Source organism: Pseudoalteromonas sp. SWYJ118, from assembly GCF_015864505.1.
GTDB lineage: Bacteria > Pseudomonadota > Gammaproteobacteria > Enterobacterales > Alteromonadaceae > Pseudoalteromonas > Pseudoalteromonas arctica.
The window spans coordinates 57,672-115,342 of record NZ_JADYXC010000004.1 but is presented as its reverse complement, the minus strand read 5'-3'; the positions used below and the strand labels follow the sequence as shown (position 1 = coordinate 115,342).

General features: G+C 38.9%; 51 protein-coding genes (2 of these 51 cut by a window edge). 19 read left to right on the top strand and 32 right to left on the bottom strand.

Annotated features, from left to right (window positions below):
- Positions 1–609, bottom strand: partial view of a homoserine O-succinyltransferase gene (locus I6F48_RS06560; RefSeq protein WP_010555178.1) — the 5' portion only. Its footprint begins 339 nt before the window's first position; 609 of the gene's 948 nt are visible here — the first part of the coding sequence; it begins with the start codon at positions 607–609; the stop codon falls past the left edge of the window.
- A 222-nt stretch (positions 610–831) separates the two neighbouring features.
- Here I6F48_RS06560 and ettA point away from each other — a divergent pair, with 222 nt between their 5' ends.
- The 5 genes from ettA (at position 832) to I6F48_RS06535 (ending at position 5,300) form a co-directional block, all read left to right on the top strand.
- Positions 832–2,505 carry an energy-dependent translational throttle protein EttA gene (gene ettA / locus I6F48_RS06555; protein ID WP_007581203.1) on the top strand — a complete coding sequence of 558 codons (1,674 nt, stop codon included), beginning with the start codon at positions 832–834 and terminating at the stop codon, positions 2,503–2,505.
- 156 nt (positions 2,506–2,661) lie between these two features.
- Positions 2,662–3,030, top strand: a complete 369-nt coding sequence (locus I6F48_RS06550) for a PilZ domain-containing protein (RefSeq protein ID WP_007581201.1) — start codon at positions 2,662–2,664, stop codon at positions 3,028–3,030.
- 53 nt (positions 3,031–3,083) lie between these two features.
- On the top strand, positions 3,084–3,992 hold the full coding sequence (locus tag I6F48_RS06545; RefSeq protein WP_197119095.1) for a histone deacetylase family protein: 909 nt from the start codon (positions 3,084–3,086) through the stop codon (positions 3,990–3,992).
- A gap of 62 nt (positions 3,993–4,054) precedes the next feature.
- On the top strand, positions 4,055–4,549 hold the full coding sequence (locus I6F48_RS06540) for a TlpA family protein disulfide reductase (protein ID WP_165728495.1): 495 nt from the start codon (positions 4,055–4,057) through the stop codon (positions 4,547–4,549).
- A gap of 85 nt (positions 4,550–4,634) precedes the next feature.
- Positions 4,635–5,300: a hypothetical protein gene (locus tag I6F48_RS06535; protein WP_197119094.1), complete on the top strand. Its 666-nt coding sequence runs from the start codon at positions 4,635–4,637 to the stop codon at positions 5,298–5,300.
- A 99-nt stretch (positions 5,301–5,399) separates the two neighbouring features.
- On the opposite strand, the gene cyoE is transcribed toward I6F48_RS06535, so the two are convergent.
- The 17 genes from cyoE to I6F48_RS06450 all read right to left on the bottom strand — a co-directional run bounded on the left by cyoE (position 5,400) and on the right by I6F48_RS06450 (position 22,206).
- Complete coding sequence (gene cyoE / locus I6F48_RS06530; protein ID WP_197119093.1) at positions 5,400–6,284, bottom strand: heme o synthase; 885 nt, start codon at positions 6,282–6,284, stop codon at positions 5,400–5,402.
- Positions 6,285–6,293: 9 nt separating this feature from the next.
- Positions 6,294–6,632, bottom strand: a complete 339-nt coding sequence (gene cyoD / locus I6F48_RS06525; RefSeq protein WP_197119092.1) for a cytochrome o ubiquinol oxidase subunit IV — start codon at positions 6,630–6,632, stop codon at positions 6,294–6,296.
- Entirely contained in the window at positions 6,632–7,273 is a 642-nt protein-coding gene (gene cyoC / locus I6F48_RS06520) for a cytochrome o ubiquinol oxidase subunit III (RefSeq protein ID WP_165728488.1), read from the bottom strand. The genes cyoD and cyoC overlap by 1 nt, the downstream gene beginning before the upstream one ends.
- Positions 7,270–9,258: a cytochrome o ubiquinol oxidase subunit I gene (cyoB, locus tag I6F48_RS06515; RefSeq protein WP_165728487.1), complete on the bottom strand. Its 1,989-nt coding sequence runs from the start codon at positions 9,256–9,258 to the stop codon at positions 7,270–7,272. The genes cyoC and cyoB overlap by 4 nt, the downstream gene beginning before the upstream one ends.
- Before the next feature lie 2 nt (positions 9,259–9,260).
- On the bottom strand, positions 9,261–10,220 hold the full coding sequence (gene cyoA / locus I6F48_RS06510; RefSeq protein WP_197119091.1) for a ubiquinol oxidase subunit II: 960 nt from the start codon (positions 10,218–10,220) through the stop codon (positions 9,261–9,263).
- Positions 10,221–10,538: 318 nt separating this feature from the next.
- A complete protein-coding gene (locus I6F48_RS06505) occupies positions 10,539–10,958 on the bottom strand; it encodes a hypothetical protein (RefSeq protein ID WP_165728513.1) in 420 nt (139 codons plus the stop codon).
- 1,047 nt (positions 10,959–12,005) lie between these two features.
- On the bottom strand, positions 12,006–12,218 hold the full coding sequence (gene nqrM, locus I6F48_RS06500) for a (Na+)-NQR maturation NqrM (RefSeq protein WP_007376137.1): 213 nt from the start codon (positions 12,216–12,218) through the stop codon (positions 12,006–12,008).
- A gap of 101 nt (positions 12,219–12,319) precedes the next feature.
- Positions 12,320–13,351: an FAD:protein FMN transferase gene (locus tag I6F48_RS06495; protein ID WP_197119090.1), complete on the bottom strand. Its 1,032-nt coding sequence runs from the start codon at positions 13,349–13,351 to the stop codon at positions 12,320–12,322.
- A gap of 109 nt (positions 13,352–13,460) precedes the next feature.
- On the bottom strand, positions 13,461–14,690 hold the full coding sequence (gene nqrF, locus I6F48_RS06490) for an NADH:ubiquinone reductase (Na(+)-transporting) subunit F (protein WP_007584893.1): 1,230 nt from the start codon (positions 14,688–14,690) through the stop codon (positions 13,461–13,463).
- Between the two features lie 19 nt (positions 14,691–14,709).
- Positions 14,710–15,318, bottom strand: a complete 609-nt coding sequence (gene nqrE / locus I6F48_RS06485) for an NADH:ubiquinone reductase (Na(+)-transporting) subunit E (protein ID WP_007584892.1) — start codon at positions 15,316–15,318, stop codon at positions 14,710–14,712.
- 10 nt (positions 15,319–15,328) lie between these two features.
- Positions 15,329–15,961, bottom strand: a complete 633-nt coding sequence (locus I6F48_RS06480; RefSeq protein ID WP_007584891.1) for an NADH:ubiquinone reductase (Na(+)-transporting) subunit D — start codon at positions 15,959–15,961, stop codon at positions 15,329–15,331.
- Positions 15,961–16,713 (bottom strand): Na(+)-translocating NADH-quinone reductase subunit C, encoded by a 753-nt coding sequence (locus I6F48_RS06475; RefSeq protein WP_165728484.1) that lies wholly within the window; start codon positions 16,711–16,713, stop codon positions 15,961–15,963. The genes I6F48_RS06480 and I6F48_RS06475 overlap by 1 nt, the downstream gene beginning before the upstream one ends.
- Positions 16,706–17,908 carry an NADH:ubiquinone reductase (Na(+)-transporting) subunit B gene (locus I6F48_RS06470; protein WP_010555189.1) on the bottom strand — a complete coding sequence of 401 codons (1,203 nt, stop codon included), beginning with the start codon at positions 17,906–17,908 and terminating at the stop codon, positions 16,706–16,708. Before I6F48_RS06470 ends, I6F48_RS06475 begins: the two co-directional genes overlap by 8 nt.
- 4 nt (positions 17,909–17,912) lie before the next feature.
- Entirely contained in the window at positions 17,913–19,256 is a 1,344-nt protein-coding gene (locus I6F48_RS06465) for a Na(+)-translocating NADH-quinone reductase subunit A (RefSeq protein ID WP_165728483.1), read from the bottom strand.
- A 674-nt stretch (positions 19,257–19,930) separates the two neighbouring features.
- Positions 19,931–21,124, bottom strand: a complete 1,194-nt coding sequence (fabV, locus tag I6F48_RS06460; protein WP_165728482.1) for an enoyl-ACP reductase FabV — start codon at positions 21,122–21,124, stop codon at positions 19,931–19,933.
- Positions 21,125–21,228: 104 nt separating this feature from the next.
- Positions 21,229–21,540, bottom strand: coding sequence for a BolA family protein (locus I6F48_RS06455; protein WP_165728481.1), 312 nt, complete (start codon positions 21,538–21,540; stop codon positions 21,229–21,231).
- Between the two features lie 54 nt (positions 21,541–21,594).
- A complete protein-coding gene (locus tag I6F48_RS06450; RefSeq protein WP_165728480.1) occupies positions 21,595–22,206 on the bottom strand; it encodes an alpha-ketoglutarate-dependent dioxygenase AlkB family protein in 612 nt (203 codons plus the stop codon).
- A gap of 42 nt (positions 22,207–22,248) precedes the next feature.
- Here I6F48_RS06450 and I6F48_RS06445 point away from each other — a divergent pair, with 42 nt between their 5' ends.
- From I6F48_RS06445 to I6F48_RS06430, 4 genes are read left to right on the top strand one after another with little or no spacing between them, the layout of a single operon-like run.
- The gene (locus tag I6F48_RS06445; protein WP_165728479.1) at positions 22,249–23,391 is read left to right on the top strand and encodes a methyltransferase; all 1,143 of its coding nucleotides are present in this window, start codon (positions 22,249–22,251) and stop codon (positions 23,389–23,391) included.
- The gene (locus tag I6F48_RS06440) at positions 23,392–23,952 is read left to right on the top strand and encodes a YajG family lipoprotein (RefSeq protein ID WP_165728478.1); all 561 of its coding nucleotides are present in this window, start codon (positions 23,392–23,394) and stop codon (positions 23,950–23,952) included.
- A gap of 2 nt (positions 23,953–23,954) precedes the next feature.
- Positions 23,955–24,575, top strand: a complete 621-nt coding sequence (locus I6F48_RS06435; RefSeq protein WP_165728477.1) for a peptidylprolyl isomerase — start codon at positions 23,955–23,957, stop codon at positions 24,573–24,575.
- 50 nt (positions 24,576–24,625) lie between these two features.
- Positions 24,626–26,005, top strand: a complete 1,380-nt coding sequence (locus tag I6F48_RS06430; protein WP_197119089.1) for an AmpG family muropeptide MFS transporter — start codon at positions 24,626–24,628, stop codon at positions 26,003–26,005.
- 70 nt (positions 26,006–26,075) lie between these two features.
- Here I6F48_RS06430 and I6F48_RS06425 read toward each other — a convergent pair whose 3' ends face one another.
- Complete coding sequence (locus I6F48_RS06425; protein ID WP_007584874.1) at positions 26,076–26,315, bottom strand: helix-turn-helix domain-containing protein; 240 nt, start codon at positions 26,313–26,315, stop codon at positions 26,076–26,078.
- Positions 26,316–26,767: 452 nt separating this feature from the next.
- Here I6F48_RS06425 and I6F48_RS06420 point away from each other — a divergent pair, with 452 nt between their 5' ends.
- Entirely contained in the window at positions 26,768–26,956 is a 189-nt protein-coding gene (locus I6F48_RS06420; RefSeq protein WP_165728476.1) for a hypothetical protein, read from the top strand.
- A gap of 49 nt (positions 26,957–27,005) precedes the next feature.
- Here I6F48_RS06420 and erpA read toward each other — a convergent pair whose 3' ends face one another.
- The gene (erpA, locus tag I6F48_RS06415; RefSeq protein WP_002958911.1) at positions 27,006–27,344 is read right to left on the bottom strand and encodes an iron-sulfur cluster insertion protein ErpA; all 339 of its coding nucleotides are present in this window, start codon (positions 27,342–27,344) and stop codon (positions 27,006–27,008) included.
- Positions 27,345–27,666: 322 nt separating this feature from the next.
- On the opposite strand from erpA, the gene I6F48_RS06410 reads away from it, so the two are divergent.
- The 5 genes from I6F48_RS06410 to I6F48_RS06390 all read left to right on the top strand — a co-directional run bounded on the left by I6F48_RS06410 (position 27,667) and on the right by I6F48_RS06390 (position 34,264).
- Entirely contained in the window at positions 27,667–29,349 is a 1,683-nt protein-coding gene (locus I6F48_RS06410) for a chloride channel protein (RefSeq protein WP_007584866.1), read from the top strand.
- A gap of 15 nt (positions 29,350–29,364) precedes the next feature.
- The gene (locus tag I6F48_RS06405; RefSeq protein WP_007584864.1) at positions 29,365–29,799 is read left to right on the top strand and encodes a CopD family protein; all 435 of its coding nucleotides are present in this window, start codon (positions 29,365–29,367) and stop codon (positions 29,797–29,799) included.
- 114 nt (positions 29,800–29,913) lie between these two features.
- Positions 29,914–30,930, top strand: coding sequence for an aspartate carbamoyltransferase (locus tag I6F48_RS06400; protein WP_007584862.1), 1,017 nt, complete (start codon positions 29,914–29,916; stop codon positions 30,928–30,930).
- A 33-nt stretch (positions 30,931–30,963) separates the two neighbouring features.
- Positions 30,964–32,244, top strand: coding sequence for a glutamate-1-semialdehyde 2,1-aminomutase (hemL, locus tag I6F48_RS06395; protein WP_024589288.1), 1,281 nt, complete (start codon positions 30,964–30,966; stop codon positions 32,242–32,244).
- A gap of 178 nt (positions 32,245–32,422) precedes the next feature.
- A complete protein-coding gene (locus tag I6F48_RS06390) occupies positions 32,423–34,264 on the top strand; it encodes a methyl-accepting chemotaxis protein (protein ID WP_197119088.1) in 1,842 nt (613 codons plus the stop codon).
- A gap of 65 nt (positions 34,265–34,329) precedes the next feature.
- Here the strand turns inward: I6F48_RS06390 and mrcB are convergent, their stop codons facing one another.
- The 4 genes from mrcB to I6F48_RS06370 form a co-directional block, all read right to left on the bottom strand.
- Positions 34,330–36,672 (bottom strand): penicillin-binding protein 1B, encoded by a 2,343-nt coding sequence (gene mrcB / locus I6F48_RS06385; RefSeq protein WP_197119087.1) that lies wholly within the window; start codon positions 36,670–36,672, stop codon positions 34,330–34,332.
- A 150-nt stretch (positions 36,673–36,822) separates the two neighbouring features.
- The gene (locus tag I6F48_RS06380) at positions 36,823–38,052 is read right to left on the bottom strand and encodes an ammonium transporter (protein ID WP_010555509.1); all 1,230 of its coding nucleotides are present in this window, start codon (positions 38,050–38,052) and stop codon (positions 36,823–36,825) included.
- A 9-nt stretch (positions 38,053–38,061) separates the two neighbouring features.
- Complete coding sequence (locus tag I6F48_RS06375) at positions 38,062–38,400, bottom strand: P-II family nitrogen regulator (protein WP_004587162.1); 339 nt, start codon at positions 38,398–38,400, stop codon at positions 38,062–38,064.
- Between the two features lie 220 nt (positions 38,401–38,620).
- A complete protein-coding gene (locus tag I6F48_RS06370) occupies positions 38,621–39,844 on the bottom strand; it encodes a diguanylate cyclase domain-containing protein (RefSeq protein WP_165728473.1) in 1,224 nt (407 codons plus the stop codon).
- A 365-nt stretch (positions 39,845–40,209) separates the two neighbouring features.
- On the opposite strand from I6F48_RS06370, the gene I6F48_RS06365 reads away from it, so the two are divergent.
- Entirely contained in the window at positions 40,210–41,727 is a 1,518-nt protein-coding gene (locus I6F48_RS06365) for a S10 family peptidase (RefSeq protein WP_197119086.1), read from the top strand.
- 39 nt (positions 41,728–41,766) lie between these two features.
- On the opposite strand, the gene I6F48_RS06360 is transcribed toward I6F48_RS06365, so the two are convergent.
- From I6F48_RS06360 to I6F48_RS06350, 3 genes are all read right to left on the bottom strand, one after another.
- Positions 41,767–43,998 carry an ATP-binding protein gene (locus I6F48_RS06360; protein ID WP_197119085.1) on the bottom strand — a complete coding sequence of 744 codons (2,232 nt, stop codon included), beginning with the start codon at positions 43,996–43,998 and terminating at the stop codon, positions 41,767–41,769.
- Complete coding sequence (locus I6F48_RS06355; protein ID WP_197119084.1) at positions 43,985–44,794, bottom strand: phosphate/phosphite/phosphonate ABC transporter substrate-binding protein; 810 nt, start codon at positions 44,792–44,794, stop codon at positions 43,985–43,987. Before I6F48_RS06355 ends, I6F48_RS06360 begins: the two co-directional genes overlap by 14 nt.
- Before the next feature lie 423 nt (positions 44,795–45,217).
- A complete protein-coding gene (locus I6F48_RS06350) occupies positions 45,218–46,741 on the bottom strand; it encodes a CYTH and CHAD domain-containing protein (protein ID WP_007584831.1) in 1,524 nt (507 codons plus the stop codon).
- 294 nt (positions 46,742–47,035) lie between these two features.
- Here I6F48_RS06350 and I6F48_RS06345 point away from each other — a divergent pair, with 294 nt between their 5' ends.
- Positions 47,036–47,641: a TIGR04211 family SH3 domain-containing protein gene (locus I6F48_RS06345; RefSeq protein ID WP_007584830.1), complete on the top strand. Its 606-nt coding sequence runs from the start codon at positions 47,036–47,038 to the stop codon at positions 47,639–47,641.
- A 34-nt stretch (positions 47,642–47,675) separates the two neighbouring features.
- On the opposite strand, the gene I6F48_RS06340 is transcribed toward I6F48_RS06345, so the two are convergent.
- The 5 genes from I6F48_RS06340 to I6F48_RS06320 form a co-directional block, all read right to left on the bottom strand.
- Positions 47,676–48,737, bottom strand: coding sequence for a DUF21 domain-containing protein (locus I6F48_RS06340; protein WP_197119083.1), 1,062 nt, complete (start codon positions 48,735–48,737; stop codon positions 47,676–47,678).
- Between the two features lie 183 nt (positions 48,738–48,920).
- Complete coding sequence (locus tag I6F48_RS06335) at positions 48,921–50,273, bottom strand: magnesium transporter (protein WP_197119082.1); 1,353 nt, start codon at positions 50,271–50,273, stop codon at positions 48,921–48,923.
- Between the two features lie 313 nt (positions 50,274–50,586).
- Positions 50,587–51,336 (bottom strand): serine/threonine protein kinase, encoded by a 750-nt coding sequence (locus tag I6F48_RS06330; protein ID WP_165728467.1) that lies wholly within the window; start codon positions 51,334–51,336, stop codon positions 50,587–50,589.
- A 117-nt stretch (positions 51,337–51,453) separates the two neighbouring features.
- Positions 51,454–51,987 (bottom strand): MarR family winged helix-turn-helix transcriptional regulator, encoded by a 534-nt coding sequence (locus I6F48_RS06325; protein ID WP_231611873.1) that lies wholly within the window; start codon positions 51,985–51,987, stop codon positions 51,454–51,456.
- Between the two features lie 120 nt (positions 51,988–52,107).
- Entirely contained in the window at positions 52,108–53,775 is a 1,668-nt protein-coding gene (locus I6F48_RS06320; protein WP_165728466.1) for a methyl-accepting chemotaxis protein, read from the bottom strand.
- A 486-nt stretch (positions 53,776–54,261) separates the two neighbouring features.
- Between I6F48_RS06320 and I6F48_RS06315 the strand changes: the two genes are divergently transcribed.
- Positions 54,262–56,970: an endo alpha-1,4 polygalactosaminidase gene (locus tag I6F48_RS06315; protein ID WP_165728465.1), complete on the top strand. Its 2,709-nt coding sequence runs from the start codon at positions 54,262–54,264 to the stop codon at positions 56,968–56,970.
- Positions 56,970–57,671, top strand: partial view of a tetratricopeptide repeat protein gene (locus tag I6F48_RS06310; RefSeq protein ID WP_197119081.1) — the beginning only. The gene runs 2,586 nt beyond the window's last position; 702 of the gene's 3,288 nt are visible here — the first part of the coding sequence; its start codon is at positions 56,970–56,972; its stop codon lies beyond the right edge, outside the window. Before I6F48_RS06315 ends, I6F48_RS06310 begins: the two co-directional genes overlap by 1 nt.

The window sequence follows — 57,671 nt, the reverse complement described above, 5'->3', positions numbered from 1 at the left end:
ATTTATTTTATTTATATCAATGTGGCCGTAGCGTGAGTGCGGTACTAAAAAGGTGTCGTCGAATCCGCGAGTCAGTGCGCCGTGATCAAAGTAACATTGGTGGGTAAATACGCCACACAGTTTGTCGTCTTTTAAATCGCGCTTTAAATTGTAACGATGATATAGCGCTGCATGTGCTGCCCAGCACGAAAACAACGTAGAGGTAACGTGTTGCTCAGCCCAATCTATAATGACCTTTAGCTCATCCCAATACGCTACATCGTCGTATTCTAAATGGGCAAGTGGCGCACCGGTTACAATTAACGCATCGTAATTGTTGTCTTTAACCTCAGAAAAATAACGATAAAAGGTATCAAGGTGCTCTTCTGAATTACTGCTACTGCGGTGAGTGTCGAGGCGCAGTAGCTCTACGTTAACTTGCAAAGGCGAGTTGGCAAGCAAGCGAATAAACTGTACTTCGGTTTCTACTTTATTAGGCATTAAGTTTAAAATAGCCAAACGCATTGGGCGTATTTCTTGCGTTTTTGCACGTGTTTTTGGCATTACAAATACGTTTTCTTGACGTAAACGTGCAATTGCCGGCAACTCGTCTTTTACTGTAATTGGCATACTTTACTCCTGCTCATAAAAACCGAAGCTTAATTATGAACTGAAAGTAAAAAATATCAACCTCTAGATGTATAGATGTCTAAATGAAATTTATTCATGATTTTATACTTTACTTACAAGCATGCTTTAGTGCTTTAAAACCCGCCATTCGTTGACTGTTTCACCTGTCAGCCACTACAATACAACATTGAAATTTTTATTATTATTTGAAGGCTTTCCTCCATGGTTTTACCTGATAAATTTATATTCTCGATGAGTCGAGTATCTAAGGTTGTGCCACCTAAGCGCACTATCTTAAAAGATATTTCGTTACATTTTTTTCCTGGCGCTAAAATTGGTGTGCTTGGTTTAAACGGTTCTGGTAAATCTACGTTACTACGTATTATGGCCGGTGTTGACCAAGATTTTGAAGGTGATGCACATCCTCAGCCTGGTACAAAAATTGGTTATTTACCGCAAGAGCCTGTTTTAGACGAAAGCAAAACAGTTCGTGAAATTGTTGAAGAAGCTGTTGGCGAAGTTAAACACGCACTTAAACGTCTTGACGAAGTGTATAACGAATACGCCATGGAAGACGCTGACTTTGACGCACTTGCAAAAGAGCAAGGCGAGCTTGAAGCTGTTATTCAGGCGCACGATGGTCACAACATTGATAACGTTTTAGAGCGTGCTGCTGATGCACTTCGCCTGCCAGAATGGGATGCTAAAATTGAGCACCTTTCAGGTGGTGAGCGTCGTCGTGTTGCTATATGTCGATTACTGCTTGAAAAACCAGACATGCTTATTCTCGATGAACCTACTAACCACTTGGATGCTGAGTCGGTTGCATGGTTAGAGCGCTTTTTACACGATTACGAAGGCACTGTTGTGGCGGTTACGCATGACCGTTACTTCCTTGATAATGTAGCTGGTTGGATATTAGAGCTTGACCGTGGTGAAGGTATTCCATGGGAAGGTAACTACTCTTCTTGGCTTGAACAAAAAGATGCGCGCTTACAGCAAGAACAAAAATCTGAAAAAGCACGTCAAAAATCAATTGCGCAAGAACTTGAATGGGTTCGTTCAAACCCTAAAGGTCGCCAAGCTAAGTCAAAAGCACGTATGGCTCAGTTTACTGAAATGCAGCAGTCTGATTACCAAAAACGTAACGAAACTAACGAGATGTTTATTCCACCTGGCCCGCGTTTAGGCGACCAAGTGCTTGAAGTAACGAATCTTCGTAAGAGTTTTGGCGATCGCGTTTTAATTGACGATTTAAGCTTTAGCATGCCAAAAGGTGCCATTGTGGGCATTATTGGTGCGAATGGCGCGGGTAAATCAACGCTGTTTAAAATGATCAGTGGTGAGCAAAAGCAAGACAGCGGTAGCATTACCGTTGGCGAAAGCGTACACCTTGCTACTGTTGATCAGTTCCGCGACGGTATGGACGAAAGCAAAACTGTTTTCCAAGAAATATCAGACGGCCAAGACGTACTAAAAATTGGTAACTTTGAGTTCCAAAGCCGTGCGTATGTAAGTCGCTTTAACTTTAAAGGTAACGATCAGCAAAAGTTTGTTAAAGACCTATCAGGTGGTGAACGTAACCGTTTACACCTTGCTAAGTTATTAAAAGCTGGCGGCAATGTGTTACTACTCGATGAGCCAACCAATGACTTGGACGTTGAAACACTACGCGCACTAGAGAACGCTATTTTAGAGTTCCCTGGTTGTGTAATGTGTATCTCGCATGACCGTTGGTTCCTTGACCGTATTGCTACGCACATTTTAGATTACCGCGACGAAGGTCAAATTAACTTCTTTGATGGTAACTATACTGAATACGAAGAGTGGCTTAAAAAGACACTAGGTGCAGCAGCAACTGAACCTAAGCGTATTAAGTACAAAAAAATTGGTTAATATTTACTGTAGCTAATTTATTACAGTAAAACTAAGCCCTGCATTTATGCGGGGCTTTTTTATGCCACCAGCATTACAGGAGCATATCCTGCTAGCATGTAGAGAATTACCCGCTATGCTTAATTTATTATAAAAACAGTAAGGCTAAATTAGGTTATGCAAAATCGTCGTCAGTTTTCTCGTGTTTTATTTTCAACCGATGCACAAGTAATTTTTAATGATCACCAGTACCCATGTAAATTACTTGATGTATCTTTACATGGCGCATTAATCACTAAATGTGATGCTTTTATTGGCAACCAAAATAGCCAAGCTGTTCTGCGTTTTTCGCTGCCTCAAAGCGAAATAGAAATAAAAATGGAGGTTGTGGTGTGCCATATAGAAGCGGATCATATTGGTTTAAAATGCCACCATATTGATATAGACAGCATTACTTATTTAAAGCGTTTAATAGAGCTAAACTTAGCTGATGACGAACTATTACATCGCGAACTCGCTATGTTGATTCACGACACACAAGAATAGACTCATTTGGATTAGTTGATTACCATAGTGCAAACTTTTTAACTTGTGCAAACATGACTTTAAATCCACATTTACCTTTGGTGTATCACCCTAACTACTCGTTTAATTTCGATCCAAAGCATCGTTTTGCAATGAGTAAGTTTGCACATTTATATCAGCATGTAGCAAAGCTTGGTTTGATTGGCGATAACCTGGTTGAGCCAATATTAGGCACGCCAGAGCCGCTTGAGCTAATACACTGCGAAAACTATATACATGACTTGTGGAATAATCGCCTAGATGAAAAAGCGATGCGCCGTATTGGCCTACCTTGGTCAAAAGAGCTTATGACACGTACTTTTACAGCTCCTCAAGGGACGCTTCAAACAGCTCGTTTAGCACTTAAACATGGTATAGCGTGTCACCTTGCTGGTGGTACACACCATGCACATACCGATTTTGGCTCAGGCTACTGCATGGTTAACGATTTAGCCTTTACTACGCAAACTTTAATAGAATCGGGTGAGGTAACTAACGTACTTATTTTTGATTTAGACGTGCACCAAGGTGATGGCACAGCGGCCATGTTAGAGCATCAGGCATATGCTTATACTTGTTCTATACATTGTGAAAAAAACTTCCCTTTTAGAAAATCAGCTAGCGATTTAGATATTGGCTTAGCCGATAACATGAAAGACGATGAGTATTTAGGCATAGTTGACGACACACTGCAATTTTTGCTCAAAGAGTTAAATCCCGATTTAGTGCTTTACGATGCAGGCGTTGATATTTGGCAAGGTGATGGTTTAGGTAAACTCGATATTAGCTGGGATGGCATAGTTAAACGCGATCATTTAGTACTAAAACGTTGCCTTGAACACAATACTCCCGTGGCTACAGTAATTGGTGGCGGCTACGATAAAGATCACCTTCGCCTTGCTAAGCGCCATGGTATTGTTATTGAGCAAGCCGCTCGTTTTTAATGTGAAATAAAAATGTTAAATACTCGTTCTTATTTAATACATACTATAAAAACGAAAACACTATGAAACAACTCTTTATTGCCATCACACTCACTCTATTAAGCTTTATAGTTAGCGCGCAAGAGCAAGACACTGAAGCAACATACCCTAAATTACCTATATTAAATCTACAAATGGCCGATGGGTCTGCTCTCAGTACTCAAGATTTATTAGGCCAGCCTTACATTTTACATTTTTGGGCAACGTGGTGCCCATATTGTAAAAAGCTACAACCAGCACTTCAAAAAATAAATGACATGGGTGTAAAGGTCATTGCCGTGAGCTTTAAAGAAGATGACGATGCTACTCCCGCTAAAGCGCTTAGCGATAGAGGTTATACTTTTAAAACAGCCGTAAAAGCCGATGCAATAGCACAGCAATTAGGTATACGCGGCACACCTACTACATTGTTTGTAAATAAAGAAGGTAATGTAATTTGGCTGACTAATACGTCAAACCCAGAGGATCCAAACCTACATTTGAAGGCACGAACATTATTACACTCCATATCTGAGTAATAATATAGGTCTAAATTTAGTTTAAAAATATAAGTAATATAAACTTTATACTACAATTTAAGCTCATAAATTAATTGAGATTATAATGCGCCTACTACTTACTTTATTACTAATCACTTTAAGTGGCTTTGCCGCAGCTGAAGAAGAAAAAGCAGAACTTCCACCGGTAGATCCTGCTTACAATTCTGAGCACCCAATGGCCTTAGTAAATAAAGATTCCGCTATAATTGCGATTAACTTACCTAGTTATAACTCTCCTGATGATGTTCAGGTTGTCTATAGAATAGGAAACCCAGATGTTGCACTGTTAAATTTTGTTAGAAATGCCGAGCTAATTACTATAAAGCCACAAGCGTTTAACATTCAGCATTTAATGCGTGGTGAAGAAATCACAATTATTGCCGATATTTATGAAGGTGATTATCAGCAAGGTGGCAGTTTAATTTATTCAAAAAAAGAGTTGGTCTTGAGTAAGCAGCTGTATGCCAGAGAACTAAAAAAATTAAGTGAATCATCGCAATGGCAAGACTACGACATGATTACACTAAGCGGTACTGAGCGTATTTATATTCATAAAATTCAAAAAGCGCCGAGCTATAACCATCTTATTTTTGTCGATTTAGTTAATGCATGTATGCAAAAGCTTCGTACCTCAAAACGTGTCCCAGCTGAAAATGAGCTTACTTATAAATTTATTAATTGCGGCACCCTTAAACCACTTTATTACAATGCTGATGATTTTAAAAAGTAAAATAGCGAGTATACGAATGCTAAATAATTTCAATATTCAGGCATAAAAAAAGGCTCTTTCGAGCCTTTGGATTAACTTTGGAATGTTAAAGTTTTTAAATTAGGTAAGTGTTAATAGCTGTGGAGCAACGCTATGATAGTCAACAGCCATAGCAATACTTAACGCTGTAATATTAATGATAGAAAACGCGAACACTTTACGTGCCCAACTGGTTACATCAATATTTCGACGATACCCTCTTAGTGCCATTAGCAACCACCAAAAGCTGGTAATACAAGCAACAGCCATAAAAGCAGCACCTGTGTAGCCAGTAATTGGCAGTAACATCACAACTAACGCGTATACAGCAATATAAAGCACAATGTGGCGTTTTGCTTTGTCGATACCTTGCGCTACAGGTAATACTGGAATACCTGCAGCTTGGTAATCTTTAAAGCGAAAAATAGCGATGGCATAAGAGTGCGGCATTTGCCACAAGCTAAACATAACCAGCAGTATTAACGCGCCCATATCGAACTGGCCTGTTACGGCGCAGTAACCGACTACTGGTGGTACTGCGCCCGAAAGGCTACCTACAAAAGTGCCATATACTGAGTTACGCTTCATGTAGAGGCTATAAACCCCTACATAAATTACGTAGCCAAAGGCTGCAAAAAATACCGCGGCTTGAGTGGTATAGGCGATAAGTAAACCAAAGCCCACAACACCCAATAAAATACCGTGACTAAGTGCAGCAAAGGCCGACATTTCGCCTGTTACTGTTACTCGCGTACGAGTACGCGCCATGGCTACATCTATGTCTCTATCTATAACATTATTGATAGCACAACCTGATGCAACCACTAGCGACAAACCAATTAATGTAGCAATCATTAACCATGGGTTTATATCACCGCGCGAGGCAAGTAAAAACCCGCCCGCTACGCTGATCAAATTGCCCATAATAATACCCGGCTTTGTCACTGATAAATAACGACGAAACATCTTCAACTCCTAGTACATCATCATTGCGTTAGATTCATAAATGATCCAAACAGATAACCCAACCACCATTACGATGATCAGAGCACTGAATAGGAATGAGAAAGTACTTGCACGGCCATCTTCGGTCGTAAAATTAAGGTGTAAAAAGTACTTTAAATGCACCCAAATTTGTACGATTGCTAAAGTAACAATGCTCCAAAGCGTTGTTGCCTTTGTGAAGTCGCCTTCCATTACCATCCAAAATGGAATGGCTGTCAAAATTACTGATAACACAAAGCCAATTAAGTAAGTTTTAACACTGCCATGATATTCATCATGGTGCTCAGCATGTGTTTCGCTGTGGCTCATTACATTGCTCCCATTAAATAAACAACGGTAAATACACAAATCCAAACAATGTCTAAGAAGTGCCAAAATAGGCTTAAGCAGCTTAAACGCGTTACGGTTGCTTTACCTAGACCGCGTTTAGCAACTTCTATCATCATTATGGTCATCCAAATTAAACCGGCTGTTACATGTAAACCATGTAAGCCAACTAATGAGAAAAACGATGTTAAAAAAGCACTATGTTGCGGACCATGCCCGTTCACTATTAGGTGATGAAATTCGTATATTTCCATACCAATAAACACAGCACCTAAACAAAACGTAATAAATAACCAAGTAAGTGTGAGCGCCTTTTTTTGCCCTTGAGCGGCAATCATGGCAAAACCAAAGGTAATACTACTAATAAGTAGTGCAGCTGTTTCTACTGCTACAAAGTCGAGTTCAAAAATATCTTTACCCGATACACCACCGGCTGTGTTCATAAATAACACGGCGTAGGTTGCAAAAAATGAGGCAAATAATAAGCAATCGGTCATTAGGTATAACCAAAAACCGAATACGGTATCGCCCGATGTATCGTGATGATCATGCTCGTGCGCATGATCATCGTGAGATACAGACTCTAAATTTGCAGATTCTAAATTTGCAGAAAGTGTACTCACGCTTTTAGCTCCTTATTCCCACTTGAATTGTATGCTGCTTCAATTCGTGCAATTTCATCAGGTTGTATATAGTAATCAACATCGCTGGCGTAACAACGTTTGATAAATAAAGCAATTGCGCCAATAAAACCAACAGCTGCTAACCACCAAATATGCCAGATCATCGCAAAACAAAATGCGGTTAAACTTGCTGCCATTAGCACGCCTGCTGATGTATTTTTAGGCATATGAATAGGGCTGTAGCTTGCCTTATCTTGGTAAGCTTGACCTTTTTCTTTCATGTCGGTCCATGCATCAATATCATCAATGTGCGGAATGGTAGCAAAGTTATACACTTGTGGAGGTGAGCTTGTTGCCCACTCAAGTGTGTGTCCGTTCCACGGATCGCCTGTTGTATCGTCAAGCGCTTCACGGTCTCTAAAGCTCACATATAATTGAACTGCTTGGCTAATAATACCAAACATAATAATGACAGCACCGCCTGCAGCAATGTATAGCCAAATGTTCCAATCAGGATTATTAGTGTGGTTTAAACGACGTGTCATACCTAAGAAACCAAGTACATACAACGGCATAAATGCAACGAAGAAACCGATAATCCAACACCAAAATGATGCCTTGCCCCATTTTTCGTTAAGCTTGAAGCCCATCGCTTTAGGGAACCAAAATACAAAACCTGCTAGGTAGCCAAATACAGCACCACCGATAATTGTATTATGAAAATGTGCAATTAAGAATAAGCTATTATGCAGTACGTAATCGGCACCAGGAATAGCAAGTAATACGCCAGTCATGCCGCCTACGGTAAAGGTAACCATAAAACCAAGTGTCCAAAGTACCGGAACGGTTATACGTAAACGACCTCGGTAAATAGTAAATAGCCAGTTAAACAACTTAACGCCTGTTGGTACGGCAATAACCATGGTCATTACCCCAAAGAACGCGTTAACGTTAGCACTTGAGCCCATTGTGAAGAAGTGATGTAACCAAACAATAAACCCTAAAATAGAGATTGCACCGCTGGCGTAAACCATCGATTTATAACCAAATAAACGCTTACCTGCAAATGTCGAAATAATCTCAGAAAAAACACCAAACGCCGGTAATACTAAAATATATACCTCAGGATGACCCCATGCCCAAAACAGGTTGATGTACATCATGGCGTTACCGCCCAATTCATTGGTAAAGAAATGGAAATCGAGATAACGGTCAAGCGTTAACATAGTAAGCATTGCGGTTAAAATTGGGAATGATGCTGCAATTAAGATATTTGCCCACGTACATGTCCATGTGAAAATTGGCATTTTCATTAAGGTCATGCCTGGTGCACGCATTTTGATAACGGTCGCTAAAAAGTTTACTGCAGTTAAGAGTGTTCCAAGACCGGATATTTGCAAAGCCCAAATATAATAGTCGACCCCCACCCCAGGGCTAAAGGTCAGCTCCGAAAGTGGCGGATACGCCACCCAACCTGTTTTAGCAAACTCACCAAAAACCAGCGACATATTAATTAAAATAGCACCACCGGTAGTTAACCAAAAACTTAAATTGTTTAAAAATGGAAAGGCAACATCGCGAGCACCAATTTGCAGTGGTAGTACAATGTTCATTAAACCAATCATAAATGGCATCGCCATAAATATGATCATAATTACGCCGTGAGCTGTAAATATTTGGTCGTAGTGCTCTGGTGGTAAATAACCGGGCGCGCCACTAGTAGCAAGTGCTAACTGAGTACGCATCATTATTGCATCAGAAAACCCACGAAACAGCATTACTAAAGCTAAAATAATATACATTACGCCTAAGCGCTTATGATCCACAGATGTGATCCAGTCGCGCCAAAGCACGCCCCATTTTTTATGCTTTGTAATTAGCGCAGTAATAACAATTGCAGCTATTAAAATAGCTGCCATCGTAAACACAAGAATCGGCTCGTGAAACGGTATTGCATCGAGTGAAAGTTTACCTAAAAACGACATTATTATTCCTCGTCCTGGCTGTGTGATGGTTTCGCTGAATGTTTGTCCATTGCGTGATGTTGCATACCCATCTCGCCATGTTCGCTCATCGCATTGTGCTTTTTATTCATATCGCCATGCGCCTGCATATATTTCATGATAATGGTATGAAATAAGCTGTCTTCAACTTTACCGTAATAAGCAACAGGATTATTTTCGCTCGCTTTTGCAAGCTCAACATAATTTGCATGAGTCAGATTATTAGCGCTTGAATTCGCTTTTACATCACTCACCCACTTATCAAAACCAGCTTGAGTAGGGGTAGCAATGGCATTAAACTTCATACCAGTAAAACCTGCACCACTGTAATTTGCTGAGAAACCTTTAAACGTACCTGGCTCATTTGCAATTAAGTGAAGCTTGGTTTCCATCCCAGCCATTGAGTATATTTGACTACCCAATTGCGGAATAAAAAATGAATTCATTGTGCTCTCTGACGTGATTTTATATTCAACAGGTACATTTGCCGGAAACACTAATTCATTAACCGTAGCAATACCTTGCTCAGGATAAATAAATAGCCACTTCCAATTTAATGACACCACTTCAATAGTAAGATGCTTACCTTTACCTTCAATGGGTTTGTAAGGGTCTAGCTCTTGGGTAGACACCCAGGTAATAACACCTAAAATAATCACAATAACAATAGGAACAGCCCAAACTGCGGCTTCAATTTTATTTGAATGAGCCCATTTTGGAGCGTAAATTTCATGAGTTTGCGTGTCTCTATATTTCCATGCGAAATACAAAGTCATCACAATAACGGGAACGACTACAAGCAACATAAGCACGGTTGCGATGATAATTAAATTTTTCTCATCTATGCCTATCTGCCCTTTTGGATCGAGTATCCCGCCTTTACAGCCTGACAACGCCAGCACGGTACTAGCTAAAGCAATATTACAAAGGTTACGAATTAACAAGGGAGTATCCTACAAACCTAGAGTTTCAGTTTGCTGCTTTGCATAAAAACCAAAGCAACGATTTTTCAATAAAAACCCAAGTTAACTAGAATTAAATTATAAAAATAAGGGGGCTATTCAAAACCTAAAGCTCATGCCATTAATGACCTAGCAACAAACCCAGCTTTCTAAACGCATTTATATAACGTAATAAAAGTTAACTTGGGTGAGTGGTGGTTGGCTGAAGTGTGCTTAAAAAACACAGAGCTACTTTGTTTTAGCTAACCTTAATTATTTACAGCAAGAACAAATAATTAAAACCAGCAACAAGATGCAGCCTTACAGACAACCTGTAAAGCTAGGTGGAGCACGACAACCATGTGCAACATGCACTGGCTGAAGAACTTTAGCCTCGCTAAAAGCAAAGGCTGCTTTACGGAGGATAATTCCAGCACGACGCGCTGGAAAAATATGGAACAATAACCAACAAAGGCCAATAAGTAACTGACTTGAAATGATTGGATGAGCTAAAAATCCGGCAATAGTAAGTAACAGTGGCTCTACAATAAACCCATCACTTAATAGCGCCTCAAGCTTGAAGGCATCCTCTAGTGCACCGCTTAACAACATGACCGTATTAAACACTAATAAAGTTATAGCTACACACACGCCCTTACCCGCTTTATTCAAGCGTTCACACGTAACTGGCTCGCTTGGGGCGAGATCAGTATTGGTATGATGTAAAGAAAGTGTGTTCAAAGACATTAACCTACTTAAATGACTATAACAAAATTAAAGTAATACAAAGCAATGGAAAAATTTGAAAAACATTGCTGCTGTAAGCCCAAAAATCAGGTGCTGAATACGATCAAATCCGGTTAGCACAAATTCACCTTGTGAAAATTGATCCGTATCAATCAAACTTTCAAAACTTACTGAAAGTTCGAACGTGAGTATAACAAAGAGAATTTTCTGTTCAACTAAAAAACAATAAATTTGAGTTAAGCTTTAGAAGCTATTTTGTTAATAAAAAATAACAACTTAAAAAACATAGGGTTAATTTAAATTAAAAACAATTTAAAGAGGTATATTTAATAAAATTATAGGTTTTTTGGAAGGAATAATAATTGTGTCGCACAAATAAAAACAGCCCAAATTCAGTCACCACCGAAATTGAGCCGCTTTTCACACTGACAACATCTTCACACACAATATAAAGATTTTTTGTTTACACTGCGTGGCATTGTAGGCAAATAAAAACAACTCAAATACAGTCACCACCGGATTTGAGTTGCCTTTCACACTGACAACATCTTCACACACAATATAAAGATTCTTGGTTTACATTACGTGGCATTGTAGGGAAATAAAAACAACTCAAATGCAGTCACCACCGAATTTGAGTTGCCTTTCACACTGACAACATCTTCACACACAATATAAAGATTTTTGGTTTACACTGCGTGACATTGTAGGGAAATAAAAACAACTCAAATGTAGTCACCACCGAATTTGAGTTGCCTTTCACACTGACAACATCTTCACACACAATATAAAGATTCTTTTAAGCGAGACCAACTTTGCCTCAAGCTTATGACTAGAGCCTTGCTCTGTGTCTATGATTAAACTTTAGAGTGTTAGCTCCAATTTGACAAACGAGAAAAATAAACCTAATAGGTGAAAAAAACTAAACTATAGACGTTTGTCTAATACATTAAGATTGGATTACTTATGAAATAAAAAAGATAAGAGGTTTTACAGACACAAAAAAAGCGCTATAAAGCGCTTTTTAATATTTAAGAGAACTTAAATAATTTGATTTTCTTTCCAGGCTTGCTCTTTAGCTAAACGGTTTTTGCGTTTATCACATGGATCATCGCAATCACAGGCTTTATCAATACCAACCGAACCTAAACCACCACAGCTACTTGCCATAGATTTTTTTTGCACGATCATACCAACGGCCATTGCCGACACTATTAAAATTAGTAAGCCAAAAGTAAGAAGAAAAAGTGACATTGCTTAGCCCCTATTGATCAGCAATTAATTAAACTCAAACATTTTTGAGCAAGTGTTATTATATACCCAAATAATCTGGAAATAAACAAGGCTGCACCATACTATAAATAAGGTTTAAATGCAGGGCTTGAATAAGTAACTAAACCCTCTTCTGATTTACCTATTAAATACACTGGCAAATCGTGCTGCTGAGCATATGCCTGAGCTTTCTCCATACCCATCACAGTAAGAGCAGTCGCTAAACCATCTGCTGTCATAGCGCTTGGATGAAGCACAGTTACCGACACTAAGTCGTGCTTAATAGGCATGCCGGTTACAGGGTCAATTAAATGAGTATAGATCTCCCCATCCATTTTATAAAAAATACGGTAATCACCTGATGTTGCGATCCCACTTGTACCTGGTGATAAAACACGGTGTACTTTACGCTCTCCAGGTTGTGCATCTGGTTGTTCTATCGCAATTTTCCAATCCTGGTTATTTGGCTTTTCACCCGCTATACGTAGCTCACCACCAATCTCAACCATGTAGTTAGTAATACTGTGGCTTTCTAATAGCTGCGCTACTTTGTCGATACCGTAGCCTTTAGCCGTTGCTGAAAACGAAAGCTCTAACCCATTAACTGTTTTAGCTAAACCCTGTCCATTTAAAATAAGCTTATCAATACCTATTTTTTCAACCATTGAAGCAAGCTCTTCATCTGTTGGGCGATTGGTTGGTTTTTTATCAGGACCAAAGCCCCATAAGTCAATGAGAGGTCCCATGGTTACATCAAGTGTTTTAGTTGATTCACCTAAGCGAATAGATTCGCTTATAACAGCCCTAAAATCTTCGCTAATTGGCATCACTTGATTTGCAGGTAATCTGTTAAATGTATTTATTTCAGAGTCTTCTATATAAGTAGACATAGACTGATTTACATCTTTTAAAACAGCGTCTATTTGCAGCTGTAATTGTGAGGCCGATAGCTGGGTTTGCTCATCATAATATTTAATATGATAAGTGGTTCCCATAGTCTTACCTTCTAAAAAGGTTTCCCTCGACTCTGGTTTTTCACCACACCCAGACAGTAATAAGGTCAGTGTGATTAGTAAAAAGGCCATTATGCCTTGTGAAGTACTTACTCGATTCATAACAGCTCTACTTAATAGATTGATAAAATTAAAGAATAAAAAAAGCCTCGTAACACAAGTGCTACGAGGCTGGTATTTTAACCAAAACTAAACTGTTTTGGTATTAGTGTTAGCCACCAAAATCATCTAATAAGATATTTTCGTCTTCAACACCTAAATCTTTAAGCATAGTAATAACTGCCGCGTTCATCATTGGAGGACCACACATGTAGTACTCACAATCTTCCGGCGCTTCGTGATCTTTAAGATAGTTCTCAAATAACACGTTATGGATAAAGCCAGTATAGCCTTCCCAGTTATCTTCAGGTTGTGGATCTGAAAGCGCTGTATGCCATACGAAGTTAGGATTTTCAGCGGCTAGGCCGTCAAAATCTTCTACGTAGAACATTTCACGTTCAGAACGTGCACCATACCAAAAGCTCATCTTACGTTTAGAGTTCAAACGTTTAAGTTGGTCAAAGATATGTGAACGCATTGGCGCCATACCAGCACCACCACCAACAAAGATCATTTCTGCATCTGTGTCTTTAGCAAAGAACTCACCAAATGGACCTGAAATAGTTACCTTGTCGCCTTTTGTAAGTGACCAAATGTACGAAGACATTTTACCACATGGCAAGCTTAGGTTTCTCGGAGGCGGAGCAGCAATACGCACGTTAAGCATAATGATGCCTTCTTCTTCTGGGTAGTTAGCCATTGAGTATGCACGAATAGTTTCTTCGTCTACTTTTGACTCCAGATCGAAGAAACCAAAATGGTTCCAGTCGCCACGATATTCTTCAGGAACATCAAAATCTGCATATTTAACATGGTGAGGTGGCGCTTCAATTTGGATGTAACCACCCGCACGGAAAGGCACTGACTCATCACCAGGGATTTGCAGTTTAAGTTCTTTAATGAACGTTGCTTTGTTATCGTTAGAGATAACTTCACAATCCCATTTTTTAACACCGAAAATTGACTCTTCAAGTTCAATTTCCATGTCGTTTTTAACATTTACCTGACACGCTAAACGACAGCCTTCACGGGCTTCACCTTTAGATATGTGATCAAGTTCAGTTGGCAAGATATCGCCGCCACCTTCTTTAATGTGAACACGACACTGACCACAAGAGCCACCGCCACCACAAGCAGATGATACGAAAATACCTGACTCAGATAATGCACTTAAAAGCTTATTACCTGCTGATGTAGTAATGGCTTTGTCTTTATCGCCATTAATACCGATGATGATGTCACCGCTTGCAACTAACTGAGATTTAGCACCAATGATCACTAAAACTAGTAGTACAACGATAGCGATGAAAACACCAACGCCTAAGAAAATCTGATAATCCATGATTTATCCTCGCTACCCTTTACAGTGAAATACCAGAGAATGACATAAAGCCAAGTCCCATTAAACCAACAGTGATGAAGGTAATACCTAAACCACGTAAGCCGTCTGGCACGTCTGAATATTTCAGTTTCTCACGGATACCTGCAAGTAATGTAATTGCAAGTGCCCAACCAACACCAGCGCCAATACCATAAACAACAGACTCGCCGAAGTCATAGTTACGCTCAACCATGAAAGATACCGCACCAAATATTGCACAGTTAACTGTGATAAGTGGCAAGAAGATACCTAATGCGTTGTATAGTGCAGGGAAAAACTTATCTAATGCCATTTCAAGAATTTGCACAAGTGCTGCAATAACACCAATGAAAGTTAAGAAACGTAAAAAGCTAAGATCCGCATCTGGATAACCTAACCAAGTAAGTGAACCTGGTGCAAGTACCGCATGGTAAACCAAGTTGTTAACAGGTACAGAAATACCCAATACAACTATAACCGCTATACCTAGGCCAATTGATGTAGTTACTTTTTTAGATACTGCTAAAAAAGTACACATGCCTAAGAAGAATGACAACGCTAAGTTCTCAATAAAAACGGCTTTTACAAATAAACTAATATAATGTTCCACTATTTGCCCCTTACGCTTTAGCTTCTACTTGGTCTTTCTTATAAGTACGAAGTACCCATATGAATAAACCAATGATGAAGAATGCACTCGGTGGTAAGATCAATAGACCCATAGGCTGATACCAACCGCCATCTTGTACTAATGGGATAATATCAACACCGAATAGTGAACCCTTACCGAATAGCTCACGAATGAAACCAACAGTAAGTAGTACTACAGAGTAACCTAAGCCATTACCAATACCGTCAAGGAAAGACATAATTGGTGGCGACTTCATCGCATATGCTTCAGCACGACCCATTACAATACAGTTAGTAATGATTAGACCTACGAATACAGAAAGCTCTTTTGCCGTAGCGTAAGAGAATGCCTGTAATACTTGGTCAACAACGATTACCAATGATGCAATAATTGTCATTTGTACGATGATACGTACAGATGATGGGATCTGGTTACGAATAAGCGAGATAAAGAAGCTCGAAAACGCTGTTACTAGTGTCAATGCAATTGACATGATTAACGCATTTTTTAAGCTAGACGTTACCGCTAGCGCTGAACAAATACCAAGTACTTGTAGTGCGATTGGGTTGTTAGCTAAAACCGGACCAAATAGGACCGCCTTCATTTCTTTAGTATCAGCCATTATTTCAATGCTCCTTTACGTACTTTCGCAAGGAAAGGGCCAAAGCCATTTTCGCCAGTCCAAAAATCAACTGCATGATCAACACCGTTAGACGTTAATGTAGCACCTGAAAGACCATCGATCTTATGCTCATCATTGCCCGCAGTACCTTTAACAATTTGAATTGGAAGTTCTTTACCTTCCCATGTAGCTGTCCACTGTGGATTCTGAATTTCGCCACCTAGACCAGGGGTTTCATTATGCTTGTAAAAGATAATGCTCTTAACTGTTTCAGCATCGCTTTCAAGCGAGATAAAACCATACATTAAGCCCCATAAGCCGTAGCCTTGGATAGGAAGAATGATTGCATCAACTGAGCCATCTTCTTTTTTAGAGATATACACCGGCGACTCTTTAGTCACACGTTGAATACCAGCAATATCTTTAACGCCTTTCTCTTTAAGAGAAACACTTAGCGCTGCATCATATTTGCTTTTTTCAAAGTCAAAGATTGTTGGGTCTGTATCTACAAACTCACCTGTAGTCATGTTTACAACGCGCGCTTCGATTTTTGCATCAAATGTTTCTAAAACATTTTCAACTTTATCGATACCCGCAGCAGCCAAGATATTACTTTGAATATCTTTTTCTTTATTAGCTTGCTGTAAAGGACGAAGCTGTACAGAAGCAAACGATACGATGATTGCACACACTAAACATAGTGCGACAACAACTGATAACGTTTTACCGATTGATTCGTTATTACTAGACATTACGTGCCAACCTCCGCTTAATATTAGCCTGCACTACAAAGTGATCGAACAGTGGAGCGAATAAGTTAGCAAATAAGATTGCTAGCATCATACCTTCTGGGAAAGCAGGATTCACAACACGTATCATAACCACCATAAAGCCAATTAATAGACCATATGCTAATTTACCTTTGTCAGTAAATGCAGCTGATACAGGGTCAGTAGCCATAAAGAACATACCGAACGCAAAGCCACCAAGTACTAAATGCCAATACCAAGGCATTGCAAATACAGGGTTAGTTTCTGAGCCAACAGCATTTAGTAAAAATGCAGTTGCTACCATACCTAGGAATACACCTAGTACGATGCGCCAAGAAGCGATACGAACGTAAATTAAGAACAAACCACCTACTAATAATGCAAGTGTAGATGTTTCACCTACAGAACCTTGAATGAAACCGTAAAACGCATTCCACCATAATTCCATGTTTGCAAAATCAAGTGTGCCAGCAAATGCTTGGCCTAGCATAGTTGCACCAGAGAAAGAATCTACTGCTGTCCATACTGTGTCACCCGAGATTTGAGCTGGGTATGCGAAGAATAAGAACGCACGACCGGCTAAAGCAGGGTTTAAGAAGTTACGGCCAGTACCACCAAAGATTTCTTTAGCGATTACTACACCAAACGTAATACCTAATGCAACTTGCCATAAAGGAATCGTTGCAGGCAAAATAAGTGCGAATAATACTGAAGTAACGAAGAAACCTTCGTTAATTTCATGCTTACGCACAGAAGCAAATATTACTTCCCAAAAACCACCTACTGCAAATGTTACCGCGTAGATAGGCAGGAAGAAACATGCTCCATAGAACATCTTAGCGCCCCAACCTGCATCAGCGGTTAATTCACCACCGAATAACTGGAACAAACCAACTTGCCACGTGTTTGCTAGTTCAAAACCTTGTGCTAAAGCACCTGCGGCCTGATGGCCGATATTGAACATACCAAAAAACATAGCTGGGAACGTCGCCATCCACACTAAAATCATCATGCGTTTTAGGTCGATATTATCGCGTACGTGTGTCGCGCCTTTATTTACGTAGCCTGGTGTATAAAAAATAGTTGCAGCTGCTTCATACAGTGCATAAAACTTCTCATATTTACCACCGGCTTCAAAATTCGGCTCGATATCTTCTAGATATTTTTTTAAACCCATCTCTCTAGCCTTCCTTCTCGATCGTAGTTAAGCAATCGCGTAGGATAGAACCATACTCGTATTTGCCTGGACAAACGAAGGTACATAACGCTAAATCTTCTTCATCAAGTTCAAGCGCGCCCAATGAAATTGCACTGTCTAAATCGCGTGCAATTAAGTCACGTAATAATAGAGTAGGCAAAATATCTAGCGGCATTACGCGCTCGTAGCTACCAATTGGTACCATGGCACGTTTTGAACCACCTGTTGACGTTGTCATTTTAAATAAACGACTCGGCGCAAGGTGAGAAAGGAATGTACGCGTTACAGAGAATTTATCACTACCTGGTGCAATCCAGCCAAACAATTCTTTTTCGCGACCCTCAAGTAAAACAGATACTTGAACGTGGTAACGACCTAAGAATGCATGAACACCGTTTGAAATAGAACCAGATAAAACAGAACCAGAAATAACACGGTTATCTCCGTCTTCTAGCTCACCAGCCACTAAATCATCCAATGAAGCACCTAGTTGTGTTTTCACTAAACGTGGGTTTTTAACGCGAGGACCTGCAAGCGAAATAACACGATTTGTGTAAATTTCACCAGTAAGGAATAAGTGACCATACGCAATAACGTCTTGGTAACCAATATGCCAAACTTGTTTGCTAACAGAAACTGCATCAAGATGATGGATATGAGTGCCAACGAGGCCAGCCGGATGCACACCACCAAACTCATGTACTTCTACTTGAGCTATAGATGAGCTAGGAACTTGGCTACCTGCTTTTTTACACACAAATACTTTGCCATCGGTCAAACGCGAAATAACAGCAAGACCCGCTTCAAATGCTTGCGCATTTTCGGCAATTATTACTGCAGGATCTGCAGCTAATGGGTTTGTGTCAGTTGCGGTCACAAAAATAGAACTAGGATTTGCATCCACAGCCGCTACTTTGCTGAATGGGCGAACACGAAGTGCTGTCCATTGACCAGACTGGATAAGTACTTCTTTGGCTTTTTCACGCTCTAAGCTCGCAAGCTCGTCTGCTTTGAAAGAGTCAAAGGTGATTTGCTCACTGCCTGTTACTTCAATAACAACAGATTGCAGCACACGTTTAGCACCACGATTTATTTCTTTTACTGTGCCAGAAGCTGGAGCAGTAAATAGGACGCCTGGGTTCTTTTTATCTTCAAAAAGTACCTGGCCTTTTTTGACTTGGTCATCCACACGAACATGCATGGTTGGACGCATACCGATAAACTCTTCACCAAGCACAGCTACACGTTTGACAGCAGAACCGTCATGTATAACTTGCTGTGGCGAGCCCTCTAAGGGTAAATCCAGACCTTTTTTTATATTGATCATACGCACTTGCATTACATTAAAGGAAAGAAACTGAAAAATCGTATCAACCACGTCGCCATTTGAGTTATTCCAAGTTATATCAAGGTACAAAAGAGCAGCTTGCTAGAAATATCAAACAAGCAACGTAGTAAAACTCATCACATATTGTCGAGATTTTAACATCATTTTAGATGACTATGCGAGTGTATTTATAAAAATTATACGACAGAAACACTTATTTGGTTTTGTTAAGTGACTTTAATTAAAATCAAGTTAGACCAAAGTGGTAGCCTAAGCAATTATTGTTCCTGATTTCATCGTAAATTAAACAAATCGCATAATATAAAAAAGCCGCTATAGCGGCTTTAATACCTAGGACCTGTTGACCTTTCAGGATTAAAATTTGTTCAATCTAGGGGCTATTTAATCGCGGCGTGAGGTTTGTAACCTAGTGGGCTAAGTAAAAACCGAGCAAAGCTTCCGCGTCCTGCTCACGCCCCTTACCTACATCCATTTAGGCAACAAAGAGTAAATAGCCCCTAGGCAGAACCCTTTGGGCAGCGCATGTTTGGCATTTATTCCACGTTATCGCCCATTTATGGGGAATAACCACACTACGTAGGCTCTGCCTTGCCTAAATACCAAACAGACTGCTGCAAATTTAACCTCGAAAGATAAACAGGCCCTAAGCTCTGTTAGTCAATCATATTAGCAATTGGCTTAACTGAACCTATGTCTTGCTCGTAGTCAACACCGTCTATACCAAAACCAAATAAGCGTAAAAACTCATTATGGTAACCAACATAGTCTGTTAGCTCATCAAGGCTGCTTGTATCAACACTATCCCATACAGCTTGAACGCGTGCTTGCACATCGTCCTCTAGCTCTTTGTAGTTTTGGAATAAATGCCCGCCGTCGTCAAAACGAGGCGATTCACCATACAAGTTTTCACTAAATAATGCGTGAATTTGCTCAATAGTGCCTTCGTATGTGCCATCTGCTTTCATAACTTTAAATAAAGCAGAAATATATAACGGCATTATAGGAATAGCAGAACTTGCTTGGGTTACTACTGCATTAAGTGATGAAACATACGCCTCACCCTTTAAATTTTTTGTTGATTCTTTAATAGCAGCCGTTGCACGGTCTAAGTCTTCTTTAGCCTTACCAATAGTCGCGTGTCCGTATATTGGCCATGTTAACTCTTTACCAATATAAGTGTACGCAGTCGTTTTAAAGTTATCGGCTAATACATCTGCTTCTTTTAATGCGTCTATCCACATTTCCCAATCTTCACCACCCATTACTTTAATGGTGTTGTCGATATCGTCTTGATTTGCAGCTTCAACCGTAATTTCATCAATTTCACGCTTTGATGTATTTAAGTTTTTTGTTGTTACGGCATTACCAATTGGCTTAAGTGTAGAAGAAAACACTTCACCGGTATTTGGATCAGTACGACGAGGAGACGCTAAGCTGTAAATAATACAATCTACTTTGCCCAAGTCAGCTTTAATGGTGTCGATTGCTTTTTGCTTGATTTCGTTAGAAAACGCATCGCCATTAATATTTTTAGACCAAAGGCCCGCTTCGTCTGCTGCATCTTGAAAAGCAGCGGTATTGTACCAACCAGCAGAACCTGTTTTACGCTCTGTACCCTCTTTTTCAAAGAAAATACCTAATGTTTTAGCACCACCACCAAACGCAGCAGTAATGCGCGATGCCAAGCCGTAGCCTGTTGATGCGCCAATAACTAATACATTTTTTGGTGCGCTTTTTAATGCACCCTGTTGTTTTACATAGTTAATTTGTTCTTGAACATGCTCTGCACAACCAGCTGGGTGTGCGTTTGTGCAGATAAATCCACGAATTTTAGGCTTAATGACCATTGATCATCCTATATCTTTTACAATAAAAATTAGCGCTAGTTTAAAGGCTAATACTAAAAACACTGATCTGATCAGTTAAACACCGACCAAATTCCCTATTTATTTTAGTTAAGCTTTGAGCCGCCCATACAATTAGGAGAATCAGGCGCTTCACCGCCCTGCTCTGTATATTCGTCTGGTGTATATGTATGAATAGCGAGTGCATGAATATGATTTGCTAATTCATCTTTTAAAATTTCGTTAATTTCACGATGGCGTTGTAATAAGCGCTTACCCGCGAACTCTTCGCTAACCACTATAACTTTAAAATGCGACTCAGTACCGGCACTGTGCATATGACTTTCATTGATTACGTTTAAATGTTTACACGCAATGGCGCTGCTTATTTTTTCTTGGATCTGTTGCTGCATTGACATAAAAGACCATTTTAATTAGCTAATTAATAGGCTTACTATAACAAGTTAAATTAACTAACTAAATTGCTTTTGCTTAATGTGCTTAATAAATCGGTAAGTTAAACTTATTCGCGGGTGCGCAAGCGTTGTTTGCTTGGGTATTGCATGTTGATAATCTCGTTGACTGTCTCCATTCATTATTAGGCAACTACCGCTTTGTAACTTTAAATCAGTCACTTTATTACTCGCTTTGTGCTTTAACTTTAAAACCCTATCAGCTCCTAGCGACACACACACAATTGTTGGTTTATCACCAAGCTCTATTTCATCATCACTGTGCCACCCCATCGTATCATTTCCGTCTCGGTAATAATTAACCAGTAGTGAGTTTAGAGGCTGATTTAAATGTGCTTCTAATCGCTTTCGCATATTAAGTAGAAACTCATCCCACGGTTCTACTATTTGCTTACTACTTGAATAGCCGTATTCAATATTTAAATCGCTCATGAAGCATTGAAGTCGTGGAATGGGTCCTGTTTTGCCATAAACGGTTACATCGGGCTGTTGCCAATGTAGGTTTTTCTGCAAATAATAAAACAGATCGAGGCTTTTTTGCGCACTAAGTGCCCTACTTTGATAAGAAAAGCCATTTGGTAACTGTTGGGGGTTGGCGTTTTGCCGTTGCATGTTAGAATTTACCTACATTAGATTACTGATCAACGAACCATTATGACGACGCAAGCCCAGCTAGGCGATAAAACCTTTACTCTTGAACGCTTTCCATTGGATCAAAAAAACCGCAGCTTACAAGCTTGGGATTCGGCAGATGAGTACCTTATCAATTATGTTAACGAACATCACCCTGATTGTCGCTCATTGCTTATTCTAAACGATAGCTTTGGTGCACTTGCTTGTTATTTTAATAAGTTAACGGTTTGTTCAGTTAATGATTCTTATATTAGCCACCAAGCTGCGGCTTATAACTTACAAGAAAACAAATTGCCTACTACAGATTTTACACAAGTAGATAGTTTGTCGGCATTACCAGAAGACGTTGATTTAGTACTTATTAAAATCCCTCGTAATGTGGGTTTTTTACAGTTCCAATTAAGTGAACTTAGTGAAGTACTTGCGCCTGGTACACCAGTAATTGCGGCAGGTAAAACAAAAGAAATTCATAATTCAACAATAAAATCATTTGAGCAATTTATTGGTGAAACAACAACAAGCCTAGCAGTTAAAAAGTCTCGCCTTATATTAAGCACAGCTAAAGGCGGATATAAAGCAGCAGACTTCCCTATAACATGGGAGCTTGAAGGTACTGAGTTTAATATAACAAATCATGCAAATGTGTTTTCGCGTGATTCGTTAGATATTGGTGCGCGCTTCTTTTTTAACTACTTACCAGAAACACCTAAAGCTAAAAGCATTATTGATTTAGGCTGTGGTAACGGCGTTGTTGGATTAATGACGCTTGCTCGTTGCCCTAATGCATCAATTACCTTTGTTGATGAGTCTTACATGGCAGTAGAGTCAGCCCGGTTAAATGTAGAAATTAACCTAGGCGATAAGTTTGATAACTGTGAGTTCATCGAAAACGATTGTTTAACAGGCTTTGAAAGAGACAGTGTGGATATGGTGCTTTGTAATCCTCCATTTCACCAAGCTCAAGCTGTTACCGATCACATTGCTTGGCAAATGTTTAAACAAGCAAAAGATACTTTAAAAGAAGGCGGCGAGCTGCGTATTATTGGTAATCGTCATTTAGATTATCACGATAAATTAAACCGTATGTTCGGAAACTGTAAGTTGTTAGGCTCAAACAAAAAGTTTGTCGTTCTAAGTGCAACTAAAAATAGTGGAATGCTATAAATGAAATTAACAAACATTATAATTGGGTGTTGTGTATTACTAATACTTGGTGGCTGTGCGAATCAGCCTAGCCAAGTAATACTCAATCCTGTTTATAAAAGTGGTCAAATAAGCACTATAAATAGTAGCTTAAGCACCAGTGTAATTGATTTACGTGGCGACTCATCAACACTTAAACTTATTGAATCAGACAAAGCTAAAACCTTTGCAAGCCAAGGTCTTACTGAATCAGTTAAAAGTGTTTTAGACAGCGCCCTTAGCCGCAATGGTGCCAGCATTTCTAACTTGGCAACTGTTCGCTTTGAAGTAGATATTCATGCACTGCAGGCTGTTGTGACCGAAAAACTTGTGAGCCATACCAGCGAAGCCCATATAGAGCTTGGCGTGCGCGTTATTCGCGCCTCAAGTAATTTTAGTAAAGTGTATAGAGGCAGTGCGAATTTAGAAGGCCCGTTTAGTCACGAGCGAGCAAAAATAGAAGGTCAGCTCAATAAGTTGACTGAGCAAATTATTACCCGCATTGTATCTGACCCTGAATTAATAGAATTTTTAGAAGGTTAACTATGAAACGACTTTTTTTAATCTGCTTAGGCCTATTTTTTAGTTTAAGTAGCTTGGCAGCCCAAGAAGGCCGCTTTGTTCAAAAAGATAATATTTTTCCACGCGTCGAAATCGTAACGACAATGGGCAGTATTGTTGTTGAACTCGACCGTTCGAGAGCGCCTATTACGGTCAATAACTTTTTAACTTACGTGTCAGATAAAAGCTATCAAGGCAGTGTTTTTCATCGTATTGAGCGCGATGTGGAAAATGACCGCGACTTTGTTATTCAAGGTGGTGGCTACGATAAAGATTACGACGGCTTACACGAAAACGATCCTATTTTTAATGAAAGTGGCAATGGTTTAAAAAATGATATGTACAGCATTGCTATGGCGTATCAAGACCGTGAACCTCACTCGGGAACACGCCAATTCTTTTTTAATATGGATAACAACGATCACTTAAACCCAGGTAAAGATTGGGGATTCGCAGTATTTGGTAATGTAATGGATGGCTACGAGACCCTTGATAAGATCATGGCTGTTGAAACAGGATTTAATGAAAAAATTGGTTACGATTTTGTTCCTAAAAAACCAGTGGTCATCTTAAATATTAAAATGCTTGAACAAGTTCCACTGTAATTTTTTTAAGAGCAGCTTAGCTGCTCTGCATCTAAGCCAATGAAGGCCCTATGAGCAAATCTCTCTCTATTAGCGAATATTTTTCTTACTTTAAAGACAAACGCTTAATCCATATTTTTATATTTGGTATGAGTAGCGGTTTTCCGTGGGTATTAATTGGCTCTGTTATGTCGGCTTGGCTAAAGGATGAAGGGCTAAGCCGCAGCATGATTGGCCTATTCGGCATTGTATTTGGCGCTTACAGTATCAATTTTTTATGGTCACCGCTCATTGACCGTACAAAACTCCCTATTTTATATAAATGGCTAGGCCAACGTCGTAGTTGGATACTATTTTGCCAGAGCTTTATTTTTATTGGCACCTTATTATTAGCTGGGCTTGATTTAAAAGCTAATTTAGCAATTGTTGCTGCAATTTGTTTGTTAATCGCCATTGCTTCTGCAACGCAAGACATTGCTATTGATGCATTCAGAATAGACACACTTAAAGCAAACGAATCTCACAAAGCAACAGCGGCAGCCGCTATGGCAACGTCTGGTTGGTGGACAGGTTATGCGCTTTTAGGTGCAATTCCATTTTATATGGCTGATATCCCCTCGCTCGACTGGCCACAAATTTATTACTTTTTAGCTGCTGTAATGCTGCTGCTAATGAGTGGAGCATTGTTTGCAAAAGAACCTGAATCAAATAGAGAAGCCGTACATGCCGAACTTGAACGTGTATACCTTGAAAAGCTCTCTTCAACAACGCAAACGCCGCTTACCAAAACGGTTGCCTGGCTTGCAGTAACCGTTATTGACCCCTTTAGAGCTTTTTTTACTAAAAACGGCGTTAAAACAGCATTGGCATTACTTGCGTTTATTTTCTTATTTAAGATAGGCGAAGCGTTTTTAGGGCGTATGTCGATTGTGTTTTATAAAGAAATTGGTTTTAGTAATAGCGACATAGCAACATTCTCAAAGGTAGGTACAGCGGTACTTACAATCATATTTACCTTTGTTGGCAGTTTATTTAATCAAAAATATGGCATTGTTAGAGGTTTATTTATAAGTGGCATTGCGATGGCGGCCTCAAACTTAGCCTTTTCGTGGATTGCTTTAGTTGGCCCTGATTTAAGGCTATATGCCTTTGCTATTGTTATTGATGGGTTTACACAAGCATGGTCGTTAGTGGCTATGGTGGCCTTTATATCAATGCTATGCGACAGAGCATTTAGTGCAACACACTATGCATTACTAGCATCATTAGGGAATTTAGGACGAACGTTACTTTCAAGCTACAGCGGTGTAGTGATTGATGATTGGTTAATGGGGAATTGGTCGCTGTTCTTTATTTTAACAGCTTTAATGGTTATACCTTCGCTAGTGTTTTTATATCTAATTAGGCATAAATTATATGAGCTTGAGAGGAATTATCATCAAAATATTTAATGCATCCCTGCATTAACATATTGCTTAGCACTATCAAGTGCCCCTTAAAGTGTACTAAGCAATTTTTGAGTTAATCTACTTTTAGCAAGCTAAGTGCTTCATGTGGATCAACTTCAAGAGCTGTACAATAGCGAACAAACTCAATTACATCTAAACGGCGTTCTTGATTTTCAATCTTGCCGATAAACGAATGAGGCGTTCCCAGCACTTGTGCTAGGCTTCGCATTGTATGACCCTTTTCGTGGCGCTTACTTTTAAGCCACTTTGTTAGCTTTGCATTTTCTTCAGAAGAAACTGTTTTGCCCATCATTTTACATCTCCTACTAGATGATTTGACGTACCTATTAAAGCAGTAGTCTCTATCAATAGCTGTAGGCAAGTAAGCAGTCATACCATATTTTCAATAGCAAGCTATTGCTTAACAAAGCATGTGTTGCTACTCACTCCACCAATATAGCTAAAAAACTACGCTAATAATGTGGTAAAGATTTGTTTTTATTGAGAATGAAATTTTGCCCGTCTCATTCTTGGATACATTATATACTATTAACACTTTGGTTAAATAACTAATTACATACTCGGTACAAATATGAACACGAGTGAATATTTATAAACGCTGAATATTGACCTAAGTACTCAAAAAGTATTAATAAATTAATTTCTAGTTATAAAATATTTAAATGAATTTTTATAACAATTTTGTTCCAATTTATCGTCACATGTTTATGATTAAGCAATAATTAGCACCAAAAAGGCCGAATAATGTTCAGACTTCTTTTTTTATTACCGATTGTGTTGTGCTTGGGTTGGTACTTTTTTTTGCGCCACAACGGCGTACCAATTAAGCAAGGCAAAAAAGGCTTCATATACATTTTAGCGTTTTCTACTTTTGTACTTGGCTTTTTTGTATTGATAATGCAAATAACTGAATACGCCCCAACCGATTTGTAGGCATTAAAAAAGCCGCAAAAGCGGCTTCATTCTATTTAGCGTTTGGCTGTTAAACGCTAAAGCTTGCACCACAACCACAGGTTGTTGTTGCATTAGGATTAGATACAAAAAAGCGTGCGCCTTCTAATCCTTCAGTGTAATCAACTTCACCGTCAACCAAATATTGAATGCTCATTGGATCGATAACGAGTGTTACACCATTTTTTACAATTTCTAAATCGCCAGGATTCGCTTTTTCATCAAAAGTAAAACCATATTGAAAACCAGAACAACCACCACCTGTTACATAAACACGCAGTTTTAAATCTGGATTTTCTTCTTCGTCGATTAACTGTTTAACGCGAACAGCAGCTGCATCGCTGAACTTAATTGGTAATTCTTCAGACATTTTAAAACCCTCAATATCGCAATGGCGTGATTATCTAATACCCGAGTGTTTTAATCAAGTATAGTAAAACAACTCTTTACTCTAAGTTATACCTATAAATTAGTAAAAAAGTGGCTAAACATTAGCTCACTAAAGTAATACTTAAGCAAACTAAAAGCGACCCTTGTAAACTATAAATTCATTAAAAATTTTAGTTATAAAAAATAGGTCTTAATCTTTACTGCAAATTGTTAATATAAGTTACGAAAAATTCAAAATCACAAGGACTTAACTAAACTCTTTTGCTAAAATGCTGCTGAAAAATGCGGCGAGGAAATAATGCATGTGGCTTGAGCAACTCAGGCGTCGACTGGCAAAACCTAAAACATCTGTACAATTATGCTTATTAGGCGTAGTTGCCGGATTAATTGCTGCATTTTTTATTATTTTATTTCGCTTAACTATTTTGTTTTTTCAAAGCTTATTTTTGGAAACACCTGACGACTTTACTACCCTACCCACTCTTGAACGCGTTTTAATGCCATTAATAGCCGCATTTTTAATTGCGTGCTTTGCTGCATTTACTGGCTTTAAACATTACCGTTTAGGCATTCCTTTTGTTATTCATCGTATTAAACGCCATTACGGGCAAATGCCTTTATACAATACGGTTAATCAATTTGTTGGTGGCGCACTTGCACTCATTAGCGGTTTTTCGGTTGGCCGAGAAGGGCCTTCCGTACATATGGGCGCAACAGGTGCGAGTATTTTAGCGGATAAACTACATTTACCGCATAACGCCATGCGTACTTTAAGTGGTTGCGGCGTTGCAGCAGGTATAGCCGCTTCGTTTAATACCCCACTTGCAGCCGTTATTTTTGTAATGGAAGTGGTACTTCGAGAATATAAAGTACACATATTTGTGCCAATCATGCTTGCTGCTGTTACTGGTGCACTCGCTACGCAGTTTGTTTTTGGTGAAGGCTCTGAACTTGCACTCATTACAATAGCGCCATTAAGTGGTTGGCATTACCCTTATTTAATATTATGCGGTATGGCGCTGGGCGCTATAGCATTTAGCTTTAATCAAAACTTAATGCTAATTATTAAAACATTTAAACCTTTAAGTATGTTTCCTCGTTTACTAATCGCAGGCTGTATTGCCAGCTTGATAGCTTACGCGGTGCCTCATGCTATGGGTTCTGGTATGAGTGCGATTACTATCGCGGTTGAATCGCCTGATAACGTAAAGCTGCTTACTACCATTTTAATAGCTAAACTACTTGCCACATTGTTTGCTATTGGTTTGGGTATTCCTGGTGGTTTAATTGGTCCGGTAATTGGGCTTGGTGTATTAATTGGGACATTAATGGCCTTTTTTGCTCAATATATTAGCCCGGGTACTGATATTGCGGGTACGTATGGGGTTTTAGGTATGGCTGGATTATTAGCGGCTACACTGCATGCACCACTTGCTGCATTAACAACAGTAATGGAGCTTACATCATCACCTGAAATAATCGTTCCTGCGATGATAGTTATAACCACTGCATATGTAACTGCATTACAATTTTTTGGAAATCGCTCCATATTTTTGCAGCAATTAGATTTTCAGGGATTGCCGTACCATGTATCTCCCGCTACCGAAGCATTACAAAAAGTGGGAATAATGGATGATATGGATGAAGACTTTAAATTGCTTTACTCAGACGATAAAGAGCAAATAAAAAATACGCTTGATGCCATGGATAGCCAAACACCCTTGATTGTTTTTGACGAAGAAAATGGCTATCGCCTCGCTGAATACGATTTAACGCTAATGTCTGATGAAGCAATAAATATAAATTACATTAGCTTGCAGGGCATCAGCAGCCAAGCCACCCTAGCCGATGCATTCGATATACTAAAAGATAAAAGAAGTGGCGCGCTTTACGTTTATAACCTTTTAGATAATCAACAAATTATGGGGCTATTACGCTGGGATCAAATTCATCATATTTTAACCATTCGTAACAGCTTACTTTAAGCAATAAGGACTATTATGAGCGCATTATTGATTTATAAAACACTCCACATATTTTTTATGATTGCGTGGTTTGCCGGTATTTTTTACTTGCCTCGATTATTTGTATATCACGCAATGAGCGAAGAAAGATCATGTAACTCTATGCTTAAAGTTATGGAGCGCAGGTTACTTTATTTCGTAACCCCATTTGCTGTTTTAACGGCTGTATTTGGTGTGTTAACCATTGTTGAATATGGTCGTGATTGGTTTAAATACAGTATGTGGCTACATTACAAACTTGTACTGGTAATTATTTTATACCTATACCACGGCTACTGTTTTAAGTTATTAAGTGACTTTAAACATGACCGAAACACTAAAACAGACCGCTTTTACCGTATTTTTAATGAGCTCCCTGTTATTGCGCTGCTCATCATAGTGGCACTTGCGGTAATAAAACCTAATTTATAAGCGTTTCGGTGCATGTTAAACTGCGCTGCAATTTACAATACTTGCTATAACACGCGCGATTGCGTGCTCCATTTATGGATTATCGCGCCCATTTGATTGATTAGGAATTACCCCATGTTAAGTTTCCAAGGCGAACATATACTGTCTGTAAATCAGCTAGACAGAGACTGCATTGAACGTATTTTTGCAGTAGCTAAAAAAATGGAGCCTTATGCTAAAAAACAAAAGCAAACAACGGTGCTTAAAGGCGCTATTTTAGCTAATTTGTTTTTTGAACCAAGTACTCGCACGCGAGTTAGCTTTGGTACAGCCTTTAACTTACTAGGCGGTGGTGTACGTGAAACTACAGGTATGCAAAGCTCAGCGCTTGCAAAAGGTGAATCACTTTACGATACCGCGCGCGTTATTTCAGCTTACGCCGATGCTGTTGCTATGCGCCACCCCGATGCAGGCTCAGTAAGTGAATTTGCTGATGGCTGTACTGTGCCAGTTATTAATGGCGGCGACGGCCCAAATGAGCACCCGACTCAAGCATTACTTGATTTATTAACCATTGAGCGTGAATTACACCGTTTTGATCAAAATATTGATGGCATGCATATAGCGCTTGTGGGTGATTTAAAATATGGTCGCACAGTGCATTCTCTATCAAAGCTATTGTGCCATTATAAAAACGTAAAGTTTTCGATGGTCGCACCTGATGGCCTACAAATGCCAACGAGCATTTTAGATGCCGTAGAAAATGCAGGACACAAAATTGAGCTAGTGAACAAGATGGAAGGTAATTTAGCCGCCGATATTGTCTACCAAACACGTATTCAAGAAGAGCGTTTTCCTTCACAAGAAGAAGCAAATAAATACCGTGGCGGTTTTAGAATTAGCCAATCTATTTACAGCGCTCATTGCAAACCTAACTCTGTATTAATGCATCCGTTACCACGCGATAGTCGCTTAGAAGCCAACGAGCTTGATAACGACTTAAACAGTAACGACAATTTAGCAATATTCCGCCAAGTACAAAATGGCGTATTAATTCGTATGGCACTGTTTGCTTTAACACTCGGCGTAGAAAATAAAGTCGATAAGTATGAAGTGGACGTACCTTGGTTTAGCCGCAAACGCGACAGCTAAACCCTCTTTAAGTGACAATTTATAGGATTTTTCATGACAATTAGCCAAGACTTATTTGAACGCGCTCAAGCCTCTATTCCAGGTGGCGTAAACTCGCCAGTTCGTGCTTTTAATGGTGTAGGCGGTACGCCGCTATTTATTACAAAAGCAGAAGGCGCGTTTACATTTGATGCCGACGGTAATCGTTACATTGATTATGTTGGCTCTTGGGGCCCTATGATCATGGGCCATAACCACCCTGCAATTAAACAAGCCGTGCACGAAGCAGTAGAAAATGGCCTTAGCTATGGTGCGCCAACTGAAGCCGAAATATTAATGGCTGAAAAAGTAAAAGAGCTGGTTCCATCAATCGAAAAAGTACGCATGGTTAGCTCAGGCACTGAAGCAACAATGAGTGCAATTCGTTTAGCACGTGGCTTTACCGGCCGCGATAAAATATTAAAATTTGAAGGTTGTTACCATGGCCATGCTGACTCGTTATTAGTTAAGGCAGGCTCTGGTGCACTAACAATGGGCGTACCTAATTCTCCTGGTATTCCTGAGGACTTTGCTAAGCATACACTTACTGTATCGTTTAATAACCTAGATGAAGTAAAAGCTATTTTTGCAAAATACGCTGACGAAATTGCCTGTATTATTGTAGAGCCAGTAGCCGGTAACATGAACTGCATTCCACCAGTACCTGGCTTTTTAGAAGGTTTGCGTGATGTGTGTGACGAATATAAATCAGTACTTATTTTTGATGAAGTAATGACGGGTTTTCGTGTTGCACTTGGCGGCGCTCAAGCGTATTACAACATTAAACCAGACCTTACGTGTTTAGGTAAAGTCATTGGCGGCGGCATGCCCGTTGGCGCATTTGGTGGTAAAACCGAAATAATGGATTACATTGCGCCTGTGGGCCCTGTTTACCAAGCGGGTACTCTTTCTGGTAACCCTATTGCGATGGCTGCAGGTTTAAAATCACTTGAGCTATTATGTGAGCCAGGTCTACACGATAAGTTAGAAGCAACGTCTAAAGCAATTTGTGAAGGCTTTGAAGCTGGCGCTAAAAAAGCAGGCATTGCATTAACAACTAATTATGCTGGCGGCATGTATGGATTCTTTTTTACTGATGCTGAAAAAGTAACGACATACAAACAAGCTACTGAATGCGACCTAGAGCGCTTCAAACGTTTTTTCCACCTTATGCTTGAAGAAGGTGTGTACCTTGCTCCATCAGCATTTGAAGCTGGTTTTGTATGTGCTGCGCATACTGAGCAAGAAGTAAAAGAAACAATAGCGGCAGCAGAACGCTCGTTTGCTAAACTTTAAGTTAAAATTACTTTTTATATTTTATAAGCGCTTGTTTTTACAGTGTGTAATTAAGACTAAAGATTGAAAAAAGCCCGAAAGGGCTTTTTTTATTTGTAAAGTACTATAAATGAATGATAATTAAGCATAACAAGGTCTATTCACCTTTACCCTAATTACAAAAATACAAGAGAGCCTTATGTCAGGATTACGCCAATTTTCTTTTCCCGCTATCCAGCTAATGGCAAATTTAAAATACAAAACTAAAATCAGCTTAATGTTTGGAATTTTACTCGTTCCTCTTGCACTTAGTTTGTTTTTTTTAATCTCATTATTAAGTGAAAGTATCGCTGTTTCAAAAATGCAGCAACAAGGTTTAAAAGGCTACAGGTCAATACTCTCAAATCAAATGCAGGGGGAAGCAAATCAAAATATAAAAATAGCTCGCTCACTCGGTTTTGATATAAAAGACGATCAAGCAAATGATGTACTTGAACTTGTTTCTATTCAGTCTAACTTAGCATTAGATAGTCAGTTAGCTAGTGCTTATGTAAACCGCTCTTTAGTCACGCCAATTCCTGCACTTATAATGCAAATAAACTCGACAGCGCAAAGCGCAAACACTGTTTTGGCAAGTAATCGTTTTACGCCAGATACGTTTATAGCACTTTCAAATTTTAGTAAGTCACTTCCTTTATACGAAAAACAACTCGATAAAATACTCAATGTAGCCACCAATGCAGACAAGTCAGTAAATAAAGCGCTCATGCCTTCGTTAGATAATTTACACAGTGCTGTTGGTGCATTTAAAAAAGCGATAGATGAAAAACTACTTGAGCCAGACGATATTTTATTAACTCAATCAGAATTTACTAAACTAACAAACAATGTTCACAGCAGTATTAATCAACTTGTTAGTAAGAGTATTCCAACGCTTGAGAGCCTTATTGAAGCAAAACTACAAACTCAACAGTGGACTCGAAATCTTGTTTTAGCCGCTTCATTGATTAGTTTGTTATTTGCATTTTATTTAATGATTGGTTTTTATTTTGCAGTTGTTGATACTATTAATCGCTTTGCTGATGCCGCTAACAGAGCCGCGAATGGCGACTTAAATGCAACTATCGATTCGAGCACTAATGATGAAATGGGAATTATTGCATCGCGCTACAACGCATTACTTAATGCATTTTCACATTTATTAATTGATGTTAAAGCAAGTACAGAAGAGCTATGCGGCGCAACTAAATCGCTATCACATGCGAGTAGCCAAACAAGCAATGATGTTTCAAAACAGCAAATCCGAGTAAATGCCATTTATAATGCACTCAGCGAAATGGCTCAAAACGCACTTGCAGTTGAAGAGTCAGCGCATCAAGCAACGCTTACCGCGCAAGATGCTGCTGCGCATGTAAAACAAGGTTCAGACAATACAATGGAGCTTGCTAAATATATGCAAGATCTACAAATTGAATTTGCAGAGAGCCAACAAGCGCTCGATAAGCTAGCACAAGATAGCCAAGAAATTAGCAAAGTAAGTAAAGGTATTAGTGAGATAGCCGATCAGACAAACTTGCTTGCACTAAATGCCGCTATTGAAGCTGCACGAGCTGGCGAGCATGGTCGAGGCTTTGCCGTTGTAGCTGATGAAGTAAGAACTCTTGCTCAGCGTACACAAACACAAACACAAGAAATTCACCAAATTATTAGCTCCTTACAACAAGCATCTGACGACACTCAGCAAAAAATGCGTTCAAGTGTTGAAAAAATGGAGCAATCGGTAAAAGCAGCCAATCAAACCAATGAAGTATTGCAAAGCGCAGAGCAAAGTATGGGCGACATTAAACATCAAGGTGAAGTTATTGCAGAGCGTGTTAAACAGCAGTCAAATGCGACAACACAAGCATTGAATGATTCGCAAGAGGTGAGTAATTTAGCAGATCAAACGCTAACATCAGCTCAATCAACGCTGCAAGATGCACAGCAGCTAAGTCGCTTATCTAATGATTTAACCAAATCAATGCAGTTTTTTAAATCTTAAGCGTTAACTACAACTCACAAAAAAGCCGCTAAATAAGCGGCTTCGTTGTTTAAAGTAGTCTTAGATTAACGAATACATTGTGGTCTTGGCTCAAACTCACTCGCTCTAAGTGGTAGCTGAATCACCTTGCCACATCCTGGTGGTGCCTGCTTACCCGTTTGCTCATTTACAAATGCCCAGCGTATTGATGGCGGACGCGTATCGGCTATTGCTTGTGGATTAAGTGGCTTTAAGTAGCGAATATATGCTTCTAATGCACCTACGCTGCCCGTTAAACCCGTGCTTTTGTTGTCGTCTCGACCAAGCCAAGCTACCGTCACTGTATTTTGATCAAAGCCTGCAAACCAACTATCACGTAAATCGTTACTAGTGCCAGTTTTGCCTGCAAGTTGGATTGATGGGAAGTGTAAATTTAAGCGTTTAGCAGTGCCGTCTTTCGTTACGCGTTTCATCGCGTATTTAGTCATATACATTGCAGATTTATCAAAACGAGGCTCTGCATTTACTTTATGCTTATAAAGTACTTTACCAACCGAGTCAGTTAATGCCGAAATTGCAGTGAGCTTTTTATATTCGCCATCTGCAGCAATTGTCGTATAAAGCTGAGCAACTTCAAAACTCGACATTTCAACAGCCCCTAAAAGCAACGATGGGTATTCGTTTATCGCCCCTTTAGCGCCTAATCCTTTTAGTGTTTTCGCGACTTTATCAACACCTACATCGAGGCCTAAATTAACCGCTGGAATATTAATACTGTTACTAAATGCTTTATAAAGAGGGATTGCTCCACGGTATTTATGATCAAAATTTTCTGGTTGCCACACTTTTCCCTGCTCATTTGTAACCTGTACTGGCGAGTCATCAAGCAAAGTAGCTAAATTATAATGTGGTAATTGCAATGCGCTTAAATACACAGCCGGTTTTACCAGCGAGCCAATATTACGCTTTGTATCTAAAACACGGTTAAACCCTGAATAACGAACATTGCGCCCTGCAACAAGTGCAGATACACCGCCCTTTTCTACATTAACAGAGATCATGGCTGCTTCTAGTTTTTCGGTTCTAGGACGATTTTCCAGGTACGGTAAGCTCTTTTCAATAGACTCTTCCATTGCTGTTTGCTTTTGTAAGTCAAAATAAGTAAATACTCTTACGCCTGCATCAAGTGTTTGCTGATCTGGCAATAATTCATTTAGTTCTCTGTTTACTAACTCTAAATAGCCTGGATATGATTTTTGTAAACTCGCTTTCATTGGCGCAATATCAATTGGGCGATTAAGCGATGCACGGTACTCTTTTGTGCTAAGTAGCTTGTTTTCAACCATAAGGCGAAGCACTAAGTCTCGGCGCTCCATTGTGCGCTCTTTATAGCGACGTGGATTGTAATAAGATGGACCTTTAACCATTGCCACCAGCAAAGCAATTTGATCGTACTCAAGCTCATCTACCGGCTTTGAAAAGTAAAAGTCAGCAGCAAGCCCCATACCGTGCACACCTTGGTTGTATGACTGCCCTAGGTATACTTCATTTAAGTAAGCTTCTAATATCTGATCTTTTGAATAACGATAATCTAAAATAAGGGCAATAAAGGCCTCATTTATTTTTCGTACTAAAGAGCGCTCACGTGTTAGGTAAATATTTTTAGCTAACTGCTGAGTAAGCGTACTACCACCTTGAACGGTGCGCCCCGCTTTAATATTAGAATAAAGCGCGCGTAAAATAGAAAACACTGATACACCATGATGTTCGTAAAAATCACGGTCTTCAACCACCAATAGCGTATCTTTTAGCATTGCTGGAAACTTATCTAGTGGTACAAATTCTCTATCTTGTTTAGAGTCATTACCAATACGCGCTATTTGCACAGGCTCTAGACGAGCTGAATTTAAACGCCTACCAAACTTATCTTTAATGGTCGCAACTTTTTGCCCTGCAAAGCGAAGTTCAATAATATGTGATTCTTCAAGGCCATCATAAAATTCAAAATCACGACGATAAATCTTGATGCTATCTGCTGTTTTAACAAACTGTCCTGTGCGGCTTAATCTATTAACCGATGAATAATTTAAACGCTCTAGCTCAAACACTACTTCCTGGCTTGATAAAAATTGCCCCGGATAAAACTCCATAGAACGAGCATACACTTGCGCTGGAAGTTGCCATTTATTACCTTCAAATATACGCGTTGTTTTTGAATCTAAATAAATGAAGTACATTGCCATTGCAATAAAAACAGCCAAGCTTAGTTTCCAAAACACTGACCATGTTTTTCTCATAAAAGAGCGTTTAACAGTGGTTTCCACTGTTTTTTTACTGCCCTTTGAAGTGCTTTTCTTTGTCTTGCTTGACGATTTACTTGCACGTTTAACTGCAGGTTTACTGGTAGGTGTTTTTTTATTATCGGCCATTTAAGTGTAATTTATTCCAAGGGTTATTCACGAGTGTGAGCTTAGCATATTGGATATATCCTAACATCCGAAAAGTTAACCCCCCCTGAAACAAAAAAAGCCCTACCGAAGTAGGGCTTTGTGTAAACACACTATTATTTAAATAAACTATTAGCTATTTCGAACAGAAACAAACTCTGGGTAGGCTTCAATACCACAATCGTGTTGATCCATACCGTTTAGTTCTTCTTCTTCGGTTACTCGTATACCCATTGTTTTGTTAAGCACAGTCCAAACAATAAATGATGCTACAAATACAAAGGCAAGAATACATACTAGACCCGTTAACTGATTAACAAAGCTTGCGTCACCATTGGTTAGCGGTACTAACATAATACCTAATGCGCCACACGTACCATGAACAGAGATAGCACCCACTGGATCGTCAATCTTAACTTTATCAAGTGCTATGATACTAAATATAACAAGTGCACCACCAAGTAGACCAAGTAGACATGCCATTAATGGTGATGGAGATAGAGGGTCTGCTGTTATAACAACTAAGCCAGCTAATGCACCATTTAAGACCATTGTTAAATCTGATTTACCCCAAAGTACTTTACATACAAACAGTGCTGCAATAGCACCCATTGCAGCTGCTGCATTGGTGTTAAGTAATATTTGGCCTACTGCAGTTGCGTTTTCTTTATCCGAAAGTAGTAATTGAGAACCACCGTTAAAGCCAAACCAACCCATCCATAAAATAAATGTACCTAGTGTAGCAAGTGGTAAGTTTGAACCTGGAATTGGGTATATTTCACCATTCTTACCATATTTACCTTTACGAGCACCTAGGATTAATACACCAGCTAGTGCAGCTGCTGCACCTGCGCCATGCACAATTGCAGAACCTGCAAAATCAACAAAGCCCATTTCAGATAAGAAACCACCACCCCATGTCCAGTAACCTTCAATAGGGTAAATAAAACCAGTTAGTACTACAGCAAAACCTAGGAAAGCCCACAGTTTCATACGCTCAGCAACAGCACCCGATACAATCGACATAGCGGTTGCAACAAATACTACTTGGAAGAAAAAGTCAGATTCTAAAGAATGGTCAGCATCGGCAGCTTGTGTACCAATTAAAGCGCCTATTGAAGGAATAAAACCACCTTCGGCATTGTCTACATACATAATGTTGTAGCCAACTAATAAAAACATCGTACATGCAATTGAATATAGCGCGACATTTTTAGTTAAAATTTCAGCTGTGTTTTTAGAGCGAACTAAGCCCGCCTCTAACATGGCAAAACCTGCTGCCATCCACATTACTAATATACCTGATATTAAAAAATAGAAGGTATCGAGTGAAAACTTTAGTTCTATTATTGTATTTTCCATGAGACCCCCTTAAATTGCTTCTTCGTCAAGTTCGCCAGTACGGATACGAACAATTTGATCCAAGTCGTACACGAAAATTTTACCGTCACCAATTTTACCTGTTGATGCAATTTTAGTGATTGCTTCAACAACGCGTTGACAATTTTCAGTACGCGTTGCAATTTCAAGTTTGATCTTAGGAATAAAATCTACTTGGTATTCTGCACCACGATATAACTCAGTATGACCTCGTTGACGTCCAAAACCTTTAACATCAACTACTGTCATCCCCTCAATTCCTAAATCAGCGAGTGCTTCACGCACGTCGTCTAATTTAAATGGTTTTATGATTGCACTAATCATTTTCATAGCGGCCCCCTCGGACTCTTTATTGTTATCCTATTGGGTTAAACAATCCAACCTTTGTGCCACTATTTTATATCAATTAAAAACAGCCACTTAGTAAAAAACACAAACCTAAGATCAAAAAAAACGCACCAATTAGGTGCGTTAATTTAACAAGTCAGCTACATTGGTGCGTGCTATATCTCTATATATTTATCACGTACCTAGTTTTGTTTAAGAAGGGTTATACCACGCAGTTTCTGCCTTGGTTTTTAGCTTCGTATAATGCTTTGTCAGCAACACGCATAGCCTGCGTTAGACTAGTGTCTTGAAAGTCAGCCAAGCCTATACTAGTGGTAATTTTAATTGATTTATCGCTAATAGAAAAATCGTAACTAGCCATCTTTTTCCTAAATGCTTCAAAGTATTCACGACCGCGTTCTAGCTCTATTTCAGGTAATATTATGGCAAACTCTTCTCCGCCAACCCGTGCAACCGTAAACTTTGAAAACGTAGATCGTATTAATGAACCAACCTGCTTTAAAGCCTGATCGCCGCCTTCATGGCCTAATGTATCGTTAATGTTTTTGAAAAAATCGATATCAAGCAATGCCAAAGTATTTTTCTGGTTTTTACTTTTAAGGAGCTTTTCTGCATATTGATAAAAGTAGCGTCGGTTATGAAGCCCTGTTAAGTGATCCCTATGTGCGCTTTCTTTAATATCTGAAATTAACGACAGTTGCTCCATTGTTTGAAGTACTCGACAATGAAACTCTTCATTCATAAATGGCTTTGTTAAAAAGTCATTGGCGCCGTATTTAATAAATCGTGCTGATAGGCCATGCTTTCCCGCGCCCGATAAGCCAATAATTGCTAAGTCGTCTCGGCCTCTAAAATTACGTACCGCTTTGACAAGTTCAAAGCCATCCATAGAGGGCATAGCGTAGTCGGTCATAAGTAGCTTTATATCAGGATTAGCTTTTAATATTTCGAGTGCTTGTTGTCCATCGTGGGCATCTGTTACATCAAACAATTGCTTTTCTAGCATTTGCTTCATTAACGAGCGACTTAGTAATGAGTCATCTGCTATTAGTGCTTTACAGCCTTGATTTCTGAGTAATTGCGCAACGAGCTTAACGGCATAATGGTAAGAATCGCGATTATCTTTAATAACATAATCAACTACGCCCAATTCAAGCATTTGTTGGCGCTTGTACTCATCTATTTTTGAGGTTAAAACAACCGTAGGAATTTTTTTAGATAAAGTATATTTTGCAACTTCACCGTGCGGAGCATCTGGCAAAGTTAAATCAACTAACGCAAGCGTATAATCGTGCTTTTCTACGAACGTAGCGCATTCTGCTAAAGACCAAGCAAAATCAATTACTACATCAAGGTATTGTGCAGTTAAGTGGCGAAGCACCTGCTGCACTACTTTACTGTCTTCAACCACTAATACTCTTTGCATAAAGCTTCTCTTTACCTTTAATTAATTTTGTAACAAAACGACAAATACAACGCTATTACTGCAATAGCATTAGTCATAAACATCCGGTGTAGAGTGCACTTATGTGCTTGAAAGCGTAATCCATTAGATTTTTTTGGTGATAGCTTGTATATAAAATCAATACAAGTAGGCCCGCAATATACCTGAATTCTGTGATTAACTAAATAAAGAAACCAAATCCTAAATAACTATAAAAGTGGTTAGCACGCGTCTCTAAGCGCATTAATACCTTACTTAACTAGTATTATCGGCCACTAGTCTCAATACTTTTGTTATTTAACTCATTAATGTCTTTAATGGTGTATCAACAATAATAAGGACACCTAATGAAGCTTAGTCGTATTATCAGTTTACCGATAACCGTTATTGCATTAATAATCAGTACAAGCACGCTTGCCGATAACCAACGTCGTATTGATGTAGACAGCAAAGTTGTTACTCAACATAAAGCTAAAATCAACGGTCAACGCTTTAATTACACCGTTGCCACAGGCACACAACCTGTATGGGATGATAAAGGCGACGCGGTTGCGACATTGCAATACACCTACTACACACGCGACAAAGTTGACGACAGGACAACTCGCCCATTACTTATTTCATTTAATGGCGGGCCAGGCTCGGCTTCTGTATGGATGCACCTTGCTTATACTGGTCCTCGCGTATTAAAAATTGATGACGAAGGCTATCCAATTCAACCTTATGGCGTAAAAGACAACCCATATTCTGTACTTGATATTGCCGATATTGTTTACGTAAACCCTGTAAATACAGGCTACTCTCGCGTACTTGAAAACGAAAAAGGCGAACTTCCTTCTAAAGCAAAACAAAAAGAGCTATTTTTTGGTGTTAATGCCGATATTAAGTACCTTGCTGAGTGGTTAAATACTTTTGTAAATAGGGCTGAGCGCTGGCGATCGCCTAAATTTTTAATTGGTGAAAGCTACGGTACAACACGTGTATCGGGCCTAGCTCATGAGCTTCAAAATAGTCAATGGATGTACATAAACGGTGTTATTCTCGTATCACCTACTGATATTGGTATTAAGCGCGACGGCCCGATTAAAGCCGCTAACCGCCTACCTTACTTTGCAGCAACTGCTTGGTATCACAAAGCACTTAAAGCCGATTTACAAGCTAAAGATCTAGATGAGTTATTACCTGAAGTTGAAGAGTTTACTGTAAACGAATTAATCCCAGCGCTTGCCAAGGGTGGCTTTATTAATGCTGAAGAAAAACGTCGAATTATTACAAAAATGGCACACTACGCTGGCTTATCAGAAAAGTTTGTTGAACAAAATAACTTGGATATTCCAACTCAATTTTTCTGGAAAGAGCTACTACGTGAGCGTGGTCAAACTGTGGGTCGCTTAGATTCTCGTTATTTAGGAATAGATAAACGAGGCGCGGGTGAATCCCCAGACTACTGGGCTGAACTTACCTCTTGGTTACACTCTTTCACTCCTGCAATTAATCACTACTTACGTGAAGAGCTAAACTATAAAACAGATGTAAAATATAATTTATTTGGTAATGTTCACCCATGGGATAGAACCGGTAATAATACGGGCGAAAATCTACGTTTAGCAATGGCGCAAAACCCTTACTTAAACGTGATGATTCAATCAGGATACTTTGATGGTGCAACCAATTACTTTGACGCTAAATACACGTTATGGCAATTAGACCCAAGCGGTAAAATGAAAGACCGTTTGAGCTTTAAAGGCTACAGAAGTGGGCATATGATGTACCTTCGCCACGCTGACTTAGAAAGCTCTAATAACGATTTACGTGACTTTATACAGGACGCTTTACCTAAGAAAGGGGAAGCGGCTAAATACTAAAATATTTTAAACATAAAATGGCTCTTTATGAGCCATTTTTTATATGCGTTTTTCATATCGTAAACAATAGCTTTTAAGTTGCGTTACTACATCGTTAAAGCATACTTCAAGCTGCTGTATATATTCATTTTTAACTGTTTCGTTTTCTGCCTGTGTTTCTATCTGCTGGCATATATTTGCCAATTCAATAGCCCCTACCGATTTTGACGACGACTTTAAGGCATGGGCCTGAAAAGCCAAATCAACATAATTTTTACTCTTAGCATACGCATTAGCTAATTTAATTTGCTCCCCTGCCGTTTGTAAAAACGCATTAAACACCATGCAGTGCACAGTAGGATCATCACCAAGCATTGCTTTTAATAACGTGATATCTAGTTGATCAAAACTATCTGAAGCTATATTTTCACTATCAGATTTATCTGAACATGTACTAACCATTGTTTGAGAGTGTTCCATCAACAGCGACTTTAATTTAACAAGCTCAATGGGCTTGGTTAAAAAGCCGTTCATTCCACAATCATAACAATTATCTATATTGTTTTTGGTAATGTTGGCCGTAATTGCAATTATAATAAGTTTATCAAAATGAGTGTTTTCGCGTATTTTTTTGGCTAACCCTAACCCATCGAGTAAAGGCATTTGAATATCGGTTAACAAAATATCAAAGTGCTTATTTTGCAGAGTTTCCCAAGCTTGTTCCCCATTACTTACAAAAGTAGAACACACTCCAAGCATGGTTAATTGCTGCCTTAATACTTGCTGATTTGTAACCTGATCTTCTGCCACTAAAACCTCAAGCGTAGGAAGAGTTACTGTATCTAAACTTTGAAGTGTTATTTGAGGAGATTGCACTTGTGCTGGCAAGTCAGTTTGCTCAAAGCTGTTAAAGTTTAGTGTAAAACAAGAACCTTTGTGCTGCTCACTTTGCGCGCTTAAAGAACCCTGCATACGCTCTACCAGTTGCTTAGTTATCACTAAACCAATACCCGTACCGTTCACTTTACTGGTTTCAGCTCCTAAACGGTCAAAAGGTTTAAATAAGCGAAAAATGTCATCAGGAGCAAATCCACATCCGGTGTCTATTACATCTATTTCGCATTGTTTATTACTTAACACCCGGCAATTTATATTAATGCTGCCATTTGCTTTGTTGTATTTAATCGCATTTGAAAGCAAGTTAAGCATCACTTGTTTAAAGCGGCGCTGATCAATGTAAATACTCAACCCTTCTAAGGACTCGAAACCTTGGGTATACAGTGTTATTGATTGCCCTTTAACAAGCTCAGTGACGAGCTCTACTGACTCCTCTAATATGCTTTTAATAGGCACATAAGAAAAACTAAACTGCATATTACCCGACTCAATAGCCGTTAAATCAAGTACATCGTCTATAAGTAATAGTAAATGTTCTCCAGCTTGATAAATGCTTTTCGCGTTTTCTTTTTGTACTTTATTAGCACTTTCATCATATCCATACAGCTGGGCTAAGCCTAAAATTGCATTTAATGGGGTTCTTAATTCGTGGCTCATACTGGCCATAAAATCTGACTTTGCTTTACTTGCTGACTCAGCTTGAATTCGTAATACATTTAATTTTTGATGGTTATTAGCAACCTCATCAACCATGTTATTAAATGCACTTATTACGCTACCTACTTCATTTTGTTGTTGTTTATCTATATGACAATCAAAGTCACCTTTGGCTAAACGTGAAAACCCCTGTTTTAAAGTCCTTAAAGGCGACGTAACCCTGTAATCCACCAGCCAAGCTAAACCTATAAAAACGATAACTAAAATAATAAATTGTATATATATTAAGGTGTAATGAAGTTTTGAAGATTCGTTTATTTCATTCGTAAAATTAACAACCAAGCTAATATTAGCCAGCGGTTTATCTAAAAACACCACCTGCTGAGATAACAACATGTCACCGTTTTCATTTGCTCCAATCCAGTTTTCAAGCGGGTATAATTGGTTATTTGAATCCACATCAACAATTTTAATACTTTTCCAATTAGGGCGGGTTTGGAGTTGGCTGTCTATTTCTTCATACAGCTCTGCATACTGCCTAGTTAACAACGGAGTCGTTATAGAAGTCGATAACTGCGCTAAAGAACGCTGAGCAGCCTTTGAAAGCCCATCGTTTACCCAACGCGCTTGCTCAGGTAATGCGTAAAACATAAAAAGACAGGCCATAAGCAAGCCACAAAGCAATACAACAATAAAGCTTTGTGCCCTTAGACTACGAAACCCTCTAATTTTCAACATAAAATGAGCGCAAGCCCCACTGAGTTAACTGCTGATACTCTGCTAAAGTTGCAATACTAGGTTTAATAATTGGGATACCTGCAAGTAAATGTTTATGCTCTGCGCTTTGGCTAATATCTAAAATAGCTTGTTGCACTTTTAACTGTATTGCAGGGTCAACCCTTGGGTGGGCTACAATTGGATGGCGACTAATTTCACGCGTTTTATAAAGAATTTTAAGCTTATTTTGCAAGCTTTCTGGTTGTTGTTTAAATGTGCCCATTACACCACCGCCCGCCATTGTTGAATGCAGTGCTACATTTAAATATACCGAAGGGTGGGTTTGTACATATACAGGCTTTATTGTTAGCCCATACAACAACGCTAAGTCGGCTCTCATTAATAATGACGCACCTAATGCATTAGGTGCAGGGAATGCTATTTCGGCGCCCTCTAGTTGGCTTAAATTATCAATACCACTGTCTTTATTTACGAGCAAAATACCTTGCAGCTTTCGCCCTGCATCTTTTATTAGTGGCAAATACCCCTGCTTCTCATATGCTACAACACTGTGCCATGGATTCATGTATGCAAAGTCGTACTCGCCATTAGCAAAGGCTTTTTCAAATACCGGAATAGACTCAACTGTAATTAGCTTTATTGATACCCCTGTTTGCTTACTTACTTGCTTTAACAAAGGTTGCCAAATAGCATTTAGCTTTTGCGGCTCATATTGCGGCACTACACCAAAAGTATATTCTTGAGCCAATAAGAGTGAGCTGTGCATCAAACATAATATAGCCACTAAATACTTCATCAATTCTCCAAATAATAGCGTGTCATTATTGCTTAAGCGTAGTTAAAGACTACTCAACACACCATAAAATTATTATATATTCGATATTTAGCACTGACCTACTTTGATTACAGGTCGTTTTGGAGTGTATTTTTATGTGTGAGCATACGATGTAAATTAATAAAGATGTTGTAAGTACTTTTTAGGCCGGCTTTATTGCTTAGCCAAGTAGGGATTGATCCATGAGGCAAAGCTGGTTGGTATTTTGCTCATCTGCGCTTTTACTTCAAAAATATTATCACTGTGGCTTTGATAATACACACTTACGCCATTTTTGTTTTTATACAAATGCCATGTTGGCTCAGCGTAAGTGTTAAAAATAACGAGTTAAAAAATAACGGATAAGCACTTTTGTAGCTGAATTTCATTACAAAAGTGCATCATTTATTTTTGCCAGTAAGGTTCTATGTCAAATGAAGCAAGGCGACTTTGCTCCATCGCACTAACCAAATATTCAGACTTTTGTTCAAGCCATGACTGGATTTTAGCAAGCTGTTCGTCTTCTTGCCCAGCACATAACTGCTTTAAATACTCAAGCGTACTTAACTCATAAATACCATGAGAAATATCAAGCCAAGGCAATCTAAACTCTAGGCGTTCCTCTTTATCAAATAACGATCCTAAGCAGTTACCGCTCAGTAAACTATTTTCAAGTTGAGTGCGCAGGTTTAAATACGAAGCGACATCGAGTGTTTGTTCTTTAGGGAGTAATTCGTGCAGATTTTTCCAGTCTTTATTAAAAAGCCTACTCGCAATGGACGACACGTTTTGCTCAGCCGCTTGAAGCTCTATTTGCCCCCAATCTTTACGCCACTGTTTATCAATTAACCACGTAGTTAACGACAGTAATAAACGATTATAACGCGCGCTATGAAACAGTGCATTTATATCGTCAATGCTTGGCTGTAACTCTTTTAAATCACCAATGACTTGAGTAAGTGCTGGAGCAGCATTAATTTTTTTATAAAAAGCATGGCGTTTAGACGTGTACGTTTTTAATTGAATCGCGTTTTCTACCCACGCTAATTCGCTTAATAACCATTTAAGCTCTGTACGTAAATGTTCTGTACTTTCTTTGGATACTATATCGTCGTACAGCCAAAAAGTATGGCGTATTAGGCTAATGCCGTCAGTTACGCGTTTAAGCGTTTTTAAACTTGGCTTATCGAAATAGCATTGCTCATGCTTTTGCACAAAGCGAATGCCAAAGTTCATGGCTTCAACTAAAGCACGCTCTTGGGTAGTCGACTTTGGTAATTGAACAAAACCAATAGATTTGCTGGGTGTTAAAGGTTTTTCATCTGCAAGGCGATAACCACGCGCGGCCTTAGAGTATAATCCTAAACGGATACAGTTCTGGCTAACCAGTACATCTGCAAACGCAAACAACTCATTACGACTGCCCTCAACAAGCTCAATTTCAAGCTCGCTAATAATTTCAATTTTACCCGAAGCCGCAATTTCACCTTTATCGAGTACAACTTCAATTTTAGCGCCACTTTCGGTTTCAATTAACCAAGTACGACGAATAAAGTTAGTACTAAATATTGGATACAAGTTTTTTGAGATTGCGCTTATTTGCATGCCATGAGGCCAAATATCAGCATCAAACGCCATTAAATTAGGGCGACTTGATTCAATTGGTAAATTGTACTCTGGACGTTGGTGTAAACCACCTACAACTTCACCTGCAAGCTTTATAGTTTGCTCGCATTCGCTGTCAGAACAGCGAGTTCTAAAGCCTATGTCAAGCGCTCTAAGCTCTCGGCTTGGCGTGTCGTAGTATGCATTTTGTAAGCTGCGTGACGGTTTATTCTTCACCGTTTTTGCAAATTGAGTAATTAACGAGGGGATCAGTGGAATAACGGCATCTGATACCAAAAATTTCAGTTCTATCTCAGTATCCATTCGGTTTGCGGATTACCTTTAAAATAAATAAGTGCTCAAAATAAACAAAGCACACTAACAATGCAAATTTTTTAGCCTTATTTTAGTGCCTGTTGACCTTTGTGGATTAAAATTCGTTCTATCTAGAGGCAAATTAATCGCGGGGCGAGATTTGTAACCTAGTGGGCTAGGTAACTGCTACTGGGTTACAATATCAGTCTTGCTATTGAGCTATTTAATCCATACTATCTAACTACTTATGTGAAATGAAAATCACGTTCATAACGGACGCAGTTAGATCAACAAGGTAGATAAATGCTAAAACATTGTTTATTAGGGCTACTTTTAACAGCCACCACATTTATGAGTTATGCAGAAGAAGCAAAACCTGCAAATTCAACTAATGCAAACACCGCTTATATTATCGATAATTTATATACTTTTATGCGCTCTGGTGCGAGTAAGAATTATCGACTACTCGGCTCTGTAGATGCTGGAACAAAGTTAACCTTGTTATCTGCTGAAGAAAACGGCTTTATAAAAATTAAAGATGATAAAGACCGCGAAGGTTGGATAGAAACTAAGTTTGTTACCAAAACGGCAGGCTTACACCAACAGTACAAAACACTAAGTAGCGAAATGAGCACTATGCAAGAAAACCTGCGCCAAGCTCAAATAGAACTTCCGCAGCTACAAGAGCAAAACCAAACTTTAACTGATCAAAACCTGCAGTTATCGGCCCAAATCACTAAACTTAAAACAACGCTAGAGCAAGAGCGCACTCAAAAAGAAGCAGCGAGTTCAAAAGAGAAACGCCAGCTACTTACTTACGGTGGTGCTATTGCGTTTTTAGGCCTGTTTTTAGGTATTATATTAACGATAGTGCTGTCGCGCCGTAAGCGCTACGAAGGTTGGGCGTAAGCCTTCCACATATCCGTTAAATATAAAAAGCCGCTTATTGCGGCTTTTTATTCTCTGTATTTTCATGCAATTCGAGCTTTGGTGCACTCATACCTTTGAGTAACCGACCAAATATATCAGCGCCGGTAATAATGCGCTTCACATCACTCCACACTAACACCACATCCTGATCAATGGCCCCATCAAACGATTTATCTAAAGAATGACTAGCGCGTATTTTTAAAATCACTTCACTCAAACGCATCGCTTCGTCAGCAACAATTATAGGTCTGTGACAATAATGATACGGGTCAAACGTCTCTGGCTCAAACAACGCTGAGCGTAAAAAGCCGTCTGCATCAACAACCAATAAAGGCCAACCATCTTCATTAGTAATGATCACCCAGTTGTAGCCAGACTTATGTAGCTTTCGTAAAAACTCATTATCAGTCGTTAATGTAAGGTCTGGGAAAATAGGTAAATCGAGTTTAGTCGGCAGTGCAATAATAGAATCAGGATCAATTATCTCCCCTTCTTTAGTTACGCTTATTTCATCCAAACTAAAAAAGTTAAGCGCGCCTATTCCCTCAACATGTTGAACATCAGCCTCTTCTGCTTCTATGTGTTTGCGAATAATACCTCTAAGTTCACTTTCAGCAAAGTACGTAATCCCTTCTTTACCTAACCATGCATCAAGTATTAAAGCGGTTGGTTTAGCAACTACATAAAACAGAATCTGATAAAACTTAATTAGCGGCGAAAGCAGGCTCGCCATTTTAAGTGCATTACGCGAAAAATAAGCCTGCGGCGTTATTTCACCAATAATAGTAATCGCGATAGTTGAGAATAAAAACGAACTTGCGCCCATTAATACCGAATCAGAAAGTAGCGTAAGCAGTACGTTTATACCTACGTTACCCCATAAAATAGTCGATAATAAAAAGTTAGAGTCGTTTCGAAGAGCCATCACTTTTATGGCCGCTTCGTTCCCTTTTGTACTTTCCATTTCTAGCTGTAATCGGCTTAGCGAAAAAAAAGCTAAGTTTAAGCCAGAAAATATTGCCGATTGTGAAATACACAAAGCAATAGCACACCAAATCATGACTTCGAAGGTCATTGTATTTTCCTGTAAGTAATACCAATCCGCAATAATACTTAATCAATTTGAGGGTTATACCTGACGCTAACTACGTTAAAATTTCGTATATAAAACAACTAAATAACGAAATTTTCGCCTTGTTATCGACACGATTTTCTTCCCTCAAAATAGATCACTTAATTAAGCAACTTGGTATAAGGCTTATAAAAGCAATAAACTGCCCAAGCCTAAAAAGGTAACAAACCCAACAATATCGGTAACGGTAGTTAAAATTACCGAGCCAGATAATGCAGGATCAATTTTCATTTTGTCTAAAATAGACGGAATAACAACACCCGCAAGTGACGCAGCGACTAAATTTAATAATATGGCAACCGTAATCGTAATACTGAGCATTAAATCGTTAAACCATAAGAAGGTAAGTAGGCCTATTACAAATGCCCACACCAAACCATTTACAGCGCCAACACGTAGCTCTTTTTTAAGTAACGCATTGCGGTTTGAATCTGTAACCTGTCCGAGCGCTAAACCACGCACAATAACCGTTAATGTTTGGCTTCCTGCAATGCCGCCCATAGAAGCAACCACTGGCATTAATACAGCGAGTGCTACAACTTGTTCTATAGTTGCTCCAAATAAACCGATGAACCACGACGCTAAAAAGGCAGTCGCTAAGTTAATACCCAACCATATGCCACGGTTTTTAGCACTTTTTCGCACACTTGCGAACAAGTCTTCGTCTTCACGTAAACCACCGGCTTTAGCGGCTGCTTCGTCAGCAATCTCTTGGCGTAATTCGTACGCTGATGCAATAGTTAAACGCCCAAGTAATTTGTTATCTGCATTAACCACTGGCAGTGCCATTTGCTCACTGTGGATCACCACTTCTGCCGCTTCGTATAAATCATCATCAGCATGAAGCGATGAAAAGTCATGATTCGCCAATGTCATTAAGCTGTCGGTATCGCTCGCCTTAATTAAATCGTTAACCGCAACCTCGCCTATTAAGCTGCCCTTACGGCTTACTAAATAAACAACCTCACTGTATTGCGGTAAACCCTTGTGTAAAAGCTTTTTAGCGCCACCTGCGGTTAGCTTCTCTGATACTTTTAAAAAATCAAAACCTAACCAATGACCAAGTTGTTCTGGCGGGTATTGCTGCGCTAATTCATATTGTTTGGTTTGCGCTTCATCGAGTTGCTTTTTTGCATACTCAACAAATCGCTCTGGTATAACTTCTTCAAGTTCCAGTAGCTCTTCTACATTAACTTCATCAAGAAGTTTAAAAGCCTCAGTGTCTTCTAGTGTTTGCAGCAACCACAAGCAACTATCTTCACTTAAATTAACAAAAATTTCGTGTTGCGTGTCTTCGTCAAGCAACTGCCAAATTTCAAGTCGTTGTTCTTTTGGTATCGCCTCAAAAAGTAATGACAGGTGCTCTGTTGAAAGCGTTAACTGCGCATCTGCTAATAATTTATTTTTGCGTTCTGTTGTATCGCATTGCAATAAATCATTTATGAGCTGTGGAAGTTGGTCTACCGGATACTCAATCATCTTAAAACCTTAAATTTAAAAGCGTACATTATTCACAGTTTACTTGAACAATAAAAAATTGCAGAAAAAACGTGAACTTATTAAGCATGCCCAGGCTATTTTTGCGCATTGTATGGGCAAACTAAATGCAGTACTAATATTTATTTTAAAAAATTAAAAAAACAGTAAAAGGAATTGTTTTTAAGGAATTAAACGACAAGTAAGTAAACCAAACGGATTACTTATAATAAAAAAAATCCCATATTAGCCAGGCTAATATGGGCAAAATCACACAATGAATAAGGTGTTTTTAAATTACGGTTTATGCTTTTAATTAAAGTCTATCGGTAATATTTCGTACTAAGTCAGAATCTACAAATTGAGTAATAAGTGCAGCGCCCCACGCATAGCCACGCTGTATTGGGTAACCTTTAAAAATCCAGCGTTTACGCACGTGATTGAAGCGATCTAAATAGTCTTGCTTTTTTTTAGGCAGAGGTTGATCGCCCAATTTATTCCATGCTTTATATACACCTGACATGTCAGAGCCTCGCATAAAGCGTTGCAACCAACGCGGAAAACGCGAGAAGCTAATGGTTGACTGAAAATCAATAAAATAAGGTTTACCGTCTGCGCCGCATAAAATATTACCCATATTACGCAAGTCTAAATGCACGATGCCTTTACGATGCATTTTTGCTACTTGGCGCTCAAGCTCGCTAAAAAAGTTAACAGGTAGTGTTTTGTCTTCATGAATTAAAGAGCGCAGTGGCATGCCTTCAATATAGTTATAAGCCACAGCTATCGGCGATAACCTACAAAAGCGATTAGCAACAGCATCAAGCTCAGCTAATCGGCTCAACCCTTTATATTCTTGATTTACAGATAGTCGCGCAAATGTTTTACGAATAAGCCACGGGCTTTGGCTAAAATCTTTAACAATCAAATCAAATTCATTATCTTTATATCGATACACAATCGCGTTAGCAAAACGTCCCTTATGGACAACACTTAAGTGATGTTGCATAAAAGTATGTTCTGGATATTGCTGCTGTAATTGTACTAACAAATTATTTTCAATCATAACAAACCTAACAAGATGATAACTTTAATTGCCTAGGCAACTATATTATCAAAGTTAGATTCTACGCACAATCAGATCAACTAATTAGCACGCTAACTTTCTGTTGAAACAGTATCACTATTTTATTGATAATCTATTTGTGGGGGGAATTTCGGGTAATGTATCTAGATTATTTATAGCTTTAAATAATAAGTCTATTATTTGATTTTTTTCTGGCTCTGAAAAACCATTTAATGCTTGAGCATAGACTTCGTTTACTACAGGCATTATTTCTGGACAAAGAGCTTTACCCTTTTCACTTAAACACAAAATAGTTGAGCGCTTATCAAGCTCACATTGCGTTTTAATAATGAGTCCTTTTTCTTCAAGTCGGTTTAGTAAGCGGCTCATAGCGCCACGATCATAAACCATATACTCACAAAGTCCTGCAAGCGTATTAACCGACTCTCTCGCAAGTAGTACTACCACAATATATTGCGCTGAGGTTAAGTCCATAGGAAGTAACTTGGCATCAACATGAATGGCTAATCTCGAGCGTAAAAAAGACACTAAACGCCCCAAGTCTTGCTCTGGCGCTAACTCTTCTCGAGTACAACGTTTAATTGATGGCATGTTTTGCATGGTTATTCCACTGTATAGGTATATTTGCATGCTGATAGACCTTAACACATACAAAAAATTCAATAATTTTTATAAAAACTAAGCGGCTAAAACTAAGCCACAAAAATAAAGCCGCTATTAGCGGCTTTTACTGTAAAGTTTTAAACTTTGTTAAATTTTAAACTGGCCAACGAGTTGTCCTAAGTTTTCACCACGCGCAGCTAAATGCTGGCCTACCGAAGAGGTAGTTTTGCTTGAAATAGTTAGTTCATTAACGATTTCTTGAATGGCAAATACATTACGGTTTATTTCTTCTGTAACGCTACTTTGCTCCAGCGCCGCTGTCGCAATTTGCGTACTCATGTCGTTAATTGATCTAACTGAGGTTGTTACCGCACCTAAACTTTCTGAAATAGCACGAGACGATTCTACTGAGCGATTACAACTATTCTGACTCGCTTGCATTGCGGCTACAGCATCCGATACTAAATTATGTAACTCACTCAACATTTCACTAATCTCTAATGTGCTAACTTGAGTACGACTTGCTAAGCTTCTTACCTCATCAGCAACAACAGCAAACCCTCGCCCTTGCTCACCTGCTCGTGCAGCCTCTATTGCAGCATTAAGTGCAAGTAAATTTGTTTGCTCGGCAATTCCACCAATTACGCTTAGTACACTATTAATCTTTTTAGATTGATCACTGAGTGAATCAACTTGTTCTGCGGCTAGGTTTATCTCGCCCATTAGGTTAGACACCTCACTGAGTGAAATATCAACACACTCTTGAGCTTTAGCAACTTCTTGCGTTGCCGCTTGGGTTGACTCTGCCACTTGGTTCGTATTTTGAGCCACCTCATGAGAAGTAGCCGACATTTCGGTAATAGCCGTCGCAACAAGGTCTGTTTCATGATTGTGATTAAGTAGCTTGTCTTCAATTAATCGTGTTTGTGTATTTATATCACTAGAGGCTGTTTTTACATCGTGTGTTACATCAACCACATTAGCAATAATGCCATGTAACTTACTTACAAACATATTAAATGCTTCGCCAAGTTGGCCTATTTCATCGTTAGTATCAATATCTAAACGTTTAGTTAAATCGCCCTCACCTTTGGCAATATCGTCAAGGCTTTGCGCCATACGCTGTATTGGTTTTACCATTGTATTTGCGGCAATTAACGCACATATAATAGTTAACACAACCCAAAATAAAGCAATTAGCAATAAGGTCACTACCTTATCATTCATGTGCTCTTGCATTGCTGTTTGATATTTAAGTAGTTCTGCGTCTATATCATCCATATATGCGCCAGTACCAATCATCCAGTTTGTACCTGGGATCATTGCTGCATAGCCCATTTTTTCAACTAAGCCTGTGGTATTTGGTTTTTGGAAATGATAGTTAAAAGCGCCACCGCCTTTTCTAGCTTGATCTAATAAGCCCACTATTATTTTTTTACCGTTAGGGTCAGTCATCCCTATTTTGTTTTGCCCTTCAATAGCATCACCTAATAATGCATGAAAAACACTAACGCCATTTGTGTCGTATATAAAAAAGTAACCACCTTGACCAAATGTTAAATCTCTTAAAGCATTTTTAGCATCTTGCTCAGAGCCATTTGCTATTTGGTAGCGCACAATTTTACTGGCAATTTCTACCTCGGTGCTTAGCAACGTTTGTTTGTCACTTATTAGTTTAGTTTGAAATGCTTCAAAATTTTGTTGCTGATTTTTATTCTCTAAATAATAAGAACTCAGCATCAAGCTAATCAAAAGTAGCATTAAGGGCAATATAGCTAATAACAACAGTTTGTTTTTCAAGCTTAAATTACTCATTATTTCTCCGGGGTATATAAATGCATATATAGCGACAATAGCCAAAAATTAAATTACGGCTGTTTACATTGTTTTATTGGGTTTAAAAGCATAGTAAATAAAAAAAATTGGTGGGAGTAAACTCATACCATGCTCAATTAGCTGATATTATAGTCACAAGGAAGGTATTTGGACACTAAAAACACTGAGACCTTCGTATTAATTAATATATAATTTGCCACTCTTTCACTAGAGATTTAAAGTTCTAGCAGCTGCATTGATCTAAACTTAATTTTATAACGTACTAAGACGATTAATCACCAGCTATGTAATGAGTTAACGCACGACTCATGTTAGTATTAATTTTAGGTTCATATAAATAATGAACATATAGATATTAAACTTCCATTAACATATAATAACCCTATATTACTAATACCAAACAACTAGAAAATCGGAACGCATCACTTTGAGCCACAGTTATAATCTAATAAAAATGAATTATTAATGAAATATATTTTATACCTTGCACTTTTAGTGTCTGCTCATGCATTCTCAGCACCTGTAAATAATAGTATCGCTTTTTACTACTCAGCGCCGATGCCATTAGCCGAAATGACTTTTTATTCTCGCGTTGTCGTCCAGCCTGAACTCGTTACCGAGCACGAGCTTAATTGGTTTAAAAAACGAAACATTGCCGTTTACGCTTATTTAAGTGTGGGTGAATCGTTCAATAAAAGTGATTCTTCACTTTCAGTTAATCCTAATTGGAACAGCCACATTGCAGATTTAACATCTACGGATTGGCAACAACAAATGCAAGACAGCGCAGCTTCTTTAAAAGCGCGTGGTTTCAGTGGTTTATTTTTAGATACGCTAGACAGCTATCAACTTTTAGATGACAAACACAGTAAATCAGATCAACAAGATGGCTTAGTCGCGATTATAAAAAACCTCTCTGGTACGTTTAATAAGCATCTTATTCTTAATCGAGGCTTTGAGTTATTACCTAAACTTACTGGTTTAGCCAATGATTTAGTTGCTGAAGGTTTATATAGTCATTACAACCCAACTAATAATAGCTACAAATTAACCACAGAGAACGATCAAGCTTGGCTAAGCGCACAATTAAAAACAGCACAAAACTTAGGTTTTAAAGTACAAGTTATTGATTATGCGCAGCCTGATAACCGCCTTGCTATGGCGCAAAAAATAAAACAAGCTGGCTTTACTCCTTGGGTAACAGATGGGCACTTACAAACATGGGGTACATCAACCATATCGCCAGTACCAAGACGCATCCTAATTCCGTTCAACAGTAATGTAAGACCACTCATTTACACTACCGTACATTTAAAGCTTGCGACCATGATTGAGTATTTGGGATATATTCCTGATTATGTTGATGTAGCTAAACGAGATTTGCCATTAGTAGATCCAAGTTTACATGCTGGTATTATTTCATGGACAAACAGCGATGCTTTTTACACCCCAACTATTACTAATTGGTTGGAAAGTAACTTAGGCGTTGTACCTGAGCTAATTATGGGTGAGCTACCGCAATCAACTAAACTATTACTTAACCTTGGTATTGAAGCGCTTAGCGTATTGCCTCCAGCCCCTTATGAACTTAATCATTTTACTACATGGCTAAAAGGCGAAGCGACAACATCGCCTGCGATAATTAAGCCCTACTTACTGAAATTAGCAACTGATGCCACCCCGCTTATCAATATAAAAGCGGCTGATGGAACTATAATAGTGCAGAGTACTAAAACAAAATATGGCGCGGTTGTTGTTGCACCTTGGCTTATAGATACCTTGCCAATGGAAGGGAGTAAATGGGTTATTGACCCACGTACACTACTCACCAAAGCAATGGGACTACCTCCGATTCTAGTGCCTGATACGACAACTGAAAGCGGTAGGCGCATGCTAACGCTGCATATAGATGGCGATGGCTTCACAAGCCCGGCACATTATGCAGGTAAACCATATTCTGCAGAAGTGATTCGCGATGAAATAATTAAGCGCTATAAACTGCCTTTGACCTCATCGGTTATTCAAGCTGATATTGAAAAAAGTGGCTTACATTCAAAACAAAGTGCCAAACTTGAAGGTATAGCGCGCAGTATTTTTAATTTGCCTTATGTAGAAATTGCTTCGCATACTTATAGCCACCCTTATTTTTGGACTGCGTTATCTGGCCTTAGAATAGTAGATAAAGATGAAGTAGATTATGGTTTTCATCTTGATGTACCTGGCTACGACAAAATAAGCTTAAAAAAAGAAATCACCGATTCAATAAAGTATATTGATGAAAACCTGACACCAAAAAACAAAAAAACAGTGATGATGTTATGGTCAGGCGATGCAACTCCCGGCCCTAAAGCGCTTGAATTGGCTCGCGATGCTGGCGTATTAAACGTCAACGGTGGTAATACAGATGTAAATGCCGATAACCCAAGCCTTACGCATGTTTCACCAATAGGTAGACCAGAGCACGATTTGCTGTATCAAATTTATGCCCCCATATTAAATGAAAACGTATATACAAACTTATGGCACGGGCCTTATTATGGTTTTAGACGCTTAACCGAAACATTTGAAATAACAGAAAAACCATATAGATTAAAACCCTACACTATTTATTTTCATTTTTACTCAGGTGAAATCCCTGCGGGACTAGACGCACTAAAACACAATATAGATTATGTTTTAGCTAGGCCAAATACACCGGTACATTTGAGCCATTACGCAAAAGTAGCAAAAGACTTTTACTTTTCTGCGCTAGCAAAAAACAGTAATAATGAATGGTTATTTAGCTCAAAATACATTCGTACTTTACGAATTCCTACTGATTTTGATATGCCTAACATTGCCCAAAGTGAAGGTGTGTCAGGCGTTACTGAAAAAGGTGACTATATACACATTATTAATAACGTAGCTCGTCTTAGCTTTGATCACAGTCAAAATAGTAAAAAACCTTATTTAGCGTCTGCAAATGTTGTTATTGATAACTGGCAAGTTAACGGACCTGTTAGCTTTAAAGCGTGGGTGCCTGCTTCGCTTGATTTAATTAATGCACGTTCTTGCGAATTTGTATCTAGCTTAGGAGAGCACTTTAAAGGTATTACACGCGCTAATGTGACGCACTTTAATCTTCCAAAGGGTCAATTTTATGGTTATCTTAACTGCAATGGAGTCGCTCGATAATGAATGCTAAAAAGCGCCCTCAGTTAATTTCTGTAAAAACAATATTAGCAATATTAGCTGTAAGTTGTTTTGCACTTTATGCATTATTTCCTCACACCTTATTTTTTGAAGATGATGAACTTTCACAAGATTATACCTTTGAAAAATCGTACCTTAATGCAGCGCTCAACACTGAGCCTAACAACGAAAAGCTACGCGCAAAATTGGTTGAACTACATATAGGGCTTAGTGAGTATTCACAAGCCACTAACGAGCTTGAAAAACTACCAAGAGGTGAGCGCAAAGCAACTCTAGAAATAAAGCTGCTTTACTCATTATGGCTAGCAAGCGGGGCTAAAGTTGACGATCGCTTTGAAGATCTATCTTTAAAAATAGGTGTCCATAAGCATTGGGACGAACAAATACTAACTATTGCAAAAGCAGTTGGGTTAAACGCAAAAGTTGCTCTGTACTATCAAAAAAATAAACAACCACTACTTGCAGCTGATTACTGGTTGAGCGCTGGCGAACCAGCCAAAGCTCTCGCTATTTATAAAACAAATATAAATGCTGACATTGCAGCTAAAGCGATTGAGACTGCACTTGGCGCAAATAATCCGATACAAGCTTACGCCTGGTGGAAAACTTATGGCGACCAAGCTAATGTTAAACGCACCCTTTATTTAGCTAACTTAGCTGGCAATACAGAAGATTCAGCTCAA

Excerpts from the sequence above, each read along its gene's own strand:
- I6F48_RS06540 (WP_165728495.1), top strand. The coding sequence starts at position 4,055 with ATGAAACAACTCTTTATTGCCATCACACTCACTCTATTAAGCTTTATA.
- I6F48_RS06390 (WP_197119088.1), top strand. The coding sequence starts at position 32,423 with ATGTCAGGATTACGCCAATTTTCTTTTCCCGCTATCCAGCTAATGGCA.
- I6F48_RS06435 (WP_165728477.1), top strand. The coding sequence starts at position 23,955 with ATGAAACGACTTTTTTTAATCTGCTTAGGCCTATTTTTTAGTTTAAGT.
- I6F48_RS06495 (WP_197119090.1), bottom strand. The coding sequence starts at position 13,351 with ATGAATCGAGTAAGTACTTCACAAGGCATAATGGCCTTTTTACTAATC.
- I6F48_RS06465 (WP_165728483.1), bottom strand. The coding sequence starts at position 19,256 with ATGATCAATATAAAAAAAGGTCTGGATTTACCCTTAGAGGGCTCGCCA.
- I6F48_RS06550 (WP_007581201.1), top strand. The coding sequence starts at position 2,662 with ATGCAAAATCGTCGTCAGTTTTCTCGTGTTTTATTTTCAACCGATGCA.
- nqrM (WP_007376137.1), bottom strand. The coding sequence starts at position 12,218 with ATGTCACTTTTTCTTCTTACTTTTGGCTTACTAATTTTAATAGTGTCG.
- cyoE (WP_197119093.1), bottom strand. The coding sequence starts at position 6,284 with ATGTTTCGTCGTTATTTATCAGTGACAAAGCCGGGTATTATTATGGGC.
- I6F48_RS06335 (WP_197119082.1), bottom strand. The coding sequence starts at position 50,273 with ATGATTGAGTATCCGGTAGACCAACTTCCACAGCTCATAAATGATTTA.
- I6F48_RS06365 (WP_197119086.1), top strand. The coding sequence starts at position 40,210 with ATGAAGCTTAGTCGTATTATCAGTTTACCGATAACCGTTATTGCATTA.
- I6F48_RS06350 (WP_007584831.1), bottom strand. The coding sequence starts at position 46,741 with ATGGATACTGAGATAGAACTGAAATTTTTGGTATCAGATGCCGTTATT.
- I6F48_RS06470 (WP_010555189.1), bottom strand. The coding sequence starts at position 17,908 with ATGGGTTTAAAAAAATATCTAGAAGATATCGAGCCGAATTTTGAAGCC.
- I6F48_RS06475 (WP_165728484.1), bottom strand. The coding sequence starts at position 16,713 with ATGTCTAGTAATAACGAATCAATCGGTAAAACGTTATCAGTTGTTGTC.
- I6F48_RS06355 (WP_197119084.1), bottom strand. The coding sequence starts at position 44,794 with ATGAAGTATTTAGTGGCTATATTATGTTTGATGCACAGCTCACTCTTA.
- I6F48_RS06320 (WP_165728466.1), bottom strand. The coding sequence starts at position 53,775 with ATGAGTAATTTAAGCTTGAAAAACAAACTGTTGTTATTAGCTATATTG.
- I6F48_RS06370 (WP_165728473.1), bottom strand. The coding sequence starts at position 39,844 with ATGCAAAGAGTATTAGTGGTTGAAGACAGTAAAGTAGTGCAGCAGGTG.
- I6F48_RS06445 (WP_165728479.1), top strand. The coding sequence starts at position 22,249 with ATGACGACGCAAGCCCAGCTAGGCGATAAAACCTTTACTCTTGAACGC.
- nqrF (WP_007584893.1), bottom strand. The coding sequence starts at position 14,690 with ATGGATTATCAGATTTTCTTAGGCGTTGGTGTTTTCATCGCTATCGTT.
- cyoD (WP_197119092.1), bottom strand. The coding sequence starts at position 6,632 with ATGAGCCACAGCGAAACACATGCTGAGCACCATGATGAATATCATGGC.
- I6F48_RS06420 (WP_165728476.1), top strand. The coding sequence starts at position 26,768 with ATGTTCAGACTTCTTTTTTTATTACCGATTGTGTTGTGCTTGGGTTGG.
- I6F48_RS06400 (WP_007584862.1), top strand. The coding sequence starts at position 29,914 with ATGTTAAGTTTCCAAGGCGAACATATACTGTCTGTAAATCAGCTAGAC.
- I6F48_RS06535 (WP_197119094.1), top strand. The coding sequence starts at position 4,635 with ATGCGCCTACTACTTACTTTATTACTAATCACTTTAAGTGGCTTTGCC.
- I6F48_RS06430 (WP_197119089.1), top strand. The coding sequence starts at position 24,626 with ATGAGCAAATCTCTCTCTATTAGCGAATATTTTTCTTACTTTAAAGAC.
- I6F48_RS06405 (WP_007584864.1), top strand. The coding sequence starts at position 29,365 with ATGAGCGCATTATTGATTTATAAAACACTCCACATATTTTTTATGATT.
- I6F48_RS06360 (WP_197119085.1), bottom strand. The coding sequence starts at position 43,998 with ATGTTGAAAATTAGAGGGTTTCGTAGTCTAAGGGCACAAAGCTTTATT.
- I6F48_RS06315 (WP_165728465.1), top strand. The coding sequence starts at position 54,262 with ATGAAATATATTTTATACCTTGCACTTTTAGTGTCTGCTCATGCATTC.
- hemL (WP_024589288.1), top strand. The coding sequence starts at position 30,964 with ATGACAATTAGCCAAGACTTATTTGAACGCGCTCAAGCCTCTATTCCA.
- I6F48_RS06455 (WP_165728481.1), bottom strand. The coding sequence starts at position 21,540 with ATGTCAATGCAGCAACAGATCCAAGAAAAAATAAGCAGCGCCATTGCG.
- erpA (WP_002958911.1), bottom strand. The coding sequence starts at position 27,344 with ATGTCTGAAGAATTACCAATTAAGTTCAGCGATGCAGCTGCTGTTCGC.
- cyoB (WP_165728487.1), bottom strand. The coding sequence starts at position 9,258 with ATGTCGTTTTTAGGTAAACTTTCACTCGATGCAATACCGTTTCACGAG.
- I6F48_RS06380 (WP_010555509.1), bottom strand. The coding sequence starts at position 38,052 with ATGGAAAATACAATAATAGAACTAAAGTTTTCACTCGATACCTTCTAT.
- I6F48_RS06450 (WP_165728480.1), bottom strand. The coding sequence starts at position 22,206 with ATGCAACGGCAAAACGCCAACCCCCAACAGTTACCAAATGGCTTTTCT.
- I6F48_RS06345 (WP_007584830.1), top strand. The coding sequence starts at position 47,036 with ATGCTAAAACATTGTTTATTAGGGCTACTTTTAACAGCCACCACATTT.
- I6F48_RS06330 (WP_165728467.1), bottom strand. The coding sequence starts at position 51,336 with ATGATTGAAAATAATTTGTTAGTACAATTACAGCAGCAATATCCAGAA.
- I6F48_RS06325 (WP_231611873.1), bottom strand. The coding sequence starts at position 51,987 with ATGCAAATATACCTATACAGTGGAATAACCATGCAAAACATGCCATCA.
- I6F48_RS06440 (WP_165728478.1), top strand. The coding sequence starts at position 23,392 with ATGAAATTAACAAACATTATAATTGGGTGTTGTGTATTACTAATACTT.
- I6F48_RS06425 (WP_007584874.1), bottom strand. The coding sequence starts at position 26,315 with ATGATGGGCAAAACAGTTTCTTCTGAAGAAAATGCAAAGCTAACAAAG.
- I6F48_RS06375 (WP_004587162.1), bottom strand. The coding sequence starts at position 38,400 with ATGAAAATGATTAGTGCAATCATAAAACCATTTAAATTAGACGACGTG.
- fabV (WP_165728482.1), bottom strand. The coding sequence starts at position 21,124 with ATGGTCATTAAGCCTAAAATTCGTGGATTTATCTGCACAAACGCACAC.
- I6F48_RS06410 (WP_007584866.1), top strand. The coding sequence starts at position 27,667 with ATGTGGCTTGAGCAACTCAGGCGTCGACTGGCAAAACCTAAAACATCT.
- I6F48_RS06480 (WP_007584891.1), bottom strand. The coding sequence starts at position 15,961 with ATGGCTGATACTAAAGAAATGAAGGCGGTCCTATTTGGTCCGGTTTTA.
- mrcB (WP_197119087.1), bottom strand. The coding sequence starts at position 36,672 with ATGGCCGATAATAAAAAAACACCTACCAGTAAACCTGCAGTTAAACGT.
- I6F48_RS06340 (WP_197119083.1), bottom strand. The coding sequence starts at position 48,737 with ATGACCTTCGAAGTCATGATTTGGTGTGCTATTGCTTTGTGTATTTCA.
- ettA (WP_007581203.1), top strand. The coding sequence starts at position 832 with ATGGTTTTACCTGATAAATTTATATTCTCGATGAGTCGAGTATCTAAG.
- I6F48_RS06545 (WP_197119095.1), top strand. The coding sequence starts at position 3,084 with ATGACTTTAAATCCACATTTACCTTTGGTGTATCACCCTAACTACTCG.